The sequence below is a fragment of the Pseudoalteromonas sp. XMcav1-K genome (assembly GCF_044005875.1).
GTDB classification, from domain to species: Bacteria; Pseudomonadota; Gammaproteobacteria; order Enterobacterales; family Alteromonadaceae; genus Pseudoalteromonas; species Pseudoalteromonas spongiae.
Genome location: NZ_JBIPJE010000024.1, coordinates 57672 through 115342, shown reverse-complemented (window position 1 = coordinate 115342; position 57671 = coordinate 57672). Strand labels below are relative to the sequence as shown.

The window sequence follows — 57671 nt, the reverse complement described above, 5'->3', positions numbered from 1 at the left end:
ACTAACACATACGATAGGAGCATGAATTGTCATAGCGTGTTACCTGATTTTGATGCAGCAAATGTCAACGCTTTGGCGAGCATAGTTAGGTTGTGCTTCATTTCCCGTTCAACCAAATCTTGGCTGTACTGACCATGGGTCATATGCGAAAAGTGATACACTTTAATGCCGGTCGCTTTTTCAATTACATCAACATAGCTGTTTGCCATATTCAGTTCTGTAAACAGCACGTCTATGTCGGCTTTTTTAATTTCATTAATCGTTTGTTGTAGCTGCGACGCACTTGGTGAGACCCCGTGCGCGGGCTCAACAACCGCTGAAACGGTTAAGCCAAACTCTTGCAATAAATAACCATATGCGTTGTGGGTGCTCGCGATACGCACATTCGATAAATCGTGATTGATTAAAATATCTTGCACTGGTTTCTTTAACGCTCGCAATTTTTTGGCATATAAAAAAGCGTTTTTACTAAAATACTTAGCGTGCTCAGGTGCCAATTGACCAAGAGATTTTGCAATGGCATAAACTTGGCGAATTGCCGCATCGATAGAAACAAAGGTATGAGGATTCACCTTATGGTTTTTGCGCAGCAGCGGCACTTGGTCGTTCGCTTTTATCAGTGTAACGCCTTGCGGTTTTATGCGATTAAAACCATCGAGTGCAAAATCATCATGACCAATACCATTAACGACCAGCGCGTCCATGTTTTTTAAACGGCCAATATCGGCAGGGCTTAAACTGTAATTGTGTGGATTAAATCCCGTTTCAATTAGCGGAATTACCTCACCTTGGTTACCCACAATATTTGCCACATAGGCATAATAAGGGTGTAAGGTCGTACCGACATGCAGCTTACCGTGCTGTGCATATGCGTTCGATAACGTGATGCAAAACGCCATCACACTAAACATAATTTTATAAAACAAGCGAACCTCTAATTTTGGTTAGTCTGGCTACTTACGTGTTGCCATTTATTATTGTTATTGCAAAGCGCGTTATCGTCATGATGTGCGTGCGCTATCGCGCTATGAGTTTGTTCGCGCCACATCACTTGCCAGCCCGAATCCTGAAAGTTAAGGCGTACTTGGTGGTTATCGTGTTGATGTATAAAACAACCTGGTTTCGGTGATTCAAATTCACGCTCGGAAAAAGGGCCAATCTGGTAGGTGATCAGCTCGTCTAATGTTGGCCTCATAGCCAATTCACCTACACTGGATAAAATAGCGATTTCTTCTGCGGCATTTTGTAATTGGGTGCTAAGGCTTACAATGTTTGCCGGCAGTGCAACACGTTTACTTCGCTCGCCTACCGTGAGCATAAGAAGCAATGCTGCAAGCGCAAATATTGACACAATAGCCACAACAAAATAGGCGTTTTCTTTACGCCCATCTTGCTGCGGTACAATTTCCACAAAGCCCGCTTGGTAAAACGCGCGTTTATTCAAGTTCGGCATAATCAAACTCAGCAGGGCTTTCATGACCCGCGTCAAACACAATATAAAACTCGCCGTTTGGTTTACTAAACGACACACTGCCATCACTCGCGGTTTTGACTTCACGCAATAACGCTTCATCGTATGAGTACACTTTTAGTATTACTTCACCCGCTAGACTTGCATCAGAATAACCTGCGGTGCAGCTAAGCAGTTTTGCATCTGTATTGCTGACATGGCAGTTTAGCGTTGGAAAATGGGCATGTGCTTTAGCGCATAGCGCTAAAGACAACATGCCAATCACAGGGGAAATCAGCTTTTTCATCGTGATTTACTCAAAAATCACTTCAAATGCGTAGTATACGCGGGTAATTTCAACATCTGCTTCAGGATCGGTACTATCTATTTTATGATTAACCTTGAGCATGTAGCGCCCGCCTTTTGCGAAATTAAAGCTCACAAGGCCATCTTTATCACTTTTCAGTTCAAGGGCTTTTGGATTTTCGCTGTATTGAGGGGCTTCCAGCTCAATCACCACATCTTGATTTGCCACTGGTTTGCCGTTAAATAACAAGCTTACCGTTAAATCTTCACCGGTCACGTAATCTGACGGATGGGTGATTGGTAATACTTCAAAACCTTTATTTTTTGCTTTGAGTACATCGTTGGTGGGTGCTTTATTTGTCACGTACGACATTGCAATGGTTGTGTATGATGCCGTTTCTAAATCTCGCGCACCTTTTGGCGCATTGGCCTTTGCGTGTGATTTATTGCCGCGGATATGTTTTTCAGTGTCACGCTTACCAATTTTGTAACGCGAGTGATAGTTTGGACCGCGATGATATTCAAGTGCATATGTGCCTTCGCCCTCAACACCTAAATCGAATGTTGAAAAACGCGCACCTTGATAAAAGCTACCAATACGACGAACTTGCTTGCCATCGGCAGCGAATACTTTTACGCCTTCACTTGGCATAGCAAAATCAGGTCGGTATGTGGTGTGTGACGCAGTGATTTGAACCGGCACGTCAACCGCCTTTTCGCTATTCACCGTAAAGTAACTTGGCCAAATATAAATATCATGGGCACTTGCTAAACCTGATGCCAAAGCAAGTGTTAGCCCCGCGGTTACGTTTACAAATTTGGATTTCATTATTATTTTCCTTTGATAATTGTTACAGCGCCAATTTCTTTATCAGCGTCTAAGTGATAGCGTTCTTGGTTATCTGAGAAGTCGATTGGCATTTTTAGCAGTGAACGACCGCCGTCTTCACGTACCACTTCGATAAACAATTTGAATTGGCTTAAATCGCCCACATCGAGTGTTTCGCTATATTTGCCTGGACCTTTTGTCGCGCCAGTTACACCATCTGGCGTGTCGCCATAACGCCCTTGTTTGCGCCACCAACGACGAATGTCCACCAGCCATTTATCTTCTTTTCGTTTAGTTAAGTGCCAAAGCAACAACGTTTGATTTTGCGCTTTACTTTCAGCCCAAATTGCAACGTAAGGTTTGTGGTAGTCGCCGGTGGTAAAGCTCGGTAATTCAAATTCAACTGTTAAGGTATTTGCATGTGCAGCGACAGATGCAAACAAAAGGGAAGTCACTGCAATTAACTGCTTAAGCATCGATACGTCTCCTAATGCATTAAAGTAATGATAAAGACAAACAAGCTACTACCGAGTAGCAAAGCGATGTTGGCGTTTTTGCGCTCCATGCGGTTAACCAAAACCAGCCAAAAACCGCTGATCGAAAACAGCACCATACAAATCGCGCTAATATCTGAAAGCACGCGCCATAAGCCCGATACGTGCTTTGCCCGATGAACATTATTCAGCATATCGATAAGGGATAAGCGTCGTGAATCAACATGTGCTTGCCCTTCTTCAATAAATGCCTCAATTAGCGTGCTGCCATTTGGTCCAGATAAATTCAAAATGACCAGACTATCTAATTCATCCCAATCGATTTCGAAGTCAACTCCCGATACGCCATGTTCAACATCAAGCCAGTGCAGCAAGGTTAAACTGTGGCTCGCATAATGAGTTGGCCAGTCGGGTAAATCGGTAAGACTTTTTGGCAGCGCAATGGTTTGCTGTTGTTTTTCAACGTCACCACCTTTCCAATCGGGGTGGTTTAGGTAAATGCCCGTAATTGCAAAAAACACCATCAACACCAATACCGGCATTGCACTGAAAATATGGATTTTGCGCATAATGCGAGATACATAACTAACATCGAATTGCATTTGGCTATTTGACCTTGCCATACCACTAAAAAATCTTCGGTCTACTTATTTGTCGGGCAAATTCTACTAGCGTTCGCTGACACTTTGCAATAGCATATGATAATTATTTTCATTTAGATTTATAAATTAAACATGTTTCAGCTAGTCAAATATGGCAAAAACCTTATTAACTCTCAGCACGCTAACTTATCGTATTTATTGAATTTATTTATAAAATTGCTTTTTCTATTGGGCTTTGTTTTATGGGCGTGGATGTTCTCGTTAAATTCAAGCCATACTCAAACACGCTTTTCAATTGAGGGGGTTACGCAACACAGTAATGGCGAAAAAGTATTCGATAGTTTTACCATTAAACAACTTGAGTTTTTCGATGAAACTCGCTTAATTGTGCTTAACCAAGAGTTTGAGATAATCAATTATCTGTCTAGCAGACAACTCGCCATCGCCCACCTATTAGAACAAATCGGCTTATTGTTTTGTGCTGTAATTGTGGTAATTTCATTGGTTCTTTGGAAGCAAAAACGGCAGCAAAAACTATCGCTATTTGCCCTTTGTTTTGTTGCATGTGTGCTATTAAGTGGCTGCTTCACTTTGTTTAATCTAGATGTAAACAACGGCTTATCACTGTATGCATCAATAGGTATATTAAGTATCTGTTTTGTGTTTTATGCATGTTGTTACAGCTTATTGAATGCCCGTAGTCAAACCGCGAGTACCTTGCTTGCATTCGCCAGTCAATCAGGCACTGCGATGTCGATTGCAGAGCGCTTTCATAAACAGCTACCGAATACCTTTGATCTGCGTTGTTTGTCTTCTCTCACACCCGATTGTTTAGGCCAGTATCGCCAAGTGCTCTTAATCGCCAGCACTTATGGCGAAGGTGCGCCGCCAGAAACCGCGGTGACATTTCTTAATAAAATGAAGAAAACGCAAACGCTAACTAGCAAGGTGAATTTCTCAATTTTGGCGTTAGGCGATCGTACCTATCAGCATTTTTGTGCCTTCGGCCATCAGCTTGCACACTTATTATCATCAAAAGGTGCAAAGCAAATTACCGATGTGATTGAAGTGGACCGCGGTGATAAAGATGCCATTGGTCATTGGTGGCAACAAATTAGCCACGTTATTGGCAAGGAGCAATCGACCGTTTCATTTAATGATAACTATCACCGTCTAAATGCCCACAGTAACACGCTAGTGAACCCACAAAAGCCTAAGCGCGCTGCACATAGAATAACCTTTAAAAACGAAGGACTCACTTATCAGGCTGGCGATCTTTTGGAAGTAATACCCAAATACGACGCGATTAAGTGTCAACAAATGCTACGTGAAAAAGGCTTTGATTGTCAGCAACAGGTCATTTTTCAGAATACTGAAATGCCACTATTTGAAGCAGTAAGGCAATCGAACTGGCTTGGTGAAAACGCAACATCAGCTCAGCAACTTGTCGATGTGTTGACGCCGCTACCACCTCGGGTTTATTCAATTGCAAGCGCACCACACGAATCTCAATTAGAGATTTTTGTGCGTAGGCATTTCGATGACTTAGGTAAACCGGGACTTGCTTCAAATTACCTGTGTGATCTGAGTGAAAATGAACTGATAAGTGCTCGTATTAGGCGTCATGCAAATTTCCATCTACCTAAACGCCACTGCCCCACCATTTTAATCGGTGCTGGCACGGGTATTGCGCCACTAATCAGCTTACTAAAAGGTATGTCAGTCAATGAGCAGCGTGTACCGGCTTGGTTATTCTTCGGTGAGCAATCAAAGAGCACGGATTTTTATTTTAAAGATGAAATTAATGCCATGCGTAGCGATAAATCACTGACTCACTTTACCCCAGCCTGGTCTCGCGACGGTGGTGGTTATATTACTGAGCAGTTAGAGCAACATGCTAACAATATTAAAAAGTGGATGCTTGACGAAAACGCAATGATTTATTTATGTGGAAAACAAAAAGGGTTTGGCGACTCAGTTATCAGCTGTCTTAAATCAATTTTAGAAGAGCACGTCTACCAATCACTTATCGAGGATAAACGCATTAGAGTGGATCTTTACTAGCTAGTTAATAAGGACAATTTATTAACGTTAACTACATTTAGAACTAAGGGCGATTTACTATAAAACCGCCCTTTGAATTAGCGTTTAATTCCCTGACACAGCAAAGCATGAGTATTAGTACCTAATAACTCTTGGCTTTTAAGTTCAAAACCAGAAGCGTTAAACAAGCTTTGACATAAATCAGGGGTGAGTACTGTGCTGTGAGTCGGTTTTTTACCATAGGTTTTATGGTAACGATACAATAATTTTGCACGATTAATCAGTGACATTTTATACATGGTAACGCTCATCACAATCACCTGACCAAACGGTTTTAATACGCGATGACACTCTTTAAGTAGCTTATTTTGCTCAGGTACAACGTGTAATAGGTTAGCCATAAACAAGGTATCAAAGCTGTTATCGCGATAAGGTAAATTAAAGCCATCTGCCAACTGGGTTTTTACGTTATCGCAATCACATAAGCGCTTTTGGCAAACATTCAACATTTCCCTACTTACATCTGTTGCAGTAACCGACTGTGCATTGTCAGCTATCACTTTAGTATAAGTGCCATTACCACAACCGAGCTCTAGCACATGACCCGTACCATAAAACTTTGAAAGACGCGTTTTAATACGATCTATCTCCGATTTACCCACGACATAATTGTTACGATTTTCAAAATCAGTCGCAAACTGCTGCCATTGATTATTTAACGCTATCATCTGTTGAAACTCCTTTTTCTTAACAAGTTAAGGAAACACTTGTTAGGTGTGTGGTTTTCGCAGCATTGCTCATTTAGTTGCAAAGACAATGCACGATTCAAGAATTTAAGTTTAATAGTGAGTTTATTTTAGTTGTAGATAGTAATGATAACGGTTATCATTTGCAATATATTTAATTTATAACTAACGCTGGTGTGGCGCTATGTCACTACTGGCGAATTTTTTTGTCACTATGAAGACTCCAAAAAAAATAAACTTGGCGCTATTAATTGCTACCGCCTGTCTGTTTGAAAGCCACGCAAGTACCGTAAAAGACTATCAATTACTGGTCGATAAATGGCTTAACTTACATAAACAACGTAATCAACTGATAGCCGATTGGCAAAGCCAAAAACCTTTGCTTGAGCAACGATTAAGTTTATTAAATATTGAAAAACAGCGATTAAAAGAAAAACTCGCACAAAGCAAGCAGCACAATGATGAAGTCAGTGAGCGCCGTAATCAGATTTTACTCGCGCAATCTAAACTTGAATCTGAGCAACACGAGCTTGCATTGTGGCTCGAACAATCAATTAGTTACGCACACAGCCAAATAACAAGTCTGCCCCCTCCGTTAGCAAATACATGGCGGCAATCGCTTTTACAAATTACCGATGCATCGACTGACAGTGAAACCCTTGAAGTTTTGTTACTACTACAAAGCAAACGCCAAGCGTTTAATCAGCGCATAAGTTTTGAAAAGTCCAAAATCACGCTTGCAACAGGTCAAAACGTGTTACTTGAACAAATCTACATCGGTGAAAAGCTTGCCTATGCGAGTACACCAGATGGTACACAGACTGGCATTGGGTTTGTTGTAAACAATCAGTGGCAATGGCAACTCAATAATGAAACGCCTTATGCCGACTTTGTAAAAGCAAAAGCCATGTTACAGCACCGACAAGAAGCCGATTTTATTTCTCTGCCGGTAACCTTGGAGCAAACACCATGAAACTAAAGTTATGGTTAGTCACTGCGTTGCTTTGTGTTGTCACCCCGCTTAAAGCAAGCGACGTAATTCAATCGTTACAACACGATATTAAAAGTGCGCAAGCTGCACTCAACAAAACCGAAAAACAATTGGCACGTGAGAATAGTAATCTCAGCCGCGAATTGCTTAACGCTGAAAACGCTGTTCTGTTACTGCGTAAAGAAACTGAAGGCGTAATACGCGCACAAGATGAAGCAGCACTGTCGATAGAAGACGTTGAAAATCGCTTAAAACAATGGCAGCAGCAGTCGCAATATCAAACACACCTGTTAACTCGTTATTTAAGTGAAAGCGAAATCACGGCAAAAAGTGACGACTTAACAGAATTATTAGCGCTTGCGAAAAGAAGCTTTAGTGAAACACAACATAGGCAGGGGCTGTTTTATCAAAGTGAGGTTGTATTTAGCGATGGGAATACACATCAAGCAGAGTTAATTGATATTGGCCCATTCACTTATTTTAAAAGCGATAATGCTGCGGGTTTAATTGATAAATCTAGCGAGCACAATGAAGTCGCAGTATTACTAGAAAATGCGCATGATGCATTAACGCAGTTAAAAGACGTCGGCAGTGCGTTATTGCCAATCGACCCGAGTAACGGCCGCGCTACCATGACCTTAAAACAGCAAGAGAGCATTATTTCGCACATCAGCAAAGGCGGTGTTTGGGTCGCACCGATATTACTGTTTGCACTTTTCGCGTTACTTATTTCAATTTACAAACTGGTTCAGCTTGCAAGGCTCGACAAAATCGTGCCCGCAGTAACAGAGCGCTTATCTAACCTTAATGGTGAGCACAGCACATTGAAACTGGGCAGCTGGCAAACCGAACTGGTCGAAATTTGTAAACGCACACCAATTGGTCAATTAAGAGATGATTCACTGTTCAATGCCTTAAACGAGCAAAAGAAGCAACTCGATAACTTACTTGGCGCAATTGCTGTAACAGCTGCTGTTGCGCCACTGCTTGGCCTTTTAGGAACAGTAAGCGGCATGATTGAAACCTTTAAATTAATGACCTTGTTTGGCGCAGGCGACCCGGCTGCTGTGTCAGGTGGCATCTCAGAGGCACTCGTAACAACCGAGCTCGGCCTTGTTGTGGCTATTCCGGCGTTACTTTGTCATGCATTTTTGTCACGAAAAGTTAAAAGCCACTATCATCAACTTGAACAGTGTGCCATTTCACTTAGCCAATTTAACTTTAACCAAAACATAGAATTACACAAAGGCGCGGCATGATCACATTAAACGAATTATCTCATCCTATTGTAATCGCCATTTTAGCGCTCGCGCTGTTTGTTTATTACCGTTTGGTGTATGCCTTTATTGCCCGCAAACAGGTGTGTTGCTGTGGCCTTGGCTTTTGGCAACAATCGCTCAATTTATGTATTTGCGCGCTACCGCTATTAGGTTTGCTCGGCACAATTATGGGATTATTAGATGCCTTTGTTGCCATGTCTTATGGCGAAACAATGGCCTTGGGCAATAGTTTAACCGCCGGCATTTCAGATGCCCTATTTACAACACAACTTGGTTTGTTATTGGCCGTACCCGCTTGGATCCTCTACAGCCTAGTTAATCGCAGCTTAAATGAAGTACAGCGCCATGCAAGCTAACCTAAAACAACGATTGCAAAACGAGCAACAGCAACACATCGATTTATCGCCATTAATCGACGTGGTGTTTATATTGCTTATTTTCTTTATTGTAACCACTGTTTTTGTAAAAGAAACGGGGGTAGACGTTGATAAGCCTCAGGCATTATCGCAACAAAAACTAGAGCGCAATCTAATTATGATTGCCATTACTAACGCTAAAGAAGTGGTTTACGATGGTAGTAATATTGGCGTTGCCGGCGTCCGTTCGATTGTTAGCCAGCTGACAAAAGACAAGCAACGTGCGGTGGTTATTCAAGCCGATAAACTGGTACCAACCGAGCTTTTAGTACAAGTAATTGACGAAAGTAAACTCGCGGGTGCGAGCAATGTGAGCATTGCGACACAATGAAGAAAGTAACCTCGCATTCAATTGCCATGCTCGTTGCCTTTGCAATTCTCACATCGGCACTTTCCCTTGTGATGCTTTCGCGTTTTTTGACTAAAGGGATACAAAAACCGCTAACGGTGCGCAATATTGAGACAGTGAGCTTACCGCCGCCCCCTCCTCCTCCGCCACCAATGACGCAGCCACAAGTAGAGACACCCCAAATTGCTATTAGCGCAAGTGGTGATGGCCCACAAATCACCATGAGTTTAGTAAAATCAGAGGTGACCTATACACAACAGACAATTGATATCACTTTTCAGGTAGATGACATCAACTGGAGCGACTCATTGGATGTTGATTGGCAGGCGTTTGGCTTGAGTGACTTAGATTCCTTGCCACGATCACTTGCGAATCTCAAATTCAACGTTCCCAAAAAGATACGACGTAGCGGCGTAAAGCGTTTCGACATTGTGCTTGATGTATTAATCAACGAACAAGGCAAAGTGACGCTAATTGATATTAAAGAAAATCCATTTCCCAGTTTTAAAAAAGAAATTAAACGTATTGTTAAAATTGCCCGCTTTACCCCGCCTAAAAAAAATGGCGAGAACGTAAAAGCGCGCTTTAACTGGCCTATTGAAGTAGAAACCATATGAAAATTACTCTGTTCTTAACACTGCTATTCATTTGTACTAGTGCAGCTTCTAGCAGCGCACACGTCGATATCGCGATAACTAAACCGAGTTGGGATTTTGAAATTAAATACGGTTTATTATCACAAGATACTGCTAAGCTCACGGCTAACGAACAAACCATTGCAACAACAATAAAGCCACTGCTTGCTAAATCCGACTACAACGGCGCGTGGCTAGCCGTAAAGCAGTTAGAAATTAACACGTTAAGCCCTGCACTTGCGCAAGCGGTTGGTCAAATAGCACTACAAGTAAAACAGCTAGCGCACGCCGAGCGTGCTTTTCGCCATGCACTATCAAAAAGACCCGATTTACTACCAAGCCACCGCGCACTTGCCGCAATTTATTTAAAGTTGGAAGATAATCAAAAAGCAGCAAAATATCTCGCGAGTGCATTAACATTAGGCGACCAAGATGCAAGTTTGTTTGCACAATTAGCTTATTTGCATATGCAGCAAGCTCAACCCTACGCCGCCATTGCTGGGTTTAGACAAGCGCTTTTTTTACAACCAGATGGCCTTGATTACAAAAAAGGATTGTTATGGGCGTTAACCCAAGCCGGCGATGTAAACGAAGCAACGGTTTTACTTAACCAACTAATTGAAAACACACCTAACGAGGCTGATCTTTGGTTGCATCTTAGCCAAATTCAATTGCAGCAAGGTAAAGAAAAGAACGCCCTAGCAAGCATTGAAGTGGCAAGACGTCTTGGCAATAATAACCCAACCAACCTATTACTTAACGCCCAGCTCCATTTAAACCATGGTAGCAGTGACGCCGCGGTCAAATTATTAACAGAAATAATCAACAAAGATGAACCCGCTCATTTAGCACAAATCGTTAACGCATTAACGGTTTTGATAAACCAAAATAACGTATCGCAAGCACAAGTACTTGCGTCAGTGCTTGAAAAACACAGCACTAAGCTTAACTTTAAACATCAAAGCTTGTTGTTAACTTATCTAGCACTGTTAGCAGAGCGAAATGGTAAAACAACAACAGCAAAGCAATACTTAACCCGCGCAATTGAAACCGATGCCAGTAACGGCAAAGCCTTACTTCAACTTGGCCAACTTTATCAACATCAAAAACAACTTTCGCAGGCAAATAATTATTATGTGCGGGCAAGTAGCCTTGATAATTATAAAGAGCAAGCGTGGTTGTTCAGCGCGCAAATCGCAATTGACCAAGGTCAATATGAGCGTGCGATTACACTATTAAATAATGCGTACCGTGAAAACCCGACACGACGAGACTTACTTGCCAATATTAAACAATTAGAGCGATTAAAACGCGTTAAATAACAGATGAGTATGACAATTATTATTGAGTTTTTACTCTATTTAGGCTTTTTGATTACTTGAATCTGATGTAATATCCGTCACGTGCATGTTTTCTCTTATCAGTTTTACGTGCACTTTCTATACATTAAATACAAGGAAAGTAACTAGTGAAGTATCTAATTTTATCGCTTAGTCTATTTTTAACCGCATGTAACTCAACAACAAATATTGACGTTGCAGACACCATGAACTTAATCGCGCAAGCCGAAGACAATGCGCCTGATGGTGTACAAGGTACATTTAAATTTTTAGTTAAAGCTACCGGAAGTTCACGCCATGGTGAAGTTTACCTTAACACTGAACACGATTATCGCGACCGACGTGCAGTAGCCATTGTATTATCGCCTTCAGTGGTACCAGAATTTACCAAAAATTATGGCAAAGCGCCTAACGCGTTTTTCACAGGCAAAGTGATTGAAGTTACGGGTGAAGCAAAACGCGAAATTATCGATTTTGTTTCAAATGGAAAAAGAACGGGTAAATACTATTTTCAAACTCATATCCGGGTGTCGTCACTTGAACAAATTAAGGTATTAAGCTAACCACACAATTCGGGATTGTGCGCGAGATTAGCACAATCCCAACCTTTAATAATCACTGACCGAACGCTCAGATTAACTAGCGTTGTAAACCATAAATAGCATGGTCGACTATTTTGCCATTAAGATTCTCGGCACGTGTAATAACCCCTTCTAACGAAAACCCAAGACGCTCACAGACATTTCGGCTTGCAGTATTGTTAACGGCAACTGCAATCTCAACTTTTTCCATTTCGTATTGCGTAAACGCCAGTTCAATCAATTTAGTAACGGCGCGCGTAACAATGCCCTTGCCCTGAAAATCACAACTAAGCCAGTAACCAATTTCTACCTTTTTAAGCGTATGATCAATGGAATTAAAACTCACATTTCCCACTAATTCGCCTTGATAAATCATGGCACACACCAGCGACTTGCCATTAGCATAATCAATCAGTGAGCGAGTAATAAAATTCGAGAAAAACTCAATGCTGTCGGCATGACTTGGCCAAATCAACCAACGACTTAAATAAGCACGTTGCTTAGGGTCTGTTGATCTTTGCTGTTCTATTTTTGTTCTCTTAGAGCGTGCTTTTATCGCGGCGCTCGATGTGTGGCCTAGCAATCTAAGTGAATATCGAGCAACAATGAGAAAAGTGCGCTCAAAAGAACCGTTCGGCAGCGCTTGATTGGCTTTTCTACAGTGTTATCGGCTGACTCACATAGAATAACTATGCCACGCAGCCTCTGCCTTGTATAAAACCCAATCAAACTGCTGCAAAAATGAACTTGAAAGGTCAACAGACCCTAGTTACGATATCAAAATACGCCGTTGCAAACTTGGCATCAACCAACGCTAGTTTTAACGTGTTATCAACCGCCAGAGTAAACATAATCCACCTCGTTAAGCGCTCTAAACCATTGGTATAGTTTCTTTAACAAACAAAAAAGGGCCTTTAAGGCCCTTTTACACATCAGATTACGATTAACGTATTAATAAATCAACAATGTTTACACTGATGCGCTTCAATTTGCAGTACGCTGTGCTTTACCAAAAATTCTTGCAACAAGCACTTTTCGACGGCTAATTGACATAAATCGTGATGCAGTTCTTTGGTGCAACTCGGCTTTAGAACAATGTGTGCGCCGACGATCGTTTTACTGCCTTGCTTATCAACCGTTACATTGTGAACGCTGCTAATGTGCTCCAGATTGGTTAATCGTGATTCGATATCTGTCGCCGCTGGCAATGCGCTATCAGTTTCAACTAGGCCATCAATGCACTTTTTGATCACTCGAAAACCTGTTATCAGTACAAAAGTGGCAATAATTAAACTTGAGAAAATATCGATATCGACCCAACCAGTAAAGTAAATCACTATACCGGCGCTAAATGTTAATACCGTCGATAACAAGTCTAAAAAGCTGTGTAAGAATACCGCATAAACGTTAACGCTTTCTTTGCGTCCTTGATACAACACATAAGCCGATGCTGCATGAAATAAAAAACCAAGGCCAGAGACTGCCGTCATTAAAAAGGTATTTACCTCATGAGAGTGATCTGCGTGATTTACAAGCTTGTTGGTACTGGCAAAAATAATCGTCGCTGCGATGGCTAAATACAAAATACCGTTAATTAAGCCACCAATGAGCTCTGCTTTTTTATAACCCGCGTTATAGTTTTTTGCTAAGTGAATCGCAATACTTGAGGCGATTAACGCCACTACCAATGAACTGTTATGAACAAATAAATGACCGGCATCAGCCAGTACTGCCATAGAGTTGGCAAAAAACGAAACAATAAATTGAATCACCATAAAAGTGCTTGTAATAGAAAGGGCGATGAGTAAACGGCGCCTTGCAGTTTTATGGGTGGTGATATCTGTCATGAATGGGGATAAGTTAGAAACTAAAATGTTATAGTGTTTCAATTATAACGGTTAGTTTTCATAAAATCACTCCTAGTGCTTCTAAAACCTAAAATAAAATGATAGATTTTGCATATTGAATACAATAAAGAGTATTTTCATATGACGATAGGTGTAGGTGGCAGCACAATAGAACAAGCTTTAGCCAAATTAGATAATATGACGCAACAGGTTGCGCCAATTTCAAACGACGAACTCAACGCCCGTTTACAAAAAGCGCAATCATTAATGCAACAGCAAGGCATTGCAGCTATGTATATTGACGCGGGTACTAACCTAACCTATTTTACCGGTTTAAAATGGTACAAAAGCGAGCGTTTAGTTGGTGCTATTTTGCCAGCAAAAGGTGAACTATGTTACGTCGCCCCGCATTTCGAACAAGGTTCACTGAACGATTACATGAAGCTAAATGGCGAGTTTTTTGGCTGGCATGAACATCAAAGCCCTTACGCGTTAATTGCAGAAATACTGCAAAAACAGGGGATCAACGAAGGCAAACTTGCTGTCGACCCAAGCGCTGGTTATTTTCTTGTCGACGGCATTATAAAAGCAAACCCGCAACTTACAGTGATTAACGCTGATGTTATTACCGTGCCTTGCCGTGAATGTAAATCTGATGCGGAAATTGCCCTGATGCAAACCGCGAAAAATATGACATTAGAAGTGCATAAAGCCGCAGCAAGCATTTTAAAACCTGGTATTACGACAAGCGAAGTTGAAACGTTTATCAACCAAGCTCATAAAAAGGTTGGTGCATCAGGTTCATCGTTTTGCATTGTGCTGTTCGGTTTAGCAACATCCTTCCCCCATGGCGTAAAAGATCCTCAAGTACTACAAGAAAATGATTGGGTACTGATTGATACCGGCTGTATTGTTGAAGGCTATCATTCTGATATTACGCGTACTTATGCGTATGGTGAGGCAACTGATGAACAGCGTGCTGTATGGCAAGTAGAAAAAGAAGCGCAAATCGCGGCATTTAATGCTGCCAAAATTGGGCAAGCTTGTGAAGTGACCGATGCGGCTGCCCGTGTGGTAATTGATGCTGCTGGGTTTGGTCCAGAATACGAACTTCCAGGTTTACCGCACCGTACAGGTCATGGTTGTGGTATGGACATTCACGAATCACCCTACTTGGTAAAAGGTGACACCACACCACTTGCTAAAGGAATGGTATTTAGTAACGAGCCGATGTTGGTATTACCGGGTAAATTTGGTGTCAGACTTGAAGATCATTTTTACATGACAGATGAAGGTCCAAAGTGGTTTACAGAGCCTGCGCATAGCGTGGACGACCCATTTGGTTTGGCATAAACGCCACAAAAGCGCAGCTTGCTAGAGTAAGCTGCGCTTTATGACTGCAATCCCTGATAAAGTTGTTGATTTTCATTACGGTGTAAATTAAACAAAAACTTTCTTAAACGGTCACGTCCGCGTTGAACTTTGGCAATTTTCGCAGCTACAACATCGCGCTCCACTCGCACTGCTTCAAATTCTAGTGCCACTTGTTCTTCGTTAGGTAAGCTAATACATAACGACTTTTCGTTTAAAATACGCTTAAGGCTACGACGGTCGCTCACTCGAAACGCAATGCCGGTACTTGAAAGTGACAATAAGTCGTGTGCTTTGCCTTTTTGATCTTGCAATTCCACATTAACAAAATCACCGCCACGCCAACTGCGCTCACCATTTTGAATATCGACGATTTCAGGGGTACCAAGAACTGGTTTAAACTCACCGTTCTCAATTGTCATTTCGAGCGGAAACCACAACTGATAATGACTAATCTCAGCCAGTAATGTCAGTTTAGATTGCTCAAATACTTGATAAAGATTGCTTGGAATTTCAGATTTAATGCTAAGCGCATGGCCTGACTCCTCAGTTTGCTCAGGTGTTGATTTGTCTGCAAACATATTAGAGAAAAAAGCTAACTCTTCTTGTGATAATTCCATGCCCCAACCTTTCTTGTATTTAGAGCCTTCCACGTATGAATTGTTAATTTTTTATAGAGAAGAACGGGCTCTAGGTAACAAATGTCCCCATAAAGTTGTACAAACTTTATCGAAATTTTTGATTTAACTCAATGTTTCGACGGTGATTTTGTGTATTTAATCAACAAAATCGCGTTATTTTTGTAATGTATATTTGACAAAATGTAACCAAACGACTACCTAAGTGGCTTTTTTCTTGTTATTCGCCTCGCTAAACTGGCAACTAATCGTTTATCGATTAACATTTTGCTGGCGTTAATGTAAACATGCACAAATTTATATTTGAAGGATCTCACATGAAAAAGTCTTTATTAGCACTTGCGCTAACGGCGAGTACTGCGATGCCTGTTGCAGCTGAGCAGTTTAACTTTTCAAACGCTACGACCTCCGACGCAGATACACTTGTTTTATTCACCCATGAAAAGCAAGACGAAAACGTGTTTTCAAACTACCCTTTTGCACGCCAACTTAATCAAGCAATCGCTGCAAATGAATTTAGCGGTAAGTTTGCCACTAAGTTAGAAGTGGTTGCGCCACAAAACAGCATTTATAAGCGCGTAATGGTTATCGGTCTTGGCGATGACAACAGCTTGACACAATCAGAGCTGACAAAATTAGGCGGTAAGCTTTCTGGCATGTTAGAACAAAAATACATTAAGAATATTGCTGTTGATGCCTCATCATTTGCAAGCTCTGATCTTGCGCAACTTGCTCACGGCATTAACTTACGTGCATACCGTTTTGACAAATACCAAAAAGAAAAGCGTGAAGAAAAAGCGTTTACTTTTATTTCAACAAACGCAAACACTGCAAAACAAGAATACGCTCACTTAGCTAATATTGAAAAAGGTGTATTTCTAGCGCGTGACTTAATTTCTGAAGTCGCTACAGAAATGACACCAGTTGATTTTGCAAATGAAGCGAAAAAACTGAAAAAGATAGGTGTCGAAGTATCTGTATTAACACCAAAAGAAATCAAAGAACTTGGCATGGGTGCACTTGAAGCGGTTGGCCGTGGCAGCAATGAAGGTTCTCGTTTAGTTGTTGCCCATTATAAGGGCAGCGACGATGCACCCATTGCACTTGTAGGTAAAGGTATAACCTTTGATTCAGGTGGCTACAGCATTAAAACAGGTTCATCGATTGCGCGCATGAAATCTGATATGGCAGGTGCGGCAGCAGCGCTTGGTACGGTAAAAGCGCTTGCGTTAAACGAAGCGAAAGTTAACGTAGTTGCAGTAATGGGCATGGCCGCCAACATGGTATCGGAAAGCTCTGTTGCTCCTGGCGATGTTGTACGCACTGCAGCGGGTCACTCGGTAGAAATTCTAAATACTGATGCTGAAGGTCGTTTAGTACTGTCTGATGCGCTTTGGTATGCACGCACGCAATTTAAACCTCAAGTTATGGTCGATATTGCAACGCTTACTGGTTCAAAAGTACGTGCCGTTGGTAATCGCTATGCTGCAGTATTTTCAGATGATGACAGCCTAGTTGAATCTCTGACAGTTGCTGGTAAACAAGTAAATGAAAACCTATGGCGTTTACCACTAGGCTACAAAGATATGCTTAAAAGCCCGATTGCAGATTTCGCTAATATCGGTTCAGGTGGCCCGGGCGCTACAACTGCGGCGACTTTCCTACAACAGTTTGTGGGCGATACTAAGTGGGCGCACATTGATATAGCCGGTAATGCGCTTGCGTCATCAGCTAAAAATGAAGTGCCAAAAGGTGGTACAGGTTACAGCGTACGTTTATTAACACAATGGGTTGAGAATCAAGTTAAATAACTAACTTGACAGTACGACTTGATAGTGCGCTAAAAATAAAAAAGTGGGCATTGCCCACTTTTTTTGTGTTTAAGTGATCCGTAAAGATCAACACGTTCTAATACATAAGCTTAAAGCTGCCATGCATAACTAAATTTGGTAAAGAACGTACGCTCATTAGCTTTTAGACGTTGTTCGTCATCATCGCTAAACCCGTTGTCTGAATACCCTAAATAAAACAATGTTTGCGGGTTGAGCTTATATGAGTAAATCAACTGGGTGGCAAAATCACGCTCTTTATTGATCTGATTAGTAATCTCAAGCGGTGAATCACCATACTTGCCTACTTCATACTGCACAACAAGCTTCAACATGCTTTGCATATTAAATTTAAGGTTTACACGTAAGTCGGTTAGGTTAACGCGAAACGACAGAGCGTCATCGAGCTTCATTTCACTGTAAGTATGCGCGAGTTTAAACTGTAAATACTGATTCAAATCCCATGTTATTTTTGGGTTTAAATACAATGAATCACCAAGCTCCGCATTACGGTAATCGATGCGTTTACCTTCACGCGCATAAAGTGATATTTTTACATCACCCGTTGGCTTACCTGAAAACCACCAATCTCCATATTGTTCGTCGTAATAACGATTTCCATATTTCGTTTCACCTGCAATATACCCTACTTCTGTGTAAATATTGTAGATAGCCTCAAGGCCCGCGTATATTTCAAGTTCGCTGGCTAATTTATCGCCGTGTCGTTCGTAATTGATATCGTAATCGCCTTTCAGCCAATAATCCGTTACCGACTCGCCTTGTGGCATATACCAATGATAGCCGCCACCAACGAGGGCTTTTTCATAACCGGCACGTGTTACAAAACCTAAATCCGAACGAAAATCGGCATCAACTTGTCGATACGATGCTTTTAAATCATATGCTTTAGTGTTTCGTTGGTACTCAACATACGCGGTATGTCCTTGTTGATTTTCAGCAAGGTCAAAGTCAGTGACTAACTGTTCGGTGTTTTTAGTATCAGAATAGGCAAATTGATAGCGAATTTGGTCTTGTTCAGACAAATACGTTGCACCATCAACCGATGCTAAATTGTTATGATAGTTGCTACTTTGGCGGCTAGTAACCAACATACCTAAATTATCGCGTGAGCCGTAATCAAGTTGATAACTGGCAATCCCTGCATGCGCTTTTTCATCAACAACGGCTAGGTTAGACCCTTGCGTGCCAGGTAAAATCAGCGCACTTTGCTGGTCATTAGCATAAAGAACACCATAGGTGTGATTACCCGATTTACCCGTTAATTTTGCTCCCACATCTGGGTCAGCGATATTTCGGGTATGAACAAAGTTAAATAACTCCGTTTCAAATGTATCGGCTCCATCCAAGAAAAACGGGCGCTTTTCTTCATAAAACAAAGCAAATGTACTGTTTACATCAAGCTGGCTGGCATCAGCTTCAACTTGCGAAAAGTCGGGATTTATCGTTGCGTTAAGTACCGCATCCGATGAAATGCCGTAGCGAATATCTAAGCCAGGCTCAATATCAGCATCACCATTTTGCCAACTGTCGTTGTCACGCACATCACTACGGCTTGCCGTTAGTGTCGGTGTTAATTGTAAGTTTTGGCTTGGTTTTGCATGTTCAAAACCAGTAATTTTATCAAACTGACAGAAACTACATTTAATATCGTAATCAAATTTTATATTTGAGAATTGATTTAGCACACCACGTGGATAGTTACGGTATAGCGATAAACCCCATGTTTGCTTGCCATCGACAAGCGGAAAACGAATTGCCGTAAATGGAATAACCATTTCTACGGTATAACCCGTATCCGTAATTTGGGTTTTCGCATCCCAAATCGCATCCCATGATGAGTCTTCTTCCCATGAACCATAATCAGTCATACGTGCATCGGCTTGTGCGCCAAGGGCGTTTACATAAAATTGGTAACCGGTGCGCTCATCATTGAAGGTATCGAGCATCACAATGACATTGTCATCAAACCACAAGTCATCGCGGTCACGAATGGACGCACGAATTTTGCCCGGTTCTGGGTCACTTGCCTTAAACGCAACATACAGGTTGTTGCCATCTTGGTACATCCACACATGCGTTTCAAGCGACGCGGGAATTCCTTCTACCGGCTCTACTTCCCAAGCTAAGTCTACAAACGTCGCATTTTGCCAATGAGCCTCGTCTAATACGCCATCTACAACAATCGGTTGGTTAATATATTTAAGCTCAAAATTTTGTTTTGCAAACAGTGAAACACTTACCTGCAATAAAAAAATTGCACTAAGCCACGACAATTTTTTCACGACGCATCCTTACTTATTTTAATAATTTGTTAACATTTTCCATCTAAGCAATTCTAGTGCCAATGACCTGCCTTTGTAAACCCATCATTTATATACCTTTTTAATCATACTTTAGCGCTAGATAAGCGGCGCTATTTTACCGAATTTGCTTGAACTCTGGCGCGCACTTGCTTACAGTAAACGCCTATTAAATCAAGCAAAAGACGTGAAAATGGACAGCATTATAAAAAAAGGAATTTTACGCTTCGTAATTATTGCTGGCTTTTGCTTTTCTCAATTGATTTTTGCGCTAGAAGACGAGACGCTGACACAACAAATTGACAACATCAAACAACTTGATGATGTTAGCCAACAAATTGACGCATACCACGCAATCCAAACACAGCATCAGCTCAGTAATGAACAAACCGCACGCATTTTACATTTAATTGGGGCTAATTACGCAAAAATCAGTCAGCTAGAAAGCGCAATAGCGCCACTTAAGCGCGCACTACTGTTAACAAAAAACTCCCGTAAACGCTCAGACATTAACAGACTGCTTGGATTAATTTACTACTACAGCGACCAACCCGAAGAAGCGATTGCCTACTATTCCAAAGCATTGGCATTTCATTTAGAACATAATGCCCAAGTTAAAGCCGCTCACCTTGAAAATAATATTGCGTTAGCGTACGAAAAACTCAACCAATTCTCGCGCGCGCTCGATTATTATCAACAAGCCGAACCGCGCTACGTTGAATACGGTACAAAACAAGACGTACTGGATGTAAAACTAAATCGCGCAGGCTTGCTTGCTAAGCTCGGGCACAATTATAAAGCGGTCGAAATATACGATGACCTACTTAACAATCATTACCACGAGTTAGATGAAGACACCCAGTTTTTAACGCACAGTAACGTAGCTGTGTCGCTAAACGCGCTTGGTAAATACAATCGTGCTATTAAACATTTAAGTGATGCTAAAGCGATTCTAGTTAATAAAGATGACGCCTATCACTTAGCGTCTGTCGAACTAAACTTCGCGGATAGCTATATTTGGTTAACGGATTACCATCAAGCGCGCGTGCATATTGCTAATGCAGCAAAAATCGGCAAGAAGTTAAATAACCCTACAGTCAATTTTAGCGTTGCGTATCACCTTTCTCGCGTCGCTATTGTGTTAGAAGAGCCGGAAATGGCGCTTGAGCAAATCAATAACGCTATCGATATCGCAAAAAAAACGGGTAACAAACAACTTTTACAAAAAGCTTATTCCCAAGCGTTGATCATTTATGGCGCCAATAATATGGTGTCTCAAGCGTATGGCGTGCGCAAGCAACAACAACTTGTCAATACTGAAATCAAACAGCAAAATTTAAAAGAACGCCTCGCTCAAGAACAAGCATTCGAAGAGCGTAATCAACTCGAAACACGTGTCACCGAACTTGAAAAAGAAAAACAAATTCAAAAACTCGCAATAGAGAAATCAAAGCAACAGCGCATATTTTTTATCGTTGCAGGTCTTTTAAGCATTTTGTTGATAGTTGCAGCCCAGCGCCGTGCCCACGAGCGTAAAGCAAAGAAGCAGCTCGAAGTTATCGTGACGCAACGCACGCAAGAACTGCAAAAAACCAGCGAAGATTTACGCCAAGCAAGCTTGGTTAAATCTAAATTTCTTGCGAATATGAGCCATGAAATACGCACCCCGCTCACCGCAATTATTGGTCATTCAGAGGCGATGAGTAATGCCCATTATGATCTGCGTAACTTTAATAAAGATCTGGCGATCATAAATAACAACGGCAAGCATTTACTTGATTTAATCAATGATATTCTCGATATCAGTCGTATCGAAGAAAACAAATTAGAACTGGATATCAGTACATTTAATGTGAGTGGCCTGATTGAAGAAATTGGCACTATGTTTACCACATTGGCCAATAAAAAGAATATCGATTTTTACATTATTAATGCCCTTGACGATGACTTTGCAATTAAAGCCGATCAATTCAGGTTAAAACAAATATTACTCAACCTATGCTCTAACGCCGTTAAGTTTACCGACAAAGGCAGTGTTACCTTATCAATTCGTGAAACGTTTACTGGCATACGGTTTAACGTTATTGACACGGGCATTGGTATGGAAGAGCAACAGCTTGAAGAGATATTCGATAGCTTTACCCAAGGCGACAGTAGTATTACCCGCAGATTTGGTGGCTCAGGATTAGGTTTATGCCTATCAGAACAACTCGCCAATTTAATGAGCGGTTCAATCTCTGTCACCAGTGAAGTGCACAAAGGCAGCGAATTTACACTTCATTTAAATGTTGAGAAAAGTAAAGTCGCGAAACCGATTACCGTTGCGCAACGCGATGACAAAGCCATTTTTGAAGGCCGCGTATTGATTGCAGAAGATCATGATGATAACCGCGAATTAATTGTACGTTTGTTGCGACATTTGGGTTTGGAAGTGGTTGCAGTGGAAAACGGTGCGCAAGCAGTTGAAGAATGCAAACACGGACGCTTTGATTTAGTACTGCTAGATATTCAAATGCCGATATTAGATGGCATAGGCGCATTAAAGCAACTTCAAGGTTCAGGGTTTACCCAGCCAATTGTCGCCATTACGGCAAATACCATGCAACACGAAGTATTGAGCTATCTTGAGCAGGGCTTTGCTGATCACATTAAAAAGCCGCTCGAACAAGAAAACTTTATCTCGACACTTAGAAAATACGTTAGCTATGACAGCAAATCTCGCAGTCACAAAGCAATTAATATTTCAAATACAGTTGACACGGGTGATCTTGCTGCTAATTTCGCAGCAGGGCTTGAACGCGAAAAAGCCGCAATAAAATCGCTTTACAGCAACGAAAGCTGGGAAGATTTACAACAAGCGTTACATAAACTGCGTGGTGCGGCGGCTATGTTTAAATATCATTCGATTGAAGAAGCCGCAGATTACTTTGAAAAAGCGTTGAAGTACAACGATAAAGAAGCGTATAGCGAAGCACTAGAAGGCATTGAATACGCTTTGTCGTCGAGTCAAAAAGTCGTTTAATCTGAATAAGTCTTAACTCGATCTGCCAGATTTGATTTATAGACCTTAATCAAACCTGACGGTGAATAGCTGATTTGTGCCAAGCTCGGCCGTTGGAAGTTTTCTTCATCTAACACAAATATATTCTTACGATCACATTTAATAGCTTTAAATAAAAATGAACCAAAGAAATTAAGTGTTTTAGAGTGCTATTTTACCAATTTCGGTAAACTCTTCTCTTATGGATGTTAGGATGAGCCTGTTAAACTCTTGTGAATAGCTAATATTACTAAACAAATCTACAGAACCCTTTGGCAAAGAAGTAATATATCTAGACTTACCTGCATGGAAAGAGTGATATTTAACGTCAATTGAGTGTTTAGCAAGTATTAAATAATATATCCCTTCTTCTGTAGCATACCAGCTAAAGTGACTCGCAAGTCCATCACTTTTTAATAAAGGTATCGAATTATCAAGACTTCCATTATTGTTGATTTTTGCTAACCACAACTGATGATCATCATATGATGAAAAAATAATTGTGTTGTTATTTAGATATTGTGCTTTAACAACTGGTTGCTCACTCAAAGTATCTATCTTATTGTCAACTAGAGAGAGGCTTTCCAGTTGAGTTCTTTTTAGACTGGTTGAACTTACAATTAAATTGCGTCCATCTTCTGACCAACTCGGAATACCATACGAAACATTTGTATTTTTAAACTCATTAATTAAGCCTGTATTCAAGTTAAAAATCATTATTTTGTTTATTTTAGAGTTCTGTGCTTGAACTAAAAATGCGATTTTCTCGCCATTTGGAGACCAGCTTAAAGATCTTATATCACTTTCTAAAAACGTTAACTGCTCTTCTTTGCCTCCATCCATTTCACTTATCCAAATTTCGTTATAACCACTTTTACCCGAAATAAAAGCCAATTTTTTAGTTGCACTTGAGTAGTGTCCCTCATATTGTGATACATCGGAGTTAAGTAACGTTTCTTTGATAGGGTTAGAATGTTCTAAGTTGATAAATGAAACATACTTATGAATTTTTTTGTGTGTAAAGAAAATCTCATTTTCAACTCTGCTAGAGCTTGGAGCAGAAAAATTTTCAATGCCCAAACTTTCAGGTTCTCCGCCACTCGCAATTACTTTGTAGCCTAAATACTTACCTGATTTTTCTGAACTAAAATAAATATTGTCGTCTATGTGGTAAGTTATACCCTTTAAATCACTCTCTGAATGTGTCAAAACCACTTCTTTACCACTAGATAAGTGAACAGATACAATTTGCTCTGATGTTAAATTATACCTTCTCTCTAAAAAGACAAACTCATCATTTAATGAAAAAACTGCAAATTTATCTTCGTAGTTACAATTTTCTGAATTACATCTGATCATAAATGGCGCTTTTGCACTATTTAATTCTTTAATAAACACTCTACTTTTGCCGCTTTTTTCATCAACTTTGTTATAAATCAACTTATTACCTGTTGAATTCGAGGACACATAAGTATTGATATCAGGCGAACAGTAATCAATTGAGGATGTTTGGGTTGCAGATAACTCTTTAGTTTTAATTACACAGTTTTCATTTTCAATGTCTATATAAGCAATACCTTTACCACTATCAATCCAAGCAGGACTATGCTTTTCACCAGGCCCATCCGTAACTTTTCGTAGTATATTTGTTGATTTTAAATCCAGAGCATAAATTTCATTTCTTTCTCCAGGCTTTTTCCATGCAAAAGTAAGCCAATTTATGTTTGGAGAAAATTCCACCTCTCCAACTTTTCCGTTTAGTTTCGCAATTACGTTAATTATCTTTGGTTGAGAATCATCAACAAATAAGATTTTATGAGAAAAATAAGCCAAAGATACAGTGGAGACAAGAGTTAGCATGGTAATTGCGAAAAATGTAACTTTTTTGTTTTTTTCGCTTATGACTTTTGGTTCTACAACTAGGCGGTACCCTAAACCACGCTTAGTTGAAATATACTCTGTATTATCAAATTCACTAAATGCTTTCCTTAGTAGCCATATTGTATTAGTGACTCCTTTTTCACCGACATAAAAGTTACCTTGCCAAACTTGTTCAATTAACTCCTCTCTTGAAACATATCGATGATAGTTCTTAATAAGGATACACAATACCTCAAAACATTTATTTTGACTCAGGCATAACTCAGTGTTCTCGAAGTGAACGCTTTGTAAATCTTTATCCACCAGAAATGAGCCTATTAAATACTTCGGCATTAATACCCTCTGTTAAATTAATAAGTTTATAGACCAATGATGCTTCAATTTAAGAAACCTGTCTACGAAATCGAGTTTATCTTAACTGATTGATATTTTTAACTATTGATATTCATAAGATATTCAAGAGACATTTATAGAGACTAATTTTATGCCCTTAGCTGTGTTTGATTGATATAAAAATGTACCTAATTAAACAACTAGCGATTTAAATGAACAGCATATTTGAAATCTTTTCTAGAGGTTTTGGACCTTCGAGCTCTCATACTGTTGGACCTACTAGAGCGGTTAATTCATTTTGTAATGAACTGATTGAAAAATCATTATTAGACACCGTTAATGAAATAAACATTGATTTATATGGTTCGCTTGCGAGCACTGGTATAGGGCATGGCACTGGGACTGCAATTATTTATGGATTAATGGGCTTCATTCCGGAAACGATCGATATCGTTTTAGCTAAAGTGAAGGCTGATTTAGTTAATGCCTCTGGTGTACTCCTTTTGAACGGAAGTAAATCTATAAGGTTTTATCCGAATGACAATATTCATTACAACCCTAGAGTTGAACTTTCTGGTCATCCTAATGGGATAAAAATAACAGCAAGTTTTGAAAATAAAAGCGAAGAGATGACACGAATTTATTACTCAATTGGCGGCGGTTTTGTTGTTTGTGAGAATGAAATTAACTCTTTGCATCATCATGAAGGGCCATTTAAGAATATCAAAACGTTTAGCGATATAAAAAAATTTTGTAATGAAAAATCTTGGAATTTATCTACTTTTGCTAGAAAAGTTGAAGAGCAATTTACAGACAATATTGACCAAGAGTGTTATCAACTTTGGACTGAAATGCAAAGCTGTATTGAGGCAGGTTTCCTGTCCTCTGATAGTATTTTGCCAGGTAATCTAAAAGTAAAAAGAAGAGCACCATCACTATATTTGAAGCTCAAACATCTTCTCGACTCCAATGATAGATCTTTAAGTGAATTAGATTTTCTGAATTTATGTGCAATGTCAGTAAATGAGGAGAATGCAGCTGGTAACAAAATAATTACAGCCCCAACTAATGGCGCCGCAGGTGTCATACCGTCAATCCTCAGTTATGTAAATTTTTACATCAAGCCTATAACCCCAAAAGTAGCTGCGGAGTTTTTTCTAATCGCAAATACCATCGCAAATATTTACAAGAAAAACGCTTCAATTTCTGGGGCTGAAGTTGGGTGTCAAGGTGAAGTTGGTGTTGCCTCTTCTATGGCTGCAGGAGCGTTAGCTCATATTTTAGGTGGAAGTATAGCTTCAATTGAAAATGCTGCAGAAATAGCCATGGAACACCATCTTGGAATGACTTGTGACCCTGTTCAAGGGTTAGTGCAAATACCATGCATTGAAAGAAATGCGATGGGAGCCGTCAAAGCTCTTAACGCAGCACGAATGGCTGTGTACTCACCCAATGAATCAAAGGTCTCGTTAGACGATGTTATTAAAACGATGTATGAAACGGGAACAGATATGAATTCTAAATACAAGGAAACGTCAGAAGGAGGATTAGCTATAAACGTCAAAACAATAATGTGTTAAATCATGGGGAGTTTTTATCTGAATGACTCACGCAACTATTTTAAAAATTTATATACATAATCTGATAGGGAAAAAAATGAAAATTAAATTCATGCTGTTAGCATCTGTTTTTTTATCAACATCAACATTCATGCATGCACTCGAACTAAAGAATAAACAAAATCTAAAAAAGACTCCCCCTGAAATTTTAAATCAGGATAGTATTTGGGGGTTCAATAGTGAGAATCGTGAACTTATAGATATATATACTTCTGATGGGGATAAAATCACAGTTGTTGACGTAGATGGCCTAGCATATCTGGGTGATATGATCTTGGGTAGTGTCGATGACCTTCAAACTTATGGTCTTAAAATATATAAAGAAGAAGATGACAATGACCTGAAAAGAGACTGGATAGGTACGCAAGCACATACTGTATATCCATCAACGGGTAAATTATGGAGGAACGGCGTTGTTCCTTATGTCTTTGATTCTAGCTTAGGCCCTTATGCGAAACAGGCTGTAATAAGTGCAATTCAGCAATGGAATACTAAGACTAATTTGAAGTTTGTTCCCCGAACAAATGAATATGATTACATATCAGTATCTGGCGGTAGATCTTGCTCTTCATGGGTTGGTAGAGTTGGCGGGAAACAAAAAGTAACGCTTAGTGAGTTATGTGGTCTGCACGCTGCACTCCATGAACTTGGCCATGCTGTTGGATTTTTTCATGAACATACAAGGCCTGACCGAGATAGTTATGTTCAGATCAACTATCAAAATATAATAAATGGAATGGAATATAATTTTCAGCAGAAAAGCATTAGTGACAGCACTGGCAGGGGTAATTATGACTATTATTCTATTATGCATTATCCTGCTAATGCATTCACTAAAAATGGATATAACACTATAACACCGTTAGTTTCAGGTGTTGATACGAGTTATATGGGATTTGGTAACTATCTTTCTGAAAATGATATCAACGCAGCTAACACACTGTATTCTAATTATATTCCACCGACAAATGTTGAAACCTACAGGGGACAACTAAGTGGTAACGGTGATTCTGATATTCAAATAAATGGCAATTACTTTGAATTTGAGGGCGGCAATTTAAGAGCTACCCTAAAAGGCCCTAGTTCAGCTAACTTCAATTTGTATTTGTATAAATGGAACAGCCTTACCGGTAGCTGGGCTCTGACTTCAAGTTCAACAAACACCAGTTCTAACGAAACAATTTATGTTAATGTTGATCAAGGGTCTTATTATTTTCTTGTTTACTCATTAAGCGGGTATGGCAGATATGAGCTAGATATAGAAAAGTAGATTCTGCATTTTATGCGGTCTGAAATAAGACCGCTTTTGATAACTCTCAAAAATCTCTATTTGCAGTACTATAAGTAAAGTGCCAACTACGGACTTTCAATACTAATTTTTATAGATATTTTTAATTCGCATCATCGGCAACGGATTCAATGGGTTTCGGCCTATCTGAATGAAAGTAAAGCGAATTAACGTCTTGTGAAAGTTTGCATTAGGAATAGCCTGTTTCACTTCCTTAATAAAGGATTTATCTACGCCGTTTTTTATAAAGCCTAATGAGAAGTCAACCAGATCTGCTTTTCTAAACACTTCTGCAAATTCGTTGTAAGGGCCTTTATATTCAGTAATCAAATGGTGCATATCAATGATAATTTGAATTTCTTCTTTCCAGTCATCAAGACCTTGCTTTTCTAACCACTGATGACAGTCTTGATACGATGGAACAAGGTAATCTACTCTGTCGTGAGTCCACAGTGCAATATCATGGAAAACTGCGGCTATTTGAATTTTCTTACTTTCTTCCTCTGAAATATTTGGCAATAAGAAATGACAATAATTAAGCATTCTGGTTATGTGATTTCTATAGCCGTCAAAATCTTTGTTAATTACATCACGAAACTGCTCTAAAATTTCATCAACAAGTTTAAAACTAGTAACGATTGCCATGTTTCACCCTTCAATAATTAAATTAGTGCATTCATTATATTGGTATGAATATTATACGATATGGCTATAATGGCATTAAATATTACTATCTGGCCAAAATTACATGAAAGAAGTCGTCATTGTTGCTTTTGAAGGAATTAGCTTATTCCACCTTTCAGTGCCAATAGCTATTTTTGCAGACGCTGTACTCGAAGAAAAAAGATTGTTTAATGTTCGAGTCTGTTCAGAAACAAACGGAAAAATAAACTCTTCAAATGGGTTAGGCATAGATATTGAAAACGACCCCTCTATTATTCATGAAGCAGATATAATCATTATTCCAAGCTGGCAACCTGAAAAGCATCCGAGTCCACATTTGATAGAACTGCTCGTCGACGCACACAATAATAAAAAGTTAATCGTTGGTTTGTGCCTAGGAGCTTATGCACTAGCGTATAGCGGACTACTGAAAGGCAAGAAAGCAACAACTCATTGGAAATACGGAGATGATTTTAAAACAAAATTTCCTCACACCTCTTGTGATATTAACCCCCTATATTTAGCTGAAAATAACATAATCACGTCTGCTGGAAGTGCTGCAGCTATCGATTGCTGCCTTTATATTGTAAGGCACTACTACGGGGTTAAAACAGCGAACAAAATTGCCAGAGTAATGGTTTCATCTCCAGAACGTAATGGCGGACAAAAACAATATATAGAGAATCCAACCATAGAAAAGCCAAGAGATGAGCGAATTGCAACGTTGATAAGTTTTGTTATACAAAACATTACATACAATCATACTTTAGAAAGTGCAGCTACCTTCTGCATGATGAGCACTCGTAGTTTCAGTCGAAATTTTAAATCATCCAATGGGATCAGTTTTACATCTTGGTTGATTAATCTTAGGCTTAACAAAAGCTTAGAATTATTAGAATCCACCCACTTTTCTGTCACCAAAATATCAGAGAGAACTGGCTTTAGCTCTGAACAAGTGTTTCGTAAGCATTTCAATAAAAGATTTGATACAACGCCAATGTCATGGAGAAAACTATTCAATAGTTCTCACGGGAATTGAAAAGTTACTTCTACGCCTACTTTTCGCTCATGGCAGCCTGTCAGGTGAAGTTCAAACCTATTTATCGAAACTGCAAGATCAAATATGCGCTACTACATTTAATCAAATGCTAAACTGTCGAGTGCCTGTCGCCCTTCAAGTAGGGTGCAATCGGTTTTTGCCATTAGTTGCGTAAGGGTAATCGTTGGGTTTCGCCTTACAATCTCAATTAGCTCACTTGCGCTTGCTTTTGGCTTTACACTTTTTAGTTGGGTAATCACCCATAACCAACTCGGCTCATTTTGCGTTTCTGCCAATTCAATAATTAGCGCAAACTGAGGCCAATCGCCTTGCAGTCGCCAGTTTCGAGACCGCCCTTTTCGCGTTAATTTTGCGCCAGAAGCCTTAATCAGCGCTTTTAACTCATTCGCTTGCGCGATACGTCGTACAAAACTGTTTAATTGAATTTCAAGCATGTTAACGGTTGGAATTTGCAAAGCACCTCAGTGTTAACAGGCTAAATAAATGCTAACAAGGCAACGTTTTATTTATGTAGTTGTTCTACACAGTAAAATTTACGTATTGTTAGCAAATTATTAAGCTTGTTAGAAAGGTCTACAGGTTACATAAATTGATATCACACTTTAAAGCGTGATATCAATTCAGATAGCTCATGTGACAGTGCATTCAATTGCTTTAATTGCTCGGTATCTTTCATCGCGATGCCATGGAATTGGCGAGATAAATCGGCGATTTCTACTGCCGACTCATTAATATGTTGAACCACATGATTTTGCTCTTCTGTCGCGGTGGCAATTTGCTGGTTCATGTCTTTTACTTCTGTGATACGCGCATCAATTAAGTTAAGCGTTTGGCTTGATTCAACCGAGCTTTCACTCACCGCTTTTGTCGTTTCAAAACCCTGTGCCATTGCTGACAGTACGGTTTCGGTTGATTGTTGAAACTGCTCAATTTGACTGCGGATTTGCTGGGTTGAACCTTGTGTTTTGCTTGCTAGTGTTCGCACTTCATCAGCGACCACCGCAAAGCCGCGCCCCTGCTCTCCAGCACGCGCCGCTTCAATTGCGGCATTAAGCGCAAGCAAATTTGTTTGCTCTGAAATAGCATTGATCACATCAACAATCGAGTTAATCGATTCCGCTTGGTTCGCCAATTGTTGAATATCCTGATGCGCTTTTTCAATTACGCTCGTTAATGCTTTCATTGCACTGGCATTTGATTCAACTTGGCTAATGCTTTGTTTAGTGTTATCTACTGCGTGCTCACTGCTTTTCGCTGTATCAAGGGCAAGGTGCGATACTTCTGCCACTGTTGTGCCCATTTCAGTAATGGCAGAGGCTACTTGCTCACTTAAACCGTCTTGTTGGAACGCCAAATCGGTAACTCGCTCGAACGATTTAACCAGTACCTGAATATCGTTTGCAAGCTGAGTTTCAATATCTTTAAGGCGTGTGATCATACGTTGATTGTTTTCAATTACCGCATTAAATCCTTTAGCTAAAGTACCCAATTCATCATGTCGACTGTCATCAAGTCGTACCGTTAAATCACCATCTTGCTGTGCCATGGCGAGTAGTTTATCTGAAATACCTGAGATATTTTTCGAAATACGATTGGCCAACAACACCATCACAACGATAAAACCAATCGCAATCACCAAACTTACTGCCACAGTTTTAAATAGCGCGCTAGTAATTTGGTCACTCAGTTCTGCACTAGGCAATAGCGCCACTAACGTTAAACCCGTACCTTCAAGTGACTGACTTGCCACGTAATGCTGTTCACCCATTAGGTCAAGGGTGCCGATTTGCGCACTTTCAAGCTGTTTAGACTGATTAATAAGCTGCTTAAGTGGTTGGTATTTTTCAATTTTATTAAAATCAGAACCAACTAATTGTTCATTGGGATGTGCTGCGAAGGTGTTATCATCCTTAATCAAAAATACATAGCCAGCTTCACCAATCTTATTGTTTTTAATGATATCGGTAATACGGCTAATATCGTAGCCAAGACCCGTTAAACCATAGTCTTTACCGTTTAAGTTAACTTTAACGTTCGTATACGCAATCAGCTTTTTCGTTTCTTGGTGAACAGCTACCGCAAGTTGTTGCTCAATTGGCTTTTGCATAAAGGCATAAAACCATGCATCTCGCGGATCGGTTGTTGAGATGGTTTTTAAAATGCCATCATTTTGGTAGTACTTGCCTGTCACACTTGATACTAAAAAGACGACTGCCGCATTGTTTTCAATTTTTATATGCTCGAAGTAATCTTGAATTTCAGGCCATTGCTCAGCGTTTTCACCCTCTTCAACCCATTTCATCAAAAAGCTGTTTTGTTCCATGCCTTTCGCTAGTGCAAGTGGGGTGTTTAGTTCTGCACGAATACTTGCTTCAACTTTACCCAGCAAAGCAGGAAAATATGCTTGATCGTTAAATTGTTCGAAAACTCGGTTAAATTGTGCACTGCTAAATAGCGTGGACAACAAGGTGCTTAACACTAATGCAAACGTAATGGTAAGGATTAACGCATTGCGAATACTGATATTGAGACGTTTTATCATACTACTGCTATCTGTTTGATAATTAGTAACACTTGGCATCAATTGCCAGGCAAATAGGTTTGAAGTTTATTATAATTGGTACAAGATTTCGAGCGGTTAATGTTAATTTACGCAACAATGTGATGACTTATCACGCCGAATAAGTAACGTACAAACAAAGCACTATTAGAGTTTTAGGGTTATTCGACATCAACAAAGTTAACGGCGGTTAATACAATAATCGCCTCAATGCACCTTTTATAATTGAATGAATTGGTATAGATGAAGCGCCAAAAATCACTACCCTGAACAAACGTTATTTCAGGGCAGCCCGTTTATTTTTACTTTATACCGTAAATTCTGAAATAAGTGATGACAGCTCACTTGCTAAATGATTTAAGCGTTTCAGCTGTTGTTGATCTGCAACCGCTATATCATTGAACTGCTTCGATAAGTCAGCAATTTGTACTGCCGACTCATTAATATGTTGCACCACCACGTTTTGTTCTTCTGTCGCTGTGGCGATTTGCTGGTTCATATCTTTTACCGCGGTAATACTGCGGTCAATTGTGGTTAAAATTTCTGCCGATTGCGCCGACGTTTCACTTACTTTACTGGTGGTTTCATTGCCTTGTGCCATAGCATTGAGCACAATTTCGGTTGAACGTTGGAATTGATCAATTTGTCCGCGAATTTCTTGCGTCGAGCTTTGCGTTTTACTCGCAAGCGTTCTTACTTCGTCAGCAACCACCGCAAATCCACGTCCTTGTTCGCCTGCTCGCGCGGCTTCAATCGCTGCATTAAGTGCAAGTAAATTAGTTTGTTCTGAAATAGCGTTAATCACATCAACAATTGAATTAATCGACTCTGCCTGCCCTGCAAGTTCTTGAATATTTTGATACGCTTCGCCCATAACCTGGGTTAACTGGTTCATCGCCAATGTACTTGACTGCATTTGTTCGATACTTTGTTTCGTATCACTTACGGCGTCTTCGCTGGTGTTAGCAGTATCAAGTGCAAGGTTTGACACCTCAGAAACCGTAGTGCCCATTTCAGTAATAGCCGATGCCACTTGTTCACTTAGTGCATCTTGATTTGATGAAAGGCTCGTCACTTGATCGAACGAATCGACTAGGGCTTGAATGTCTTGCGCCATTTGCAATTCGATGTCTTTAAGTTTAATCACCATTTTTTGATTGTTGGCAATAACCGCATTAAACCCTCGCGCTAAGTCACCGAGTTCATCTTGACGTGAATCATCCAAACGCATGGTTAAATCGCCGCCTTGATTACCCATTTCAAGCAGTTTGCTACCAATACTTGCAATACTGCGAGACACGCGATTAGCAATCCACACCATAAGCACAATAAACACACCCGCGATTACGCTATTCACGGCAATTGTTAACATCATCGCTTTGGATATTTTGCTGCTCATTTCACTGGTTGGCATCAATGCAACCAACTGCCAACCGATGTCTTCTAAATTTTGCGTAGCTGCAAAATAGGTTTCGTTATCAAGTTTAATTTTTTCTAATTGCGTTTGCTGTGAAGCTGAATGAGACAGTAGCGCTGATAATGGTGAGTATTTGTTGATAGCTTGATAATCTTTACCCACAAACGCTTGGTTTGGGTGTGCAGCAATTTTGCCATCTGGGCGCAATAAAAATACATACCCTGTTTTGCCAATTTTATTCTGGTTTACAATATCGATAATTTTACTGATGTCGTAACCTAGACCAGTGAGACCTAAATCTTGCCCATTAGCGTTCACTTTTACATTAATAAAGGCGGTTAAGCGTTTTGACTGCTCGTCTACATCAACAGCCACTTGTTGGGTATTTGACGAGCGCATAAACTGAAAAAACCAACTGTCGCGATCACTACTTGCCGATAGCGTTTTTAAAATGCCATCGTTTTGATAGTAGTTTAAGCTTTGCTGCGATACCCAAAACACAACGGCTGCGTCATTGGTATTTTTAACATTGGCAAAATACTGTTGAATGCGGGGCCATTCATCGTTTTTTTCGCCTTTTAACGCCCAATCAATTAAAAAGTCATTTTGCGCAAGTGCTTTCGATAACGCGATGGGCGTATTAAGTTCAGCACGAATACTGGCTTCTACTTTGCCAAGTAACGCCGGAAAATATTCCTGCTCGTTAAACTCATCGAACACAGAATTAAATTGATTACTGCTAAAAAGCGTTGAGAAAAGTGTACTTAAAACAAGTGCAAGTGTGATGGTGGCAATAAGTGCATTGCGAATGCTGATATCTGAAAGCTTCATGAATTGTTATTTTGGTTTTGGGTATAAAAAGCATAGACCAAAATTATCAATGTTATATGTTTTAAAACGAAATATTGCTAAAATAACAATAAAAAATCGCCAGCACTAAATGCTGGCGATTCTGACATTTGCTAAGCGCTATTGAGTCTATTTACTCAATAAATGTTGCTCAAGCCACTGCTCTTGCTCCCAAAGCACGTGCAAAATACTCTCTCTTGCACGATAGCCATGGCCTTCATATGGTAACATTACCAATCTTGCTTCTTTACCTAAGCCTTTAAGCGCATTATACATACGCTCAGACTGCATTGGATAAGTACCAGAGTTTGGATCGTCTTTACCATGGATCATTAACATAGGCTCATTAATTTTTTCCGCATGGAAAAACGGTGACATTGCTGAATACACGGCTTGTCCCTGCCAAAAATCACGTTCTTCACCCTGGAAACCAAACGGTGTTAATGTACGATTATATGCGCCACTTCGCGCAATACCGGTTTTGAATAGGTCACTGTGAGCTAACAAATTCGCTACCATAAATGCACCATACGAGTGACCCGCAATGGCTATGCGTGATTCATCGGCTACGCCTTTTTCAACCAGCGTATCAACCGCAGCCTGTGCACTGCTCACTAATTGCGTTCTAAAAGTATCATTAGGCTCACTGCCATCAACACCGACAATCGGCATTTTTGGATCATCAAATACCGCAATGCCTTTAGCTAAATACGGCATCGGTCCCCAATAGCCAATATAGGTGAATTCATATGGTGAATCACGTACTTGTGATGCAACTGCTTTATCTTTGTATTCAAGCGGGTAAGCCCACATCAACACAGGCACTTTGCCGCCTTTGTAATCTGCAGGTAAATACAAAGTGCCACTAAGTTCCACACCATCATCACGGGTATAGCTAATTTGCTCTTTTTTAATGTTTTTAAAGTCTGGGTAAGGGTGAGCGAATTCGGTAAATTGCGTCAGCGTATTTTGTTTTAAGTCACGAATGTAAAAATTCGGTTGCTCTGTTTTAGATTCACGAAGTGTAATCAGTTTTTCACCTGCGTCATCAAGCACCGCACGCACACGTTCATAGTATGGCGCTTCGCTTTGCCAAACACGCTTTGACGATGCTGTTTTAATATCAAACTGGTCTAAAAACGGAATATTGCCTTTTTCTGATGCGCCAGTACCAGTTAGCATCATGTATCGCTCGCCAACCACTTTCACCGCGCGCGTACCAAACTCGGTTTGTTCGTAAACAAAGTTACCAGGGTCGTTATACGCGTCGTTATACGAGCGTTCATTAAACAGTACGCGCGGGCCGTCAGGGTTTTCTGGATTGATAATTTGCGTGCGAATCTTTCTGTCGCTAAAACGCCAGTCACTCAACATAGCAACATTATCATTCGCCCATTCAATGCCAGCAAAACGGCGCTCAACTTTTGCAAAGAGCTTTGGTTCACTGTTAAACGGTGCTTTCCAACTATAAACGAAGTCATGAAATGGCACGTCAGTTTTCATTGAGCCGTTATCTTGCGCCTGTGCCCATACTAGCGTTGCTGGTTTATCAGCACGCCATGAAAAACTACGGCGATCTGTTCTTACACTGTCAAAGCCTTGCGGAATATTTTCGGCAAGCGTTTGTTTTTCAACACTTGCTACAGGCTTTCCTTTTGTATCGATTACTTGCCAGTTAGTTGCAAAACGTGAATAAGGCACTAAATAAGAAAACGGTACTTCTATTTGCCCAAGTAAAATGTAGTCACTGTTAGGCGAAGGTACAAAAGAGCGAATAACGCCCGGCTTTGCCAACTTTGTAACATTACCGCTAAGCGACACTTTAGCTAACTGGCCTAAGCCATAAAACGAAAAAAGTGCCTTATCGTGTGGTGTTTGCAGTAAATTTTGATATGTACGTACTGGTGCTTTTTCGCCACTTGTTTGCGATATAACGGGTACAATCGACGCATTTTCTGCTGACGGAGCTTGGTTATTGGCATTCGCGGCAAGGTTAATTAATAACCCCTCACTATTAGGTAACCAAGTATAGGGGCGTGACGTAATCACCGAATTAAGCGGTGCGTTATCAACAGCGATCAAACGGCGCTCTGAAATATTAAAAAGGTATAACTGTGCCGTATGCGCTTGCTCAATAAAAAATGCAAGATGTTGACTGTCGGGAGACCACGATGGTGATAAAATACGTCCCTCTGGCAAGCCTTTAACCGTAAAGTTTTGACCATTTTCTAAGTGTTTAAACGTAATAGACAGATACTTTGAACGAGGTCGCGCTCGCGAGAAGTTTTTAGGATTTAACTTAATACCTGCAAGTTTAAGTTCTGGTTTAGCAAGCTCTTGCAGTGTTGCAATACGTTGACGCTCCAAAAACGCCATCCATTGATTATCGGGCGATAATCGCGTTGTTGGCGCTAGTTTCGCATCAACTAAATCGGCTAATGCTTTACTTGGTGTTTGATAGCTATCTTGCTCATTAGCATGAGCAAACGAACCACAAAACACACCAGCAACAACCAATAATTTAAGTAGTTTCATTACTGTTCCTTGGTAGTGATTTTATTATTCAAGCAAACGAGAAGTGATATAAGCTTAATTTTGCAGCCTACTTTAGCCTTCCCTTCCTTACTTTTTATTTTAATTGATTACCATTCAATCATTTGAATCGTAAAACGACTTCAAGACTATTGATTATAATTAGCTTACTCAAGCAATTGCGTTAAATTTACGATAAAATGCGCCGATTATATTTTTGTTGAGAAACACCGTGAAAGTTCTTGTTATTGGTTATGTGTGGCCGGAACCTAAATCATCAGCTGCAGGCAGCCATATTTTGTCGATTATGCACACATTTTTAGAGCAAGGCTGGCAGGTAGAATTTGCCTCACCTGCGCAAAAAACGCCACATATGTTTGACCTTAACAGCATTCACGTTTCAAGCGCTGAAATTACCCTAAATTGTGACAGTTTTAACGACTATATTGCGGCTTTTAACCCAGATATTGTGATGTTTGACCGCTTTATGATGGAAGAACAATTTGGCTGGCGTGTCGATACATACTGCCCTAACGCGTTGAAAATCCTTGATACGGAAGATTTACAGAGCGTTAGAAACGCACGCCATTTAGCACACAAAGCGGGACGCGCATTAACAACACAAGACTGGTCATCTGATCTGGCAAAGCGTGAAATTGCGGCCATTTTGCGCTGTGATTTATCACTTATTATTTCAGACTATGAAATGAACTTGTTGCAAGCACAATATAAGCTTGAGCCAAGTTTATTGCATCATCTGCCTTTTATGTTTGATACCGATAAGTTGTCAGAGAACCCAAGCTTTCAAGAGCGCCAGCACTTTGTCACCATAGGTAATTTTCGCCACGCACCAAACTGGGATAGTGTGTTATTTTTGCAGCAAATTTGGCCACAGATCCGTAAACAACTTCCAACCGCAGAACTACATATCTATGGTTCGTATCCACCACCAAAAGCCACGGCTATTTCTAATGAAAAAACCGGTTTTATTGTAAAAGGCTGGTGCGATGACGCCTATGAAGTAATAAAAAATGCCAAAGTGATGTTAAGTCCACTGCGTTTTGGTGCTGGTATAAAAGGAAAGTTTTTAGATGCCATGGTGTGTCAAACCCCTTCTATCACAACCCCAATTGGTATTGAAGGCATGTTCGACAGTGAAAACTGGCCCGGTCTTGTGAGTGAGCACGCTGAAAATATTGTTACTGATGCCGTAAATTTATATTCGAATAGTGCACTGTGGCAACAAAAATCATCTTTGTGCCATAACAAGCTGATTGAAAAATTTGCTAAAGCACCGCTAGCTTGCGACTTAATTGAAAAAATCAATTCGCTACGTAATGATTTAGAACAACATCGTTTGAATAACTTTACCGGACAAATGCTTAAACATCATATGCATGCGAGCACAAAATATATGTCGCAATGGATCACTGAAAAAAACAAATCGCGACATAACGACGAATAAAAAACGATATACATAAAAAGAGCATTATTAATAATTTAACATTATTGCCCATTTACAAAGAGTAACAATTCTCATTATATGACAGTTATATTACAATGTAACATATTGTACTTACTTTACTCTAAATCGTTTCAAACCGTATGAATCTTAAGCAAAAACTGTTATTTTCGTTTTTAGCACAGGCATTAGTGCCAGTGTTTATAATTACTCTTATCGCAATTACAATTTCTAATAATGCACTTGAACAACAAGCATTTAATCAATTAACGTCAATCAAAAACATCAAAGCGACGGAAATACGTAATTACTTTGCCCAAAGTAAAGCCGATTTATCGTTAATTGCATCGTCATGGACCAACATGGATGATGTAACAAACGCAGAATTAGCTGAGCAAAAGCAAGACTACTTTAAGCGCTTTATCGAAACCAATCAGTATTACGATTTATTCTTAATTGATTTAAATGGTGATATTTTTTACAGCGTTACAAAAGAATCAGACTATCAAACAAATTTGCTTGATGGCCCTTATGCGCAATCTGGCTTGGCAAGCCTGTTTAACAAAACAATGCTAAACCAGAGCTTTAATATTATCGATTTTTCGGCCTACGCACCGAGTAACAATGAGCCCGCTGCTTTTATCGCACAGCCAATTAGACAAAACGGCGAAATTAAAGGTGTGATTGCGTTACAACTATCAATCACCAAAATTAACACGTTAATGCAGCAACGCGCAGGTATGGGTGAAACTGGTGAGTCGTATATTGTTGGGCAAGATCATCGCATGCGCTCTGACTCATTTTTAGACCCCGTTGGCCGCAGCGTTAAAGCGAGTTTCGCTGGTAATATAACCGATAATGGCGTTAGCACGCTTGCTGTAACCAAAGGGCTGAGCGGCATCAGTAATACCGAAATTATTCAAGACTATAATGACAACGCTGTCTTATCGGCATATATGCCAATCAACTTTGCCGACATAAACTGGGTGCTTATATCAGAAATTGATGCCGCCGAGGCCTTTGCTGCAACCGCAACATTAAAATCATCAATTTTAATAATTTCGCTGTTTAGCTTAGTGTGTATTGTTGTTACTGCACTACTTATTACCCGCTCAATTTTAAAACCAATTGGTGGCGAACCAAAAGACATTCATAAACTGGCGATGAAAATCGCTGATGGTGATTTAACACACCAATTTGGCAATCAGTACACCTTTGGTTTGCTTAACTCAATGAAAAAAATGAACCAAAGTTTACATAGCATTATTAGTTCAATTATCTCTTCAAGCCAACAACTAACAGGCATGGCGTCGCAAACAAGCTCAACCAGTATTCAAGCCAAATCAAGCTTAGAGGAGCAACACGTTAGTATTGAACGCGTATCTGCTGCAATGCACGAAATGACCATTACCATTGAAGAAGTGGCAAATAACGCTAAAGATTGCTCTGAACAAACACAGCTGGCAAGCCTTAAAAGCAAAGAAGCGAACCGTGATATTCATGAGGCACTCAGTGCAATCGAACAGTTAGAAACCTCGTTAAACCAAGCTAACAGTGTTATTAATCAAGTAGAACGAAAAAGTATTGGCATAAACTCGGTGCTAGAAGTGATTCAAAGCGTTACTGAGCAAACCAACTTACTTGCGCTAAACGCCGCGATTGAAGCAGCCCGCGCAGGTGAACAAGGCCGCGGCTTTGCCGTGGTGGCAGATGAAGTTAGACAACTTGCCTTCAAAACGCAGCAATCTACGGCCAATATTGAGAAAATAATTCACGAATTACAATCAGATACACAATGTGCCGTTACTGCGATAGAGCAAAGTACCGAGCTTGCTAATACCACATTTGAAAAAGCCAAAAACAGTGAAGCAACCATGCACGATGTTTTAGCTGATATGGATATGATGACGCAAAATACCGAAGCAATTGCAACGGCGGCTGCGCAACAAAGTATTGCTGCTGAAGAAATAACCCAAAGCATTACCGCAATAAACAATGCAGCACTTGAAAACGCCGCAGGCGCAGAACTCATTGCTGACGCCAGTTTACAGCTAAAAGCGCTCACCGATGAATTAAATGTGATCGGGTCTAAATTTAGACTTAGCTAAACTGAATTAATAATTTAAGTGCCCAAGTTTTTGAAAGTGATCCGCTTTTAAGAACCTGGGCACTTTGTCTAATACAATTTGGTTTTATTGGCTTAGAATCAGTGATAAGTAACACTCATCACTTGCTTCTATCTTCTAATTCATCAAATGTTTCAACCGAAATGCGCTCGGCTATAGCTCGCATCTTCTGCATTTGATGGGGGTTACAATTACCCCAAAATTGTTGCCAATGTTGGCGTGAATGCCACTTAGCAACTGTGAGTATTTTTTCAGGATCATCACTTGAACGCAGCATAAAACTACCCAGCGCGCCCTCTACCGTACTATGAATCGTTTCGGTTGTTGTACGCCAAATTGTTTGAAATGCTTGTTGCTGCGCTACGGGCACTTTCCATTCGTATACCACTCTAAACATATTATTCCCTTAAAGTTATACCGATGACGTGTTGTGTCAGATTCTGGTGCAAAACTAGATAGGTGATTTTACAAAGGTGAAGAAGATTTACAACGTTAGCAAAATCACGATTACTAAATTGAGAATTTTACTTAAAAAATCTAACCATAAATACAGCGTTTAGTTAACGATAATTCTGATTCTGAAATCACACTTTGGGCTGTCGGAATATAACGCTTTTTAATTAACTGAATTTCGTTACTTTGATTTAATTCAATCAGCGCATTTTGTAGTTTCTCGACTATTTCAATCGGCATTGCCAAATTAAGCGCTAAATAATTGCCCAGTAATGCCTCATCGCTTATTACAAATACAGGTTCAACTTCGTGCAATGCGAGTCTATCGCTGTCTATGTGGTATTGAAGTGTATTAGCGGATGCAATAAATAAATCTAACTTCCCTTTTTTAAACGCGTCAACTTCGCCAAATTTTTCTGAGTAAATAACGTAATTAACGTTTTCTTGCATGCCCCAATTTTGCAGCACGTGTTCATAAACATCGCCTTTGTTTAATCCCACTGTGTAATGGTTAAGCTGTTGTTTTGACGCAATGCTAATGTCGCTCCGATGAGCTAACTTGTAAAAACATGCGGGACTCGACACTAATGGCCCAACCCATTGAAAATGTGCTTCGCGGTCTGGTAATCGGGAAGTCGAAACCAGCCCAGCAAAACGTTTTGATAATGACAATGCCATGGCACGCTGCCAAGGATACATTTTAAATTTGCACTTTATACCTGCGACTTCGCATGCACGGGCAACAATATCATGATTAATGCCTTTGATTTTATCGCCCTCTCGAAAGTTGTATGGCGGAAAGTGTTCCGTATAAATAGTGACTGTTACATTCTCATACGCCTGCACAAGATTACTAAAACATACAGTTATAATGACAAGTTTGACTATCCAGTTCACGTTTACACCTCAATATCCTTTTCATACCAAACCATACTATTCGCACATTAATACATCGGCAAACAATACTAATAGGCCGTACCTAACCAATTAGTTACACATTACAGCACGTCATTCCATAACAATCAGCCTTGCGCTTTGATCTATGTTACTTTAACGTTAACATAAAATTAATAATTTATTTTATAAATTACCTTTGTTATCAATATGTATAAATTGATGGATGTTTTATTGATCTTGACCCGGATTTATTACAATTGTTGATATTTAACATAAACAAAACTAGACAAACCGTAAATAAAACATAAAATTTGCGAGTCATCACTGTATATGTAGATTTAAAACCTTGAACACAGCTAGTTTTACGCAAAAACGCCGCTTTATTGTAAAGCTTGGTAAAATGCTGCACAAATTCGGTACACCTGCTTACCGACTAGAAGCTCATCTAGAAAATTTAGCAACATTTTTAGGCTTAAAAGCGTCGTTTATAATTACACCAACCGCATTAACATTTGTTATCTGGACAGAAGGCCACGAAGACGAATATACCCATGCGGCGCGTGTTGCCCCAGGTGAATTAGACCTAGGCGCGCTTGCACGCAGTGATGAACTAGTCGATAAACTAACTGACTACACAATTACCTTAGAACAAGCCGACCACGCACTTGATGAAATAGCGAATTTACCTAACCCATACAACCGCTTTGTTACGGGTATTGCATTTGTTATGTCAGGCGGTGCATTTGCCATGCTAATGGGAACAAGTTGGAATGATGTACTTTGGTCAACGTTAATTAGCGGTGTTATTTATTTGTTTGTGCTGTGGTCAGAACGTTCGAAACGTGTTGCCCATATGCTTGAAGCTGTGGTTTCTATTGTTGCCGCCATCTTAGCGTGCGCGATAAGCGTTTACATCGACCCTGGCATCAATATACGCATGGTTATATTATCCGCCATCATTGTATTTATACCGGGCTTAGCGTTAACACTTGGTCTGGCTGAATTATCTGCACGTCATTTAGTTTCTGGTACTGCGCGCGTAATGGATGCCTTAATGCTGCTCTTTAAGCTCTATTTTGGCGCATTTTTAGGTATTGCAGTAGGCTTTTCGCTATTTGGTCAAACCGACTTTGTTGCACCACCACAAATGCCAAAATGGACTGCTTGGCTTGCCATCGCTATTTTATGTATGAGCTTAATCGTTATCTTTCGTACCAAAGCGAAACATGCAGTGTGGTCAATTGTGGCGGGGTTTGTCGCTTATGGCGCAAGTATTGCGGGCGCCCTGTATTTAGATTATGCACTCGGCACATTTGTTGGTGCGTTTGCTGTTGGTGTTTATAGTAACTTCTTTACACGTGTTGCCAATGCACCCGCATGTATTGTAGCAATGCAAGGTTTGATCGTATTGGTTCCCGGAAGTAAAACCTATATCGGATTAAACTCGTTAATCTCAGGGCAAGAGTTTATTGCAAGCACAGGTATTGGCCAACAAACGTTTCTTATTTTTATGTCTCTTGTTGCCGGACTCATATTTGCAAACGTGGCATTACCTCCAAAGAAAAGCCTTTAATATATATGAGTCGCCAACCTAGGCGACTCACTTTTTCCACCAGCATTATTCATTAACCATGTTACGGCTAACTCAAGCCTTAAATAGCTTTTTTAATATCATGAGATCAAACGACTCATTGCTCGAACGATCTGAGCCCGCTTTTTACTCCGACTTCATTTGACAAAAAATACCAACACCATAAGAAAATCCAATTAATTAGAGAGCCTTGCTCTTAGCCGTATAACTTCTTTCAAATATAAGCTTCTTTCAAATCAAAACGTGTTGTACCAAGCTGTATGTTTGTTTTTTGAATCGCGTTATCACTTTGGTTATGTAAAACAACTAACGTGTAATGGCTCAGCTTTCTATATATGCTTTCTGTCTCAGCCTTTTTTAAATACCTTCATCGGCGGCAAAAATTAAAAACAAAACTCAATACCTTCTCATTTGTATAGCCCGTTAACTCTGTACACACACAAAAATGGAGGTAAGTGCTTTTCGAATAATTAATTTTTACAAACCTAATTTAGACATTTTTACGGTAGTGCTATATCAAGCGCTGATTACCATCAACTTAGTAAAAGCGAAAAGTGAACGACACAACCCACTTGTTACTTAAAAGGCTTATTTTTAAAACGGCCAATCAAGCATCGTACTCAGCGATAGTTTTTATAGCGACCACATAGAAATTTAACAATTAAACAACACATAAACCCTTTTTCATCCGATTTCAATATCGAATAAGCATATGAATCAATTAATATTCTACAAATTTTGTTAAATAAACTTAATTTATTAAAAACGAACCAAACTACAAGCTATTGTTTTTGATATTTATTTTAAATTAAATTTTATAATTCATAACTATTCATAACCAATCAATACGATTCACAACTAATCATGTAGCTATTACCCCAGCTTAAAACACATTCCGCATCGGGCAATTGTTAACGGTGTGTGATTTAAGCAAACAGTTACCGTTAAAAAATAACAACTGATGGTTTTTACATCGCAAGGGGAAACAATGGCTATATCTACTAAGAATAAATTAAGCCTAGCTATTAGTCAGGCATTATTGGCAGCGAGCTTAAGCACAACATATGTACACGCTGCAGAAGAAAACACTGCTGAACAAAGCGACGTTGAGGTAATTCAGGTCCGCGGGATCCGTGGCAGCTTAGTGAAATCACTTAATACTAAACGTTTTTCGGGTTCGGTTGTTGATGCCGTAACCGCTGAAGACATTGGCAAATTTCCAGACCAAAACGTAGCAGAATCGCTTCAACGTATTACCGGCGTATCGATTTCACGTAATTTTGGTGAAGGTGAGCGAGTTAGTATTCGTGGTACGTCTGAAAGCCAAAACAGAACATTATTAAATGGCCAAGCTGTAGGCTCAGTAGATTGGTGGACAAACTCCCCTGCTAGTCGTGGTTTTAATTACACTATGCTTCCTTCAGAAATTGTATCTGGACTTGAAGTGTATAAGTCACCAGAAGCCGATATTGATGAGGGCTCTATTGGTGGTACAGTGATCGTTCGTACCCGTAAACCACTAGAATTAGAAGCCAATAAAATCGCTGGTAGCTTAATGGCGCAACACAGTGAAGTATCAGGTGAAACTGACCCACAACTAAGTGGCTTATATTCATGGAAAAATGAAGACGAAACCTTTGGTGCACTAATCTCAGTGGTACGTCAGCAACGCAATTTACGCCGAGATGGTATTGAATCATGGAGCTGGACGCATCGCGATATTGAAATGGAAGATGGTACAGTTCATAAGAATGTTTATAGTTCTGGTGGCGGTGGGTCAGCCATGTTTTCGCAAGAGCGTGTCCGCACTGGTTTCAATGCATCAATACAATACCGTCCAAGTGATGCCTTAGACATTACCTTTAATGCCCTTGATTCAACATTAGAAGCTAACAATGAGAACCAAAACTTCTTGTGGTTACCTGGCTACGGCGGTTCAAAATATCAAGACGTGACTATTATTGATCATGACAAAGTTGGCAAAATGCTTATTGCAGGCACACTCGGTTTATCGCCAGATGGCAATAATATTCTTGATGAGACCAAAGTGCGTAACTCTGAACTTAGCACTGAGTCATATGATTTAAAAGCAGATTATCAAGGTGATATTTGGCAAACCTCAGTACACTTAGGTTATACCAAAGGCTCAGGTGGTTCACACGCTGACCGTAGCGTTGGTTGGGGTGGTAACTACGTGCATTCGTATGATGCGTCAAGCGTTGAAGATATAAAAACTAGCTATAGCGCTGATCCCGCTGATGGCACTAAATGGTCACTTGATTTCTTGCGTTACGATCAAAATAACGCCAAAGACGATGAGCATTATGTACAAGTAGACTTTAACCGTCCAGTTGATGTTGCGGTATTTAATAATATTAAGTTTGGTGCTAAATATCGTGACCACAGTCGCTATAATGAGAAACGTCAAACTGCAACACGTACTGATTTAGGCTGGTCATTAGCCGATTATTCGCTCCAAATGCCGTCAGATTATCTATCGGGTTTAGGCTCAAATGGTACACTTAAAAACTACGCCATTACTGATTCAAACAAAGTACGTCGTGAAGGTGATGCCCTAGGTTGGCAATACAACTTATTAAAAGCAAGTACCTTTGAAGTAGAAGAGCAAATCTTGGCTGGTTACATTAAGGCGGATATTGACGCAGATAGCCTGCGCGGTAACTTAGGCGTACGTTTAGTACAAACAAACCAAGATACAGGCGCTTACGTTGGTGAAAATTGGCAAACGCAATCAAAAGACTATTTTGACGTTCTACCAAGCCTTAACTTAGCGATTGATTTAGATGATGACCTTATTATGCGACTTGCAGCTGCACGCGTAATGTCTCGCCCAGATTATAATTCAATGACACCATCTACTTCTTACAACCTAGAAACTAAAACCGGCACAGGTGGTAACCCAGATATCGACCCGTATCGTGCAAATCAGTTTGATGTAAGTATTGAATGGTACTTTGATGAAGCAAGTTTGTTCTCAGCGGCCCTATTCCACAAAGATATTCAATCTTTCTTAGACTCACAGCTAACGCTTGAAACTCACGAAGGTGTTGGTATATTGGTAAATCGCCCGGTAAATGGTCGTAGCGGTACAATTCAAGGTTTAGAGCTTGCAGTGCAGCACGATATTTATCAAGGCCTAGGTGTAATGGCTAACTACACCTATGTTGATGGTGAAGCGAAAGGTCCAAATGGTGAAGATATCACTATTCCTGGTAACTCTGAGCACACGATTAACCTAAGTGCATACTATGAAAATGAGTACCTAAACGGTCGTATTTCATACAACTACCGCACAGGCTATGATACAGGTCTTGGTTGGCCGGGTTATGTAGACGATTACGGACAAATTGATGCCAATCTTAACTACAACGTAACCGAGAACATTACATTAGTATTTGAAGCCATTAACTTAACCGACGAGCATACCTTTAGCTACCAAGAAAAAGGCGTAGAACAAGCACTAACCGGTGTTTATGCCGATGGCCGTCGCTATGTTGCAGGTGTTCGATTTAATTTTTAATTCTGAAAAAGAGTTTCACTGCGCTTAATTGCGCAGAGCTAACACAGGACTGCCCCCTATTAGAAAACTCTTACACTTCAGAACCCCCCAAAACAGCGAATGTAATGTTCGCTGTTTTTTTTGCTTTCAATTATTGCGCTACAAGCCATTAAAATTTCTTAAAAAAGTCGAAATATCAATTCAATTCCGCAGTAAGTTTGCGTATTCTTAACCCACTTTTTCGTTTTTTCGTTGCAAAACGTTTAAACCCCTTAGTCGATATTTGGTTTTGTCATTGCGTTATCTAATTACGACATTGTTGTTACTGTGTTTTTCGCTTATGCATTTCGGCTTGAAAGCCGACTTATTGAGCGCGTCAGTTAACTATACCAACGGCGAATATCAAAAAGCCTTAGATGAATTTTCACAGCTTGCAAAACTTGGTAATAGCGATGCAATGTTTAATATTGCCGTTATGCATTTACACGGCCGTGGCTTAAAAAAAGATATTAACAAAGCATATGCATGGTTTTCACTTGCCGGCGAATTCGGAATAACCGATGCTAAAAACACCGCAGAGTACATCGCCACGCAAACACAAAACAGTGACGCTTTACACCAAGCAAAGCAACAACTCGACTCTGAACTTAGCTATCAACGCTATGTGAACACATTAGCACCCCAATTTAACGAAACATTTAACACTTTAATTCAACCAATAAAGTCATTTAATGTTGATCCTGTGTATCCAGAACACGCGGTCGACCGCGGTATTGAAGGATGGGTATGGGTTGAATACGATATTGACGGTGCAGGATCCGTGGTCAACGCGCAAATCATTGATAGCTACCCGCAAAAAACATTTGATAACGCCATGCTAATGGCGTTAAAACGCTGGCGCTTTAAGCAAAGCGAGCAACTTCCCATCAAACGTCGTAGTTTGCTTTATCACTTCACCACATTTAAAGGTAAACGTTATCAGCAAGGGTTTTCGCGCCAGCAACGTGAATATCAAAAACACATTGCTGAAGTCATTGAACAGGCGGAGAATGGCAATGCTTTGTGGCAATACCGCATTGCACAATGGCTTACTACCGATAAACACAACGCCTCTAAATTGCTTAAATACCATTGGCCAAAAGAAAGCGAAGCGCAAAATCTTATGCTAAATGCTGCAAAAAATGGTTATCCCTTCGCGCAATATCGTATTGCAACACAGTTACTTGCCGGCGATAAAACCGCCCAAGACCGTAAAAAAGGACTTAACTGGCTGTTACTGAGCGCTCAAAATGGTTTTGCATCGGCGCAGTACCGTTTAGGCATCGAGTTATTAGTTAAAAAATCAGTTCATTACGATATGGAAAAAGCGCGCTTATGGTTAACCCAAGCAAGTGATAAAGGCCATCTGCTTGCAAAAGCCGCGCTCACCCGACTGGCTCTTAGCCAAGCTAATATTTCAGTAAGCGAATACAAAACACTGCATCAGCAAATCGATTCTGTGCTACAACAAAACGCGAATAACGCCGAAGCCTGGTACTTAAAGGCTAAACTTTCTTATCAACAAAATGACATTTCAAGTGCAAAAAAACAGCTAGACAGAGCAATTGATAACGCCAATGCGCAAAAAATTGATCTCAGTGAAATGAAAGCACTGAAACGAAAGCTTACTGCTAAACCTTAAGCTAAGATTTAACCTTACTACCACATCGCTTAATTATCAGTGGTTTTACTGATTAAAACCAAATCTGATTGGAGATTATCAACGAGATTCACAAGTACTATCTCACCATCGTGAGAACTGGTAATAGTCAGCGTATGATCTGGCGCATTACTAAATTGACTTAAATCTGCAACTTCACGATATTCTTGGCTTTCAAATTGATAATCAAACAATAATAAGGTTTCACCTTTTTTAACCATAAAATAAATACCGTCTCGATAGACGGATGGTGTGAATAATTGGCTTGAAGGTAAAATATTATCAATTAGCAAGGGGTCAAAAACACGTTCAGCTAAATACTTAGCCACATGATTAGCATAATTTCGAAAGCCCGTTGTCATAAGCGTTCGGTATTCTTTATTAGCAAGCATAAAATCTAATGCTAACGTTTGCGCGTTCGGCTGCGCTAATCCGGTAGACAAGTCAAAATACCAATTATTGCTGCTATTGCCATCGTTTTTCGCATAGAACACACCATCGCCTTCTTTTTGCCAATACACATTGTCAAACTGCCCTTGTGCCATGGTAATACTATTTTTAGTTGTTAAATCAATCAGCGAAAGATGGGAATCTAAATAGCCTAAAAGTAAAAAATTACCGTTTGGTGAAAACGACATCAGTTCTGGCACGTTAGAATTTGAAAGCGACGTAATAAACTGCACACTGTCACTATTAACATGGCTAAGCCAAACGTCAGCCTTATTTAAGCGTTTATTTAAGGTTAAAAATGCGTACTTGTTACCTGTGTACGATACAACCGGCGCACGTACCGCATTCATTGACGAACCAAGTTGTTCAACACGATTGGATGAAATCGAAAATAGCCCCGTATTTGACTGGCTTTTACTTAATAGAATATCACCATTTTTTCTATTAATGCTGATTTCATCAATATCGCCACCCTCAATATTCATAGCGCCAATACGATTATTGTGTTTATAAAAAGCTAACTTATTGGATACAAGCCACAGCGTGTTATTGTCGGCCGCGAGCTTTTTAATACCGCGCTCTTCATGAGACAGCGTTGTCAAAAGTTTGCCATGAAAATCGCGTTTTTCCACGGTATTTGTCGCCGTATTAAGTGTGAATAATTGATTATCAGTCACACTTAATTCATCAACATTCTCAACAATCACGTTTGGACTATCAACCGCTCGAGGAAACGGTTCAAAGTTTAATGAATAACGCACCACACTGTGATTAAAGTGAGCTATCAGTAGGTTATCTTGCGGCCAACTCAATGCCATCTTATGCAAACCAGACGGGCAATCTGCTAATTTACTATCGAGTGATAAACGCCATGTTTCTATCGCACTAGCCGTTGATATCACCCGAATATTGCATTGCAACGCGTCGTTGCGAATATACGCCAACCATTTTTGATCAGGGGAAAATACACCGCGTTGCTCAGAGTAATTGGCATTTTTAATAACATGGGAAATGTGTTGCTGTAGGTCCATCACCGCTAAGTCGGTATTGCTTTTGCCAATTGCGCGATAGTTAAACACCATAAATCGCCCATCATTTGAAAAAGACGCGCCCTGCTCCACACCACCTCGCTGAGTAATGCGTCGCTCGGTATAATCATCGCCAAGCGCATAAGGCTTACTCAGATGCGAAAGCAGTAAGCTAAATAATCCACCTAACATTAAACATATTGCCCCCACAATCGCGACATTTTGCTGCTTAAACGATAACGCTTTTTGTTCAACCTGTGTTGCAGTAGCAATTAACTGATAGCCTACGCGCGGTACGGTACGAATAATACCTTGTTCGTTACGATCATCACCGATCGTTTTGCGCAACTGTGTTACCAACTTACTAAGCGAGTTATCGCTAACAATCACATTTGGCCAAATTTTATCGAGTAAGTCATCTCGCGATATTGCCTGCCCTTGTTGTTCAATCAGTAGCGCCAACAATATCAGCTGCTTGCTTTCAACCTTATGCCATGTACCCGCTCGTTTAATTCGCATTGCGCTGAAATCAACTAAAATTTTGTCTATTTGAATTAATGAGTTAGGTAACGAAGTGAGTGACAAAATTAGTCTAGCCTTATAGCACGTATAACAGTATTATGGTGATTGCATTTTAAGCGTTAACAATCGCTCAGTAAATACACGCAGTTCATATAATTCAGTCGTTTAAAGTGCAAAGGGGAGCATATGCAAACACACAATAATAAACAGGCACAACACCTTCGCTTTAAATTACGCGCAATGTCTTTGGCGTCGATAACTGCGTTTCTCTCTAACGGCGCGTTTGCAAATACTCCCGACATCGATCTCGACACCATTGAAATACGTGGCATTCACAAGAGCTTATTGCAATCACTTGCCGATAAAAAACAACACTCGGCAATTAGCGATGTTCTGAGTGCCCAAGAAATCGGGAAATTTCCCGACAAAAACGTTGCTGAAGCGCTTCAGCGTGTTACCGGTATTTCGCTTACGCGTGTGATGGGCGAAGGCGAGCGTATTGGTGTGCGCGGCACGACACCAGGGCAAAATAGAACGTTTTTAAACGGTCAAAATATCGCTTCAGCGGATTGGTGGATTTCATCGCAGCCAAATCGTGGCTTTAACTACACCATGTTACCCGCTGAACTTGTTAGCAAATTAGAGGTGTTTAAAACGCCACAAGCGAACCAAGATGAAGGTTCTCTTGGCGGAGCGATTAATATAAAAACCCATAGGCCACTAACGACCGACACCCAATTTATTGTCACGCTGCAAAGCCAATATAGCGACTTATCAAACGAGCTCGACCCGCAACTTGCTGCCTTTTATAACTATGTAAACAGTAATCGAGATTTTGGTATGTTGTTTACGTTAAACCGCCAGCAGCGCACCTTGCGCCGAGATGGTTTGGAGTCTTGGGGTTGGCATCAAGCACACTTTAAAAAACGCGATGATGGCAAATTAACATACAGCGACCATGACAGCGCTGACATAAAAAACATTTGGACCCCAAGTGGTGGCGGCTCTGCGGTGTTTCAACAAGAACGCTTGCGTACCAGCGCAACCATGGCGATTGATTATCAGCCAAGTGCCACGTGGCAATTTGAATTTGATGCCTTGTATTCACAGTTAGAAGCAGACAACACGAATCAAAATTTTTTGTGGCAACCGTCAAACGTATTCTCGCGCGGTGGCGTAATTAACGACTATCAAATCATCAATAATACCCTAGCGTACGCCGATTACTCGAAGGTAGACCCCGCAAATACCGAGCCCTTTAGTACCTCAATGGAAGCAATTTGGCGTCAATCAACCATTAAGACTAACAGTATTAACGTTAAAGCCATGCAATCTGTTAACTTATGGCAAAATGAATACCAGCTCGGTTTTACCCGCGGTAGCGGCGGTACGTACGACGACAATACATCGCAGTGGTCAGCAAATTCGGGATTTAGCGTCGATACCCGAAACAAACGCGACATTAAAACCCACTATGAACTCAATCCAAATCAAGCTGAAAACTGGTGGATAAGCGAAGTTAGAAACGACTCTCAGCACTCCGTTGATCAAGAGTGGTATTTACAAGCTGACTTTTCAAAGGCGCTTATTCATAATCTTATAGACAGTGTTGATTTTGGCATTAAATATCGCAATCACCAACGTGATTTTGAACGCTTACGTTCAAATAATGGCAGTTACAGCAATATTAAAGATACGCTCGATTGGACGCTCGCAAATTTTAGTGCGCCCTTTCCGAAAGACTATTTACACGGCATTGGTTCTGACGAAACACTTAAGCACTATGCATTTGCCGATACTCAATCTCTTGCAAACGCCTGCCGCGATTACCCGTTTGAACAGCAGGTAGAGCAAGCCAGTCGCTTTGATATTCAAGAACAAACCAGTGCTTTATACACCAAGCTAAATTTACTTACTGATTTATTCCGCGCTAATGTGGGTGTGCGCATTGTTAATACCATTCAAGATGCGGGCGCCTATCAGCAAATCGCATCGCCCAGTAGTGCGCAAACTAACTTTGTGTGGCAAGCGCAAAGCAAACATTACACGGATATTCTGCCAAGCTTAAATTTAAATTTTGACTTAAAACGCGACCTGGCATTTCGCTTTGCTGCTGCAAAAGTTATGGCACGCGCCGAATACAATCATTTAATGCCATCAACCAATTACAACGTTACACAAGCGCAAGGACAAGGCGGCAACCCCGACCTCGACCCATATCGCGCGACTCAATATGATATGTCTCTCGAGTGGTATTTCTCAGACATTGGTTTGCTATCGGTTGCAGCGTTTGCCAAAGACGTTAAATCATTTATCGAGTTTAAACGTCAATTAGAAGTACACGAAGACATACTAATGACCATTGACCGACCGATTAACGGCGCAGGCGGTAATGTTTGGGGTATCGAATTGAGCTATCAACATGAGTTTTTACAAGGCCTTGGCATTATAACAAACTACACCTTTGTTGATGGTAAACGCGATGGTAACACCACGCAGCAAGCATTTATTCCGGGCACCTCAGAGCATACCTTTAACTTAACCGGTTATTTTGAGAATGAATGGCTGAGTGCCCGTATTTCCCACAACTATCGCACAGAATTCGCCACCGGCGTTGGCCTTGAAATGCAAGACGACTTTTCGCAAATTGACGCCACATTTAGCTATCATATTAATCCGAATTTATCGCTTAATCTTGAAGGGCTAAACCTCGGTGACGAAATTAGCTACCTCTACGAAGGCAGTCATTACTCACCAAAAGCGGTTTATCGTAACGGCAGGCGCTTTTATGTAGGGGTACGTTTTACTTACTAAAACTGTGAGAATATGTTACTCAAGTGACTTATTGTAACCCATTGTAATAGTAGGTAAAAATGGTTATAGCATTGATTTTCCCATGACATAATCAGGGTAGATAACAACCCAACTCATGGAAAAACAATAATGATAAATGTTAAAAATACAACGCTGTTTCTCGCCATTTCTATGCTTGCAGCCTGCGGTAGCAGTGACGATTCATCCGGCACAGGTTTCGTACAAATGTATAATGCCAGTGCCAATAGCCCAACGGTTTATCTCGAAATCGACAATACCGTACGCACCGGTGCGACGTTTGGTGAAGTAACCACCCGCCATAACTATAACCGTGACGACTACACGTTAAACTACGTTTATTTAAACGATAACGATGACTATATACCGCTACTGAGTGACGACGACACACTTGCCATTAAAAGCGATGTAAAGCTGCTAAAAGTCTTATCGGGCGACTACAACGAGCCACGCATTGACGAATTTGCAATTAGTGAATTTGACGGCGAAGACAAAATTCAAATCAGCGCCATTAATACCATTTCAGATCAGCAAGAATACGATATTTACCTTGCTAAAGACGATTACGCTTTTGTGGATGCCGAGCTATTAACTTCAACCCAATATTTAGCACTACCTGAGCTACAAGTAAAAAGCGAAGATCATTACACCTTTTACATCACCCTCGCTGGCAGCGATGAGGTTATTTTTCAATCGAGTATGGTGGAGCTTGATGATGAACAAAGCTACATTGCCATGTTGCGCCCGAGTTTTTCATCGCAACCAGGTGGCATTACAGTTGATTTAGTCTCTGATGGGTCAAGCGTTACCTCGCTCACCCATGTTGATGCCATGTCGCAAATGCGTTTTTACAACGCGATTGATGAGTACGCAGCCGTTACCTTTAATGCACTTAGCACCAAAGACGATATTACAACGCCAGCAACCCCATCCGACACAGTAACCGATTATTTTCCAGCGAACGCAGGTACCTTTACCCTGTCGATGTTAGATAGCTCAAATAACCCTATCGTGAATAATTTTGTTGAGGCAGTAAACAAAAACACCTCTCTTATCAGTATTTTCTATCAACATACTGACGATTACCCTGCAATGATATCAATTACTGAGGATTTAACGCCAAACGCGGTATCGCATAATGTGCAGGTTGTTAACCTGATTGATCACTCTCCATATGATACAAATATCGCCAAAGTCGATATCTATTTTACTGAGGGTAATGAAACCATTGACGACACCACAAGCTACATCAAAAACATTGACGCATTCGCGACAAAATCGCTGGCGTTAGATTCGCAAAGTTACGATGTAACCGTCACTTATGAAGTAAACAACCAAACTATCAGTGTTTTACAAATGGCAGATATCGACTTTTCACAAACCGGTAATTACATTTTGATTTTGGAAGAAGATTCGAACGCCACAAGCGGCTATAAAATTACTCAACTAAAAACCCTTGCCCAGTAACCTTAGCTTATAAACGTTAATCAATCGCGGCGCAATCGTATAAAAAACTATGCGCCGCGTTTGATATTAACTACTCGCTAATAAAATTTGATTTTGAACTACCAAAGTTGTCTAAAAGAAGTAATCAAGTATGGCAGGAGACTAGGTGCTATTAACTGTCATTCATAACGCCCATATTAATGGGCTTACAATAGTCGGTTATAATTAACGACGCAGGAGCAAAAGCCAAGAGTTTTGCTTCCTTTTGACTAAATTGCTAGGTTTCGAAATTAAAGCTCTAAAATTTCTTTAGGTATTTCATATTTATAACTACTAAAGAACCTATCCAATTCATAATCAGACATCCTACTTAAATTTACCCTCAACATATACCCGCCGTGAACTACTCCGTTTTTTATCGCCATCCAGTCCGATACGTCTTCAAACCTAGCTGTATAATGTTGTCCAAATCTGACATGTAATGCCTCAACTGGATGATTTTTTATTTCACCAACAATCTTACTATTTATGTAACTAACATTACCTAACCACATATGTTCACGAGAACCATCACCTACAGGTATTGCTACTTTGACCTGCAATTCGATATTTTGGCTTCTTAATTCCGGTATTTTATTTAATAACTCAGGTAGAGTTTTCTTTGCCTGGGACATTGCTACAAGCATTTTTGGGTCTTCATAGGCAAAAAATTCATTAGCAGTTGGGCTAGCCTGTAGATAATTACAATAATAACTTTCACTAAGTATAGGTTTGCACAACCGAAACCTAATTTCCCTTGAATATCTAGCTAATTCCGGCATAGGGATATTATTCATAAAGTCTGCGCCTAATTTTCTTTCCTCGATCTCTTCATTTGATAAACGAATAAAATCTTCAAAGTTTTGTAACTCTTCTGGCGTTAATAGACTTAAATTAAGCTCAATTGAATCTTTTATAAACTTGGTATGTAGTTGGACTTTACGTATAACTTGAGAAATATCTTCACTCTTTTCAAATTCAAAAGCTAGTAGTTCAATTTGATGAAAATCATATACTAACCGTTCCATCGTATGAAATCTTTTATGCTCACTCTGAGCCTGTTTTTTATGCTTTACACTTTGTTCTGAATACTCGACATAGATGGAGATAGAAGCAGAGATTAAAGCAAAAAAGAAAATTAACCAGCCAGTTTTTGTAACTCTTTTAATTCCAGTCTGTGATGCATCCCATGTCTCTCCTTTTATAGCAATAATTGCAGTTACAAAAGCCGTGATGATTAAAAAATACTTCATTGGAAACCTAACGCCGCGTTAAGTGGTTAGCAACGCATACCACTACATTTAAAGTATTGTGCCGTAAACACCAAAGATGAAGCAAACCGAAAATGCCGAGCGTTGGGAAATCATGTTAAACGCCTTGTTATACCGCTTGGTTAAGGCTAAAATGACCAACATAAAGACCATTTAAGAGACCTGTTATATGACCACTAGAATTTTAGCCGATGTTGCCGCAAGCATTACTGAGTTGAAAGCTAACCCTATGAAAGTTGCAACTAGCGCTTACGGCGAACCTGTTGCTGTACTAAACCGAAATGAACCAGCATTTTATTGCGTACCTGCCGAAGCGTACGAAATGATGATGGACAGACTTGAAGATCTTGAACTACTAGCTATCGCTAAAGAGCGTGAGCCTGAAGAGAGCCTTTTGGTAAATATTGATGAGCTATAAACTCAACTTTAAAAAGAGCGCACTCAAAGAGTGGAAAAAGCTTGGCTCTACTCTGCAACAACAATTTAAGAAAAAGCTAATCGAGCGCTTAGATAACCCACATGTTCCGGCTTCAAAGCTTTCTGGAGCTGACAACATGTATAAAATAAAGTTGCGTCAATCGGGCTACCGTCTCGTTTACAAAGTTGAAGACGATGTCATCATTGTAACCGTCTTAGCTGTCGGGAAACGCGAACGTAGCGATGTTTACCGTAAAGCCATGAAAAGGTTCGATGATTAATTGCGGTATAACTATTTATTAAGAGGCAAGTTGCTTCTTTTTCTACCGCAACTTCGTCTGTTTACATTTTAAAGCGATTTATAACACTAATAATTAGTTGTTATTAGTTAGCTGAAAATTAACATTTTATAAGTTACAAAAACAGGCTTAGTTTTTTACTTGTAACAACAAAGAGTTCTGTATGTGTACGGAGTAATTTATTCAACAACTCCTCTTCGCTCAACACCTAACACATACCCTTTAAAACCAATAACAATATAATATAAAGAGTCGCCCAGAGCTTTACGTTAAAACTTGCTGTAAAACGTGATCAAACCGGTTGCTTGA

Annotated in this window: 46 protein-coding genes (2 of these 46 cut by a window edge); 23 read left to right on the top strand and 23 right to left on the bottom strand. The window is 40.1% G+C overall.

Going from position 1 to position 57671, the window contains the following annotated elements; genetic code table 11:
• The 7 genes in view from ACHSBP_RS02775 to ACHSBP_RS02745 are tightly spaced (at most 11 nt apart) and all read right to left on the bottom strand, a layout consistent with a single transcriptional unit that may run on beyond the window.
• On the bottom strand, window positions 1-33 hold the 5' portion of the coding sequence (locus tag ACHSBP_RS02775; protein WP_395388107.1) for a metal ABC transporter ATP-binding protein. 681 nt of this gene lie to the left of the window's left edge; 33 of the gene's 714 nt are visible here — the first part of the coding sequence; its start codon is at window positions 31-33; its stop codon lies off the left edge, out of view.
• On the bottom strand, window positions 30-926 hold the full coding sequence (locus ACHSBP_RS02770; RefSeq protein ID WP_010559296.1) for a metal ABC transporter solute-binding protein, Zn/Mn family: 897 nt from the start codon (window positions 924-926) through the stop codon (window positions 30-32). The genes ACHSBP_RS02775 and ACHSBP_RS02770 overlap by 4 nt, the downstream gene beginning before the upstream one ends.
• 8 nt (window positions 927-934) lie before the next feature.
• A complete protein-coding gene (locus tag ACHSBP_RS02765; RefSeq protein ID WP_395388106.1) occupies window positions 935-1453 on the bottom strand; it encodes a hypothetical protein in 519 nt (172 codons plus the stop codon).
• Window positions 1437-1757, bottom strand: coding sequence for a hypothetical protein (locus tag ACHSBP_RS02760; protein WP_394226115.1), 321 nt, complete (start codon window positions 1755-1757; stop codon window positions 1437-1439). The genes ACHSBP_RS02765 and ACHSBP_RS02760 overlap by 17 nt, the downstream gene beginning before the upstream one ends.
• Before the next feature lie 6 nt (window positions 1758-1763).
• Window positions 1764-2585, bottom strand: coding sequence for a DUF4198 domain-containing protein (locus tag ACHSBP_RS02755; protein WP_395388105.1), 822 nt, complete (start codon window positions 2583-2585; stop codon window positions 1764-1766).
• 2 nt (window positions 2586-2587) lie between these two features.
• Window positions 2588-3061 (bottom strand): DUF2271 domain-containing protein, encoded by a 474-nt coding sequence (locus ACHSBP_RS02750; protein WP_395388104.1) that lies wholly within the window; start codon window positions 3059-3061, stop codon window positions 2588-2590.
• Between the two features lie 11 nt (window positions 3062-3072).
• A complete protein-coding gene (locus ACHSBP_RS02745; protein WP_395388103.1) occupies window positions 3073-3702 on the bottom strand; it encodes a PepSY-associated TM helix domain-containing protein in 630 nt (209 codons plus the stop codon).
• Between the two features lie 231 nt (window positions 3703-3933).
• On the opposite strand from ACHSBP_RS02745, the gene ACHSBP_RS02740 reads away from it, so the two are divergent.
• The gene (locus tag ACHSBP_RS02740) at window positions 3934-5745 is read left to right on the top strand and encodes a flavodoxin domain-containing protein (protein ID WP_395388102.1); all 1812 of its coding nucleotides are present in this window, start codon (window positions 3934-3936) and stop codon (window positions 5743-5745) included.
• 77 nt (window positions 5746-5822) lie between these two features.
• On the opposite strand, the gene ACHSBP_RS02735 is transcribed toward ACHSBP_RS02740, so the two are convergent.
• A complete protein-coding gene (locus ACHSBP_RS02735) occupies window positions 5823-6452 on the bottom strand; it encodes a class I SAM-dependent methyltransferase (protein WP_138633329.1) in 630 nt (209 codons plus the stop codon).
• Between the two features lie 232 nt (window positions 6453-6684).
• Between ACHSBP_RS02735 and ACHSBP_RS02730 the strand changes: the two genes are divergently transcribed.
• From ACHSBP_RS02730 to ACHSBP_RS02700, 7 genes are all read left to right on the top strand, one after another.
• Window positions 6685-7443 carry a DUF3450 family protein gene (locus tag ACHSBP_RS02730; RefSeq protein WP_395388101.1) on the top strand — a complete coding sequence of 253 codons (759 nt, stop codon included), beginning with the start codon at window positions 6685-6687 and terminating at the stop codon, window positions 7441-7443.
• The gene (locus ACHSBP_RS02725) at window positions 7440-8720 is read left to right on the top strand and encodes a MotA/TolQ/ExbB proton channel family protein (RefSeq protein ID WP_395388100.1); all 1281 of its coding nucleotides are present in this window, start codon (window positions 7440-7442) and stop codon (window positions 8718-8720) included. The genes ACHSBP_RS02730 and ACHSBP_RS02725 overlap by 4 nt, the downstream gene beginning before the upstream one ends.
• Complete coding sequence (locus ACHSBP_RS02720) at window positions 8717-9097, top strand: MotA/TolQ/ExbB proton channel family protein (RefSeq protein WP_138633320.1); 381 nt, start codon at window positions 8717-8719, stop codon at window positions 9095-9097. The genes ACHSBP_RS02725 and ACHSBP_RS02720 overlap by 4 nt, the downstream gene beginning before the upstream one ends.
• On the top strand, window positions 9087-9488 hold the full coding sequence (locus ACHSBP_RS02715; RefSeq protein ID WP_100915075.1) for a biopolymer transporter ExbD: 402 nt from the start codon (window positions 9087-9089) through the stop codon (window positions 9486-9488). Before ACHSBP_RS02720 ends, ACHSBP_RS02715 begins: the two co-directional genes overlap by 11 nt.
• The gene (locus tag ACHSBP_RS02710) at window positions 9485-10123 is read left to right on the top strand and encodes an energy transducer TonB (RefSeq protein ID WP_395388099.1); all 639 of its coding nucleotides are present in this window, start codon (window positions 9485-9487) and stop codon (window positions 10121-10123) included. The genes ACHSBP_RS02715 and ACHSBP_RS02710 overlap by 4 nt, the downstream gene beginning before the upstream one ends.
• Complete coding sequence (locus tag ACHSBP_RS02705; RefSeq protein ID WP_395388098.1) at window positions 10120-11463, top strand: tetratricopeptide repeat protein; 1344 nt, start codon at window positions 10120-10122, stop codon at window positions 11461-11463. The genes ACHSBP_RS02710 and ACHSBP_RS02705 overlap by 4 nt, the downstream gene beginning before the upstream one ends.
• 146 nt (window positions 11464-11609) lie before the next feature.
• Window positions 11610-12044 (top strand): hypothetical protein, encoded by a 435-nt coding sequence (locus ACHSBP_RS02700; RefSeq protein ID WP_010559310.1) that lies wholly within the window; start codon window positions 11610-11612, stop codon window positions 12042-12044.
• Window positions 12045-12120: 76 nt separating this feature from the next.
• Here ACHSBP_RS02700 and ACHSBP_RS02695 read toward each other — a convergent pair whose 3' ends face one another.
• Window positions 12121-12645, bottom strand: coding sequence for a GNAT family N-acetyltransferase (locus ACHSBP_RS02695; RefSeq protein ID WP_395388097.1), 525 nt, complete (start codon window positions 12643-12645; stop codon window positions 12121-12123).
• Window positions 12646-13021: 376 nt separating this feature from the next.
• The gene (locus ACHSBP_RS02690; protein ID WP_054979191.1) at window positions 13022-13909 is read right to left on the bottom strand and encodes a cation diffusion facilitator family transporter; all 888 of its coding nucleotides are present in this window, start codon (window positions 13907-13909) and stop codon (window positions 13022-13024) included.
• Between the two features lie 141 nt (window positions 13910-14050).
• Here ACHSBP_RS02690 and ACHSBP_RS02685 point away from each other — a divergent pair, with 141 nt between their 5' ends.
• Window positions 14051-15262, top strand: coding sequence for a M24 family metallopeptidase (locus ACHSBP_RS02685; RefSeq protein ID WP_395388096.1), 1212 nt, complete (start codon window positions 14051-14053; stop codon window positions 15260-15262).
• A 38-nt stretch (window positions 15263-15300) separates the two neighbouring features.
• Here ACHSBP_RS02685 and ACHSBP_RS02680 read toward each other — a convergent pair whose 3' ends face one another.
• Window positions 15301-15900, bottom strand: a complete 600-nt coding sequence (locus tag ACHSBP_RS02680) for a hypothetical protein (protein ID WP_010559314.1) — start codon at window positions 15898-15900, stop codon at window positions 15301-15303.
• A 335-nt stretch (window positions 15901-16235) separates the two neighbouring features.
• On the opposite strand from ACHSBP_RS02680, the gene ACHSBP_RS02675 reads away from it, so the two are divergent.
• On the top strand, window positions 16236-17729 hold the full coding sequence (locus ACHSBP_RS02675) for a leucyl aminopeptidase (RefSeq protein ID WP_010559315.1): 1494 nt from the start codon (window positions 16236-16238) through the stop codon (window positions 17727-17729).
• A gap of 110 nt (window positions 17730-17839) precedes the next feature.
• Here the strand turns inward: ACHSBP_RS02675 and ACHSBP_RS02670 are convergent, their stop codons facing one another.
• On the bottom strand, window positions 17840-20050 hold the full coding sequence (locus tag ACHSBP_RS02670; protein WP_395388095.1) for a DUF5916 domain-containing protein: 2211 nt from the start codon (window positions 20048-20050) through the stop codon (window positions 17840-17842).
• Between the two features lie 211 nt (window positions 20051-20261).
• Here ACHSBP_RS02670 and ACHSBP_RS02665 point away from each other — a divergent pair, with 211 nt between their 5' ends.
• Window positions 20262-23090, top strand: a complete 2829-nt coding sequence (locus ACHSBP_RS02665) for an ATP-binding protein (protein WP_395388094.1) — start codon at window positions 20262-20264, stop codon at window positions 23088-23090.
• A 180-nt stretch (window positions 23091-23270) separates the two neighbouring features.
• Here ACHSBP_RS02665 and ACHSBP_RS02660 read toward each other — a convergent pair whose 3' ends face one another.
• Window positions 23271-25322, bottom strand: a complete 2052-nt coding sequence (locus tag ACHSBP_RS02660) for a winged helix-turn-helix domain-containing protein (RefSeq protein ID WP_395388093.1) — start codon at window positions 25320-25322, stop codon at window positions 23271-23273.
• 212 nt (window positions 25323-25534) lie between these two features.
• On the opposite strand from ACHSBP_RS02660, the gene ACHSBP_RS02655 reads away from it, so the two are divergent.
• Window positions 25535-26902 (top strand): L-serine ammonia-lyase, encoded by a 1368-nt coding sequence (locus ACHSBP_RS02655; protein ID WP_010559319.1) that lies wholly within the window; start codon window positions 25535-25537, stop codon window positions 26900-26902.
• Between the two features lie 76 nt (window positions 26903-26978).
• Window positions 26979-28211 carry a M12 family metallopeptidase gene (locus ACHSBP_RS02650; RefSeq protein ID WP_158523461.1) on the top strand — a complete coding sequence of 411 codons (1233 nt, stop codon included), beginning with the start codon at window positions 26979-26981 and terminating at the stop codon, window positions 28209-28211.
• 102 nt (window positions 28212-28313) lie between these two features.
• On the opposite strand, the gene ACHSBP_RS02645 is transcribed toward ACHSBP_RS02650, so the two are convergent.
• The gene (locus ACHSBP_RS02645) at window positions 28314-28874 is read right to left on the bottom strand and encodes an HD domain-containing protein (RefSeq protein ID WP_010559321.1); all 561 of its coding nucleotides are present in this window, start codon (window positions 28872-28874) and stop codon (window positions 28314-28316) included.
• Between the two features lie 103 nt (window positions 28875-28977).
• Between ACHSBP_RS02645 and ACHSBP_RS02640 the strand changes: the two genes are divergently transcribed.
• Window positions 28978-29931, top strand: a complete 954-nt coding sequence (locus ACHSBP_RS02640) for a GlxA family transcriptional regulator (RefSeq protein WP_010559322.1) — start codon at window positions 28978-28980, stop codon at window positions 29929-29931.
• Between the two features lie 98 nt (window positions 29932-30029).
• Here the strand turns inward: ACHSBP_RS02640 and ACHSBP_RS02635 are convergent, their stop codons facing one another.
• The 4 genes from ACHSBP_RS02635 to ACHSBP_RS02620 form a co-directional block, all read right to left on the bottom strand.
• Entirely contained in the window at window positions 30030-30407 is a 378-nt protein-coding gene (locus tag ACHSBP_RS02635; RefSeq protein WP_010559323.1) for a ribosome recycling factor family protein, read from the bottom strand.
• 140 nt (window positions 30408-30547) lie between these two features.
• Window positions 30548-32494 (bottom strand): methyl-accepting chemotaxis protein, encoded by a 1947-nt coding sequence (locus ACHSBP_RS02630; protein ID WP_148665283.1) that lies wholly within the window; start codon window positions 32492-32494, stop codon window positions 30548-30550.
• 325 nt (window positions 32495-32819) lie between these two features.
• Window positions 32820-34760, bottom strand: a complete 1941-nt coding sequence (locus tag ACHSBP_RS02625) for a methyl-accepting chemotaxis protein (protein ID WP_395388092.1) — start codon at window positions 34758-34760, stop codon at window positions 32820-32822.
• 147 nt (window positions 34761-34907) lie between these two features.
• A complete protein-coding gene (locus ACHSBP_RS02620; RefSeq protein WP_395388091.1) occupies window positions 34908-37313 on the bottom strand; it encodes a prolyl oligopeptidase family serine peptidase in 2406 nt (801 codons plus the stop codon).
• A 229-nt stretch (window positions 37314-37542) separates the two neighbouring features.
• Here ACHSBP_RS02620 and ACHSBP_RS02615 point away from each other — a divergent pair, with 229 nt between their 5' ends.
• Together ACHSBP_RS02615 and ACHSBP_RS02610 are read left to right on the top strand one after the other, a co-directional pair.
• Window positions 37543-38775, top strand: coding sequence for a glycosyltransferase (locus ACHSBP_RS02615; protein WP_395388090.1), 1233 nt, complete (start codon window positions 37543-37545; stop codon window positions 38773-38775).
• A 140-nt stretch (window positions 38776-38915) separates the two neighbouring features.
• Entirely contained in the window at window positions 38916-40880 is a 1965-nt protein-coding gene (locus ACHSBP_RS02610; RefSeq protein ID WP_395388089.1) for a methyl-accepting chemotaxis protein, read from the top strand.
• A 118-nt stretch (window positions 40881-40998) separates the two neighbouring features.
• On the opposite strand, the gene ACHSBP_RS02605 is transcribed toward ACHSBP_RS02610, so the two are convergent.
• A complete protein-coding gene (locus ACHSBP_RS02605) occupies window positions 40999-41295 on the bottom strand; it encodes an antibiotic biosynthesis monooxygenase (RefSeq protein WP_010559329.1) in 297 nt (98 codons plus the stop codon).
• Between the two features lie 140 nt (window positions 41296-41435).
• The gene (locus ACHSBP_RS02600) at window positions 41436-42248 is read right to left on the bottom strand and encodes a substrate-binding periplasmic protein (RefSeq protein ID WP_395388088.1); all 813 of its coding nucleotides are present in this window, start codon (window positions 42246-42248) and stop codon (window positions 41436-41438) included.
• A gap of 346 nt (window positions 42249-42594) precedes the next feature.
• Here ACHSBP_RS02600 and ACHSBP_RS02595 point away from each other — a divergent pair, with 346 nt between their 5' ends.
• The 3 genes from ACHSBP_RS02595 (at window position 42595) to ACHSBP_RS02585 (ending at window position 49040) form a co-directional block, all read left to right on the top strand.
• A complete protein-coding gene (locus ACHSBP_RS02595; RefSeq protein ID WP_395388087.1) occupies window positions 42595-43821 on the top strand; it encodes a threonine/serine exporter ThrE family protein in 1227 nt (408 codons plus the stop codon).
• Window positions 43822-44827: 1006 nt separating this feature from the next.
• Window positions 44828-47380, top strand: a complete 2553-nt coding sequence (locus tag ACHSBP_RS02590; protein ID WP_395388086.1) for a TonB-dependent receptor — start codon at window positions 44828-44830, stop codon at window positions 47378-47380.
• A gap of 274 nt (window positions 47381-47654) precedes the next feature.
• Complete coding sequence (locus tag ACHSBP_RS02585) at window positions 47655-49040, top strand: TonB family protein (protein WP_148665282.1); 1386 nt, start codon at window positions 47655-47657, stop codon at window positions 49038-49040.
• A gap of 29 nt (window positions 49041-49069) precedes the next feature.
• Here the strand turns inward: ACHSBP_RS02585 and ACHSBP_RS02580 are convergent, their stop codons facing one another.
• Window positions 49070-51121, bottom strand: a complete 2052-nt coding sequence (locus tag ACHSBP_RS02580; RefSeq protein WP_395388085.1) for a winged helix-turn-helix domain-containing protein — start codon at window positions 51119-51121, stop codon at window positions 49070-49072.
• A 123-nt stretch (window positions 51122-51244) separates the two neighbouring features.
• On the opposite strand from ACHSBP_RS02580, the gene ACHSBP_RS02575 reads away from it, so the two are divergent.
• Window positions 51245-53872, top strand: a complete 2628-nt coding sequence (locus ACHSBP_RS02575) for a TonB-dependent receptor (protein WP_395388084.1) — start codon at window positions 51245-51247, stop codon at window positions 53870-53872.
• Window positions 53873-54001: 129 nt separating this feature from the next.
• Window positions 54002-55357 carry a hypothetical protein gene (locus tag ACHSBP_RS02570; RefSeq protein ID WP_395388083.1) on the top strand — a complete coding sequence of 452 codons (1356 nt, stop codon included), beginning with the start codon at window positions 54002-54004 and terminating at the stop codon, window positions 55355-55357.
• A 269-nt stretch (window positions 55358-55626) separates the two neighbouring features.
• On the opposite strand, the gene ACHSBP_RS02565 is transcribed toward ACHSBP_RS02570, so the two are convergent.
• Window positions 55627-56628, bottom strand: coding sequence for a DUF2314 domain-containing protein (locus ACHSBP_RS02565; protein WP_395388082.1), 1002 nt, complete (start codon window positions 56626-56628; stop codon window positions 55627-55629).
• A gap of 187 nt (window positions 56629-56815) precedes the next feature.
• On the opposite strand from ACHSBP_RS02565, the gene ACHSBP_RS02560 reads away from it, so the two are divergent.
• Window positions 56816-57064, top strand: coding sequence for a type II toxin-antitoxin system Phd/YefM family antitoxin (locus ACHSBP_RS02560; RefSeq protein ID WP_395388081.1), 249 nt, complete (start codon window positions 56816-56818; stop codon window positions 57062-57064).
• On the top strand, window positions 57054-57344 hold the full coding sequence (locus ACHSBP_RS02555; RefSeq protein WP_395388080.1) for a type II toxin-antitoxin system RelE/ParE family toxin: 291 nt from the start codon (window positions 57054-57056) through the stop codon (window positions 57342-57344). The genes ACHSBP_RS02560 and ACHSBP_RS02555 overlap by 11 nt, the downstream gene beginning before the upstream one ends.
• A 282-nt stretch (window positions 57345-57626) precedes the next feature.
• Here the strand turns inward: ACHSBP_RS02555 and ACHSBP_RS02550 are convergent, their stop codons facing one another.
• Window positions 57627-57671 carry the 3' portion of an iron-containing alcohol dehydrogenase gene (locus tag ACHSBP_RS02550; RefSeq protein WP_395388079.1) on the bottom strand. It continues 1176 nt past the right edge of the window, so the window shows 45 of its 1221 coding nt (coding positions 1177-1221); the start codon falls outside the window, past its right edge; it ends in the stop codon at window positions 57627-57629.

What these genes read in the sequence shown, in the direction of transcription:
- ACHSBP_RS02730 (WP_395388101.1), top strand. Translation starts at nt 6,685, where the DNA reads ATGAAGACTCCAAAAAAAATAAACTTGGCGCTATTAATTGCTACCGCC.
- ACHSBP_RS02715 (WP_100915075.1), top strand. Translation starts at nt 9,087, where the DNA reads ATGCAAGCTAACCTAAAACAACGATTGCAAAACGAGCAACAGCAACAC.
- ACHSBP_RS02665 (WP_395388094.1), top strand. Translation starts at nt 20,262, where the DNA reads ATGGACAGCATTATAAAAAAAGGAATTTTACGCTTCGTAATTATTGCT.
- ACHSBP_RS02555 (WP_395388080.1), top strand. Translation starts at nt 57,054, where the DNA reads ATGAGCTATAAACTCAACTTTAAAAAGAGCGCACTCAAAGAGTGGAAA.
- ACHSBP_RS02720 (WP_138633320.1), top strand. Translation starts at nt 8,717, where the DNA reads ATGATCACATTAAACGAATTATCTCATCCTATTGTAATCGCCATTTTA.
- ACHSBP_RS02620 (WP_395388091.1), bottom strand. Translation starts at nt 37,313, where the DNA reads ATGAAACTACTTAAATTATTGGTTGTTGCTGGTGTGTTTTGTGGTTCG.
- ACHSBP_RS02680 (WP_010559314.1), bottom strand. Translation starts at nt 15,900, where the DNA reads ATGGAATTATCACAAGAAGAGTTAGCTTTTTTCTCTAATATGTTTGCA.
- ACHSBP_RS02725 (WP_395388100.1), top strand. Translation starts at nt 7,440, where the DNA reads ATGAAACTAAAGTTATGGTTAGTCACTGCGTTGCTTTGTGTTGTCACC.
- ACHSBP_RS02640 (WP_010559322.1), top strand. Translation starts at nt 28,978, where the DNA reads ATGAAAGAAGTCGTCATTGTTGCTTTTGAAGGAATTAGCTTATTCCAC.
- ACHSBP_RS02630 (WP_148665283.1), bottom strand. Translation starts at nt 32,494, where the DNA reads ATGATAAAACGTCTCAATATCAGTATTCGCAATGCGTTAATCCTTACC.
- ACHSBP_RS02590 (WP_395388086.1), top strand. Translation starts at nt 44,828, where the DNA reads ATGGCTATATCTACTAAGAATAAATTAAGCCTAGCTATTAGTCAGGCA.
- ACHSBP_RS02740 (WP_395388102.1), top strand. Translation starts at nt 3,934, where the DNA reads ATGTTCTCGTTAAATTCAAGCCATACTCAAACACGCTTTTCAATTGAG.
- ACHSBP_RS02750 (WP_395388104.1), bottom strand. Translation starts at nt 3,061, where the DNA reads ATGCTTAAGCAGTTAATTGCAGTGACTTCCCTTTTGTTTGCATCTGTC.
- ACHSBP_RS02560 (WP_395388081.1), top strand. Translation starts at nt 56,816, where the DNA reads ATGACCACTAGAATTTTAGCCGATGTTGCCGCAAGCATTACTGAGTTG.
- ACHSBP_RS02705 (WP_395388098.1), top strand. Translation starts at nt 10,120, where the DNA reads ATGAAAATTACTCTGTTCTTAACACTGCTATTCATTTGTACTAGTGCA.
- ACHSBP_RS02765 (WP_395388106.1), bottom strand. Translation starts at nt 1,453, where the DNA reads ATGCCGAACTTGAATAAACGCGCGTTTTACCAAGCGGGCTTTGTGGAA.
- ACHSBP_RS02645 (WP_010559321.1), bottom strand. Translation starts at nt 28,874, where the DNA reads ATGGCAATCGTTACTAGTTTTAAACTTGTTGATGAAATTTTAGAGCAG.
- ACHSBP_RS02745 (WP_395388103.1), bottom strand. Translation starts at nt 3,702, where the DNA reads ATGGCAAGGTCAAATAGCCAAATGCAATTCGATGTTAGTTATGTATCT.
- ACHSBP_RS02575 (WP_395388084.1), top strand. Translation starts at nt 51,245, where the DNA reads ATGCAAACACACAATAATAAACAGGCACAACACCTTCGCTTTAAATTA.
- ACHSBP_RS02650 (WP_158523461.1), top strand. Translation starts at nt 26,979, where the DNA reads ATGAAAATTAAATTCATGCTGTTAGCATCTGTTTTTTTATCAACATCA.
- ACHSBP_RS02735 (WP_138633329.1), bottom strand. Translation starts at nt 6,452, where the DNA reads ATGATAGCGTTAAATAATCAATGGCAGCAGTTTGCGACTGATTTTGAA.
- ACHSBP_RS02570 (WP_395388083.1), top strand. Translation starts at nt 54,002, where the DNA reads ATGATAAATGTTAAAAATACAACGCTGTTTCTCGCCATTTCTATGCTT.
- ACHSBP_RS02675 (WP_010559315.1), top strand. Translation starts at nt 16,236, where the DNA reads ATGAAAAAGTCTTTATTAGCACTTGCGCTAACGGCGAGTACTGCGATG.
- ACHSBP_RS02625 (WP_395388092.1), bottom strand. Translation starts at nt 34,760, where the DNA reads ATGAAGCTTTCAGATATCAGCATTCGCAATGCACTTATTGCCACCATC.
- ACHSBP_RS02605 (WP_010559329.1), bottom strand. Translation starts at nt 41,295, where the DNA reads ATGTTTAGAGTGGTATACGAATGGAAAGTGCCCGTAGCGCAGCAACAA.
- ACHSBP_RS02655 (WP_010559319.1), top strand. Translation starts at nt 25,535, where the DNA reads ATGAACAGCATATTTGAAATCTTTTCTAGAGGTTTTGGACCTTCGAGC.
- ACHSBP_RS02660 (WP_395388093.1), bottom strand. Translation starts at nt 25,322, where the DNA reads ATGCCGAAGTATTTAATAGGCTCATTTCTGGTGGATAAAGATTTACAA.
- ACHSBP_RS02760 (WP_394226115.1), bottom strand. Translation starts at nt 1,757, where the DNA reads ATGAAAAAGCTGATTTCCCCTGTGATTGGCATGTTGTCTTTAGCGCTA.
- ACHSBP_RS02685 (WP_395388096.1), top strand. Translation starts at nt 14,051, where the DNA reads ATGACGATAGGTGTAGGTGGCAGCACAATAGAACAAGCTTTAGCCAAA.
- ACHSBP_RS02755 (WP_395388105.1), bottom strand. Translation starts at nt 2,585, where the DNA reads ATGAAATCCAAATTTGTAAACGTAACCGCGGGGCTAACACTTGCTTTG.
- ACHSBP_RS02610 (WP_395388089.1), top strand. Translation starts at nt 38,916, where the DNA reads ATGAATCTTAAGCAAAAACTGTTATTTTCGTTTTTAGCACAGGCATTA.
- ACHSBP_RS02565 (WP_395388082.1), bottom strand. Translation starts at nt 56,628, where the DNA reads ATGAAGTATTTTTTAATCATCACGGCTTTTGTAACTGCAATTATTGCT.
- ACHSBP_RS02710 (WP_395388099.1), top strand. Translation starts at nt 9,485, where the DNA reads ATGAAGAAAGTAACCTCGCATTCAATTGCCATGCTCGTTGCCTTTGCA.
- ACHSBP_RS02690 (WP_054979191.1), bottom strand. Translation starts at nt 13,909, where the DNA reads ATGACAGATATCACCACCCATAAAACTGCAAGGCGCCGTTTACTCATC.